The sequence below is a fragment of the Paracholeplasma vituli genome (assembly GCF_025446935.1).
Lineage (GTDB): Bacteria > Bacillota_I > Bacilli_A > Acholeplasmatales > UBA5453 > Paracholeplasma > Paracholeplasma vituli.
The window spans coordinates 1-57671 of the sequence record NZ_JAOEGN010000014.1 but is presented as its reverse complement, the minus strand read 5'-3'; the positions used below and the strand labels follow the sequence as shown (position 1 = coordinate 57671).

Below are 57671 nucleotides of genomic sequence, written 5' to 3'. Positions count from 1 at the left end.
TGTACACATTGTTTTCATCATTTACAAGTGACTGATAGTACACATTGTTTAAGAAATTAAAAAACTCATAGGCATTGTGGTACTTAAATTTATATTCTATAGATTGAAACCACAGTTCAAAAAATTCTGATTGGTATAATCTTATACCGGATGAACCAGGTATATGAACTAAACCAAGGAGGAAGTATCCGAAACTGTTATATCCGAAAAGTCGGAACGTAAATAGGATTAGAAGCTGAACGACTAAATAAACAAATAAAATGAATAAGGCAAGACCACTACTGGTGTTGTCTAAGTACACGGCATAGTAAAAGACGATACCAATAAATATGCTTATGAATAAGGTAAGGTCTATGGTTTCTGCCCAGATAATTCGGCTTTTCTTAGGGTTTAAATATTTTAAATACATAATCTTGTTAAACGTCTTAGTATTATTTTCCATATACACGCTCCAGATCGATGATTTATTATGATTTCATGGTACCATCAAAAATAAAAATATGTAAATGTTTGATTATAACCAACAAAAATATAACAATCGTATGATTATATATACCAAGTAGATTTAAATTACTTTGAAGGGTATACGTATAGTTAGGAAAGACACGATTGTAGTATCGAGTTTTAAATGAAGATTTTGTTTTAGTTTATTGTATTAATTTACATTTTAGTTTGTGTCAAATATCTAAAAAAAGATTCAAAATTATGTTCAACTCATAATATTTCTAAAAACTATGACTATTTATAATAAATATGTGCATTATTTATAAGATTAGCCAATCGTTATGTTATACTAGTTCCAGTGGAGGAATTCTTATGAAGAAAAACAATTTGACAATCGAGACTACTTTAACGGTGACTGCGATTGTCCTCATTTTATTTACACTTATTTTTAAATCCTTATTAAACGAAACCACTCAAATGGTCTTATTTGGATTATCCTTTGTCTTTGGGGGTTTTTATAAAGCCAAAGAAGGCGTGATTAAAACGATTCAGAATAAAGCTTTGAACGTTGAATTCTTGATGATCATCGCAGCATTAGGCGCATTCATCCTCAAAAATTACGCAGAAGGCGCTATTTTAATATTCATTTTCGCACTCTCAGGTCTATTAGAAGACTACGCGACCGCGAAGAGTGAAAAAGCTTTTACAAGTTTATTGAGCTTAGCACCAGAAGAAGCGGTTCTAGATTTTAATGGAACAGAGAAAGTCGTTAAAGTTAGCGAACTCAATATTGGGGATGTGGTCATTATCAAAGTAGGGTCATCCATTCCTGCCGACGGTACGATTGTATTCGGATCGACCGCAATCAACGAATCGATGATTACAGGTGAGTTCGTACCAGTCGATAAAAAAGTTGGAGATTCTGTGTTTTCAGGAACTTTAAATGAATCTGCCTTAATCAAAGTTAAAGTTACGAAAGACATGAAAGATTCGATGGTTCAAAAAATCATTGATTTCGTCGAAACAGCCCATCAAAACAAAACCGAGTCCGAAAGTTTCATCGAACAATTTGAACGTTGGTATGTATATGTTGTCATCGCATTATCGCTTGCAACCATGTTTTTACCACCCGTATTTGGATGGTGGACAAGAGATGAAGCATTTTATCGTGGTATCGTCGTATTGGTTGTCGGGTCTCCATGTGCGTTAGTCGCATCCGTTTCACCAGCCGTATTATCCTCTTTATCGAACGCATCACGTAAAGGGATTCTTATAAAGGGTGGCAAGCACCTTGAAACCTTATCTAAAATTGACGCTGTATTATTAGATAAGACCGGAACCATTACAGAAGGTAAACCTGAAGTTAAAGAAATCTATTGTACAGTCGAAAATCACGCAGAATTATGCAAGGTTATTTATGCGTTAGAAAAACAATCTACCCATCCGCTTGCGAAAGCAGTGGTTACTTACTTAGAAAACACCGATGAAATTCATATTGAATCTAGAGAAACTCCAGGTAAGGGAATTGAAGGTACGTATGAAGGTCACCTTTATCAAGTTGGTCGTTTTGATGTGGTGATTTCAAATGAACTCAAATTAAGGATAGATGAAGCCCACAAGGCAGGTTTTACCACAGTCTGGATTTCAAAAGATGGCAACTTAATTGGCTACATAGCATTAATGGACCAAATTAGACCACGTGTTAAAGAAGCTATTAGTTCACTTAAAGCTTTAAATATCCGTCCAATTTTAATGACTGGGGATAACCGTTATACTGCAGGTTCGATTGCGAAAGAAGCAGGTATTAGCTATGTCTTAAGTGAATTATTACCTGAAGACAAACTTAAACATGTGGAATCTTTGAAAAAATCAGGTAGTACTGTGATGATGGTTGGTGATGGCATCAACGACGCGCCTGCGCTTGCAAGTGCTGATGTTGGAGTCGCGATGGGTTCAGGTACAGATGTTTCTCTAGAAACAGCCGACATTGTCTTCATGAACAATAATATTGAGAATATCGTGAAATCCGTCTATCTAGCTAAAGAAATGAAGAAGATTGCACTCCAAAACATTGTATTCTCGATCACAGTCATTACTTTATTGTTACTATCCAACGTATTAGGTATTGTGTTGTTACCGCTTGGTGTCATATTCCATGAAGGTTCAACCATATTGGTTATTTTAAATAGTTTAAGATTGCTTGTGAAATAGGAGGTTACCATGTTAGAAGTTGGTACGAAAGTTAAAGATTTTAGTCTAAAAGACGCCTTAGGGCATACGCATACCCTATCAAAATATTTAGGAAAAAAAGTGGTCATTTACTTTTATCCAGAAGACGATTCACCGGGGTGCACCACCCAAGCTTGCACATTTAGGGATCTTGAACCAGAACTCAAACAATTAAATGTTGTATTATTAGGGATCAGTCCAGATTCTGTAGAATCACACCAAGCTTTTCAAACGAAATATGGATTACCATTCACTTTATTAAGCGATCCTGACCATGAAGTAGCGACTTATTTTGGGTCCTACGGGACTAAGAATATGTATGGAAAAATGGTAGTTGGAATCATTCGATCCACTTTTATACTGGATGAAAAAGGTGTGATTGAAAAAGTTTTCAAGAGGGCTAGTGCGAAAACCAATGCAGAATCGGTTTTAGCCTATCTAAAGGGCTAGATTAGAATTACTCTAAGATGTAAAAATTTTCACATTATTGGGTTTTATCAGGTTGATTTAACCCAGATAATGCGTTATAATCAATACGCAGGTTATTCTATAAGAATAAGAAATTAGGAGGAAAATAATGGCTGATAATAAGAAAGTTATTAAGTCAATGGATGGCGCGGAAGCCTCTGCTTATGTGGCATACGCGTTAACCGAAGTAGCGGGTATCTATCCAATTACACCATCTACACCAATTGGACAAAACGTCGACTTATGGGCATCTCAAGGTAAAAAGAACATTTTTGGTATGCCAGTTAAAGTCGTTGAAATGCAAAGTGAAGCCGGTGCCGTTGGTACTGTTCACGGATCACTTCAAACCGGTCTATTGACAACCTCGTTCACAGCGTCTCAAGGGTTACTATTAAAGTTACCTAACATGTATAAAATTGCTGGTCAATTATTACCAGGGGTTATCCATGTCGCTGCCAGAGCGATTGCAGCACAAGCATTATCCATTTTCGGTGACCATCAAGACGTGATGGCTGCTAGACAAACAGGTTGGGCTATGTTAGCTTCTAACTCTGTACAAGAAGTTATGGACCTTGGTGGGATTGCACACTTATCCGCAATCAAGGGATCTATACCATTCTTACACTTCTTTGATGGATTTAGAACTTCACATGAAGTCAACACCATCGAAGTATTAGATTATGACGTTCTCGCAAGACTTGTCGATAGAGAAGCCTTAGCGAAATTTAGAGCTGGCGCATTAAACCCAGCACATCCAAAAACACGTGGTACCGCTCAAAATGACGACGTTTATTTCCAAACACGTACATTACAAGCATCCAAATATGCAGCCATTCCTGACATTGTAAATGACTACATGCAAGAAATCTCCAAAGTTACAGGAAGACATTATGCACCATTTAATTACTATGGTGATCCTGAAGCAACCGATGTCATCGTTGCGATGGGTTCTGTCATCGAAACTTCAAAAGAAGCGATTGACTACTTAAGACGTCAAGGTAAAAAAGTCGGTATCGTATCCGTTCACTTATTTAGACCATTCTCAGAAAAATATTTCTTTGATGTAATGCCTAAAACCGTTAAACGTATCGCGGTATTAGATAGAACCATTGAACCAGGTAGCACTGGTGAACCATTATTCTTAGATGTTAAGAATATGTTCTATGGCAGACCGAATCAACCAGTTATCATCGGTGGTATTTATGGATTATCTTCTAAAGATACAACACCTAACATGATCAATGCGGTTTATAAGAATTTAGCTGGCGAACAAAAAGACCACTTCACTGTAGGTATTAACGACGACGTGACCTTCACATCGATTGACATTTCTGAACAAATCGACGTAACCGATAAAGATACACTCGAAATGTTATTCTTCGGATTGGGTTCTGACGGTACCGTTGGGGCATCCAAGAACATCGTTAAGATCATCGGTGATAACACCAAGTTGAACTCTCAAGCGTATGCTGCTTACGACTCCAAAAAAGCTGGTGGCGTTACCCGCATGCACTTACGTTTCAGCCCACATGAAATTCGTTCGACTTACCTCGTTAACAACCCACACTTTGTGTCCTGTTCTGCAGATACTTATCTAGCTAAATACGACATGATCAAAGGGTTACGCCAAGGTGGTAAATTCCTATTAAACACGCAAGTACCTGCTGACCAAATTGAAGCATTCTTACCAAACAAGGTAAAACGCCAATTGGCTCAAAAGGCTGCTAAATTCTTTATCATTAACGCGGTTGACCTAGCTTATGAAATTGGTTTAGGCAGACGTATTAACACCATCATGCAAAGTGCTCAACTTAAATTAGTTGAACAAATCATGCCTTTCGAAACTGCTGAAAAATACATGAAGAAATATGCTGAAAAATCTTACGGACGTAAGGGTGAAGCCATTCTTGAAATGAACTACGCAGCGATCGAAGCGGGTTACAAGCACTTAGTAGAAATTCCAGTTAAACCTGAATGGGCATTCTTAGAAGACGAAAATGTCGAAAAAGACAACCGTCCATCCTTCGTTAAAAATATCGCTGACATCGTCAATGCGATCGAAGGGGATTCCCTTCCAGTATCCGCTTTCCTAGGTTATGAAGATGGTCACATGGACAACGGTGCAGCCGCTTACGAAAAACGTGGTATCGCTAACTACGTTCCAGGTTGGAGAGAAGAAAACTGTATTCAATGTAACCAATGCGTATTCGCATGTCCACACGCCGTCATCCGCGCGTTCTTAGCTACACCAGAAGAAGCAGCCAATGCACCTGAAGGTTCTAAGATGATTCCTGGTAAAGGTAAAGGTCTTGACCAATACAAGTACACCATTCAAGTATCGACATTAGACTGTACTGAATGTGGTGTCTGTGTTCAAGTCTGCCCAGCCCCAGGCAAAGCGTTATTCATGACTCCAATCGGACCTGAATTAGCAGCCGGTTCACAACAAATTGCTGACTACTTCTTCAATGAAGTTACTTATAAGAATATTGGTAACGATAACGTCAAGAACGTTAACTTCAACAAACCATTATTCGAATTCTCTGGCGCATGCGCTGGTTGTGGTGAAACACCTTATATTAAGGCGATTACCCAATTGTTCGGTGAACGCATGATTCTTGCGAACGCGACTGGTTGTACCTCCATTTATGGTGCGTCCTACCCAGCAACCCCATACACCACTTTACCAAACGGTAGAGGACCAGCATGGGCGAACTCCTTATTTGAAGATAACGCTGAATTCGGTTTCGGTATGAGAATCGCTTATGAAACCATGAGAGACCGTATCCAAACCATCATCGTGGATCATTTAAATGAAATGCCTGAAGTCTTAAAAGGCTTAGCTCAAGAATGGTTAGACCACAGAGCTGAAGGCGAATACACTCAAAACCTCGCGCCTAAACTAGAAGCTGAATTAGCGAAAGTAAACGAAGGGTATGCTAAGGAACTCTTAGAACTTAAAGATTACTTCGTACGCGTTAGCCAATGGATCATGGGTGGTGACGGTTGGGCATATGATATCGGTTATGGCGGTATTGACCACGTGATCGCGAACAATGAAGATGTCAACATCCTCGTTCTCGATACCGAAGTTTACTCCAACACCGGTGGACAATCCTCCAAATCTGCACCGTCTGCGTCGATTGCGAAGTTCACTGCATCCGGTAAGAAGACCAAGAAGAAAGACTTAGCAGCCATCGCGATGAGCTATGGACATGTTTACGTCGCACAAATTTCCCACGGGGCTTCACCTGCTCAAGTCATTAAGACCTTGAAAGAAGCAGAATCCTATCCAGGACCATCATTAGTCATCGCTTACTCACCATGTATTGAACATGGTATCAAGGGTGGCTTGACTCAATCTGCAGCACAAGCTAAACTTGCTACAGAATGCGGCTACTGGCCAACATTCAGATATGACCCAAGATTGATAGAACAAGGTAAGAATCCATTCCAAATCGATTCTAAGCCACCAGTCTGGGACAAATACCAAGACTATCTATTGTCTGAAGCACGTTATGCACAATTGTCACAAATTAATCCAGACCACGCAGAAGCGTTACTTGCACAAAACTTAGCAGATGCTAAAGCACGTTGGGCAATGTATCAACGTTACAAAGCAATGGATTACTCCAAACAAGAATAGTTTTTAAAAACGGATGACTAAAACTCATCCGTTTTTTTTTTTTCGCCCTCGTGCGCGTTAGTAATAATAGATAGTTTTAGATGAGGCGAGCAATCTTTAGTTACAATAAAAACAATTGATTTTTACTCTTCAATAAATGGCTTGACATTTTAGTAAAAAGATATACAATAGATTTAATTAACTTCAAATGAAAGAGGTGTAACATGAATCAAAATACAATTATCAAGAAAATGCTGGGGTTGATTTTACTCATCACGGCAACTTTTCTATTTGTGGCTTGTGACAAAAAGCCAGTAGACCCAGATCCAATCGTCCCTGAAAAAGTCTATGTCACGGTGACATTCAATTCAAATGGTGGTGGAACTGTTGACCCACTCACGATTGAAAAGGGACTGAAAGCGACTGCACCTACAGCACCTACTAAGGATGGATTCACGTTTAACTATTGGTATACCACAGACGAAGCTGTTCAATTTGACTTCAATACTGTAATTAATGCGAATGTAACCTTAAACGCGAAATGGACTGAGAATATCGTTGAACTCACCACACTCGAAAAGATTGAAGCTGACTTCTTGCAAGTTGAAGCGAATCTTGTTGCGAGCCGTTATAAACTCAATATTCCGACTAAAGGGCCTGTCCATAACAGTACTGTGCGTTGGTCTATCAGTAATAAATACATTACTTCTAGCGGATTTGTTATTCCTGTATTATCAGATGATACTGTAGATAGTGCAGAGATTGCTGCCAACTTTACTTTAAATGGTGAAACGGTTCGTAAGACCTTTACAGTACCACTATCGAAACCTGGTGAAGTCTTTATTCAAGATTCCCGAGTGGTAGAATTTGAGAACTTAACTACGGAATACAATGTAGCAGATGGCGAACTCGAATTGTTCTTTGAAGAAGACGGTTCAATTCCATATGTATCTGTCATTACGTTCTTAAACCTTTTATCCGGATTTGTTGACCCAGAAGTAGATTTCGAAACTACACTAGGCTCCGATACCGTCGAAATCCGTTATGAATATTACGACGAAGATGAAGATCATACCTATGATTTAAGAAATACGATTGACGCAACCAACAATACGATATCAACCAACGACCCTGGATTTTTCTGGGCGTATATCTATTCTACTGAAACCAATTATGGTAGACACATTACCTATGATAACGACCATCCGGATGCTTCTTACATTGAAGGCTCTGACATTGTTTACGAATTAGGTAAGTATGGCATGGATATTGTGGTTCATGGCGGAGAAATCTTAGTGCCTTATTACATTGTCAACCAATTGTATGCGGGTTCTAGCTATTATAATGTGTATTACAACTCTGATAAACTTTATGGTATTTATTCGTTACCAGATGCAGATACCCCTGAATACGATGCAATCCGTACTTCTAGCAAAAATGGTCAAGCCATTCCTGAAGATTTATTGATGCATACGTTCAACTCATTAGCATTCAATCTAGATTATTTCTATGGTTTAAGAGAAGTCATGGATGTTGAAACTTATTACGATTTATTATTTGCAGAAAGAAGCCGTCTATTAACCACTAGTGCGCTTGGTTTAGATAGCCAAATAGCTTCATTACTACTTAAAAAACTCGATGAACCACATACCAGTTACGGCTACCCAGGTTATTACAATACCAAGAGCTATGAAGGTCCATCAGTCAGCTCATTATCAGATTATGGTACACGTTTCAACGCTTGGTATTATGATGCCTATGTTTATGTCGATGACGCGATTGAAGCGAAGTTCGGTCGTGAAGGTCTAACCAGCAATGCTTGGGCAGCAGGCTCTTTAAACCGTACGCCGTATTGGTTTATTAATGATACTGTCGCTGTATTGATTTTAGATAGTTTCTCCACTTCAGATATTGTTGAAACAGAAACTTTCGATGTCTCTACCTTAAACCGTGCACTCGATTTAGATTTAGAAACAGCAAGCATCCTACCTAGTATTACAGGTGGTAATCGCTACTTTACATTTAAATTAGGAGACAAAGACCAAGCGCATGCTGAATTCATCGTGAAGGGTCTTAATGAATCCTATGTCACAACCTATGAACAAGCCTTAGTAGCTGCTGGTTTTGAAAAAGTAGTACAAACCTCCTCAGACCCAATCAAAGCTGCAGGTTATTTCAAGAAAACCGTATCAGGTGTAGACTACATGGTCCAAATGTCGTTTAGCACTAAATACAACGTCTTCTATTTAGGTATCATCAGTGAAGTTCCAGAAACCTATACCAGTGAATGGCCAATGACATTCAATTTAGTGAGCCGTTTGAAATCAGACTCAGCAGTATACATGGAAATCATGTTAGAAGCACTCACTCTAGAAAAACCAACCGTCACCAATATCGTCTTTGACATATCTTGGAACTCGGGTGGTAACGTTGGAGCATTATACCGTGTTGTAGGGTTTATGACGGATGACGCATTCAAAGTCAGCCGTATCAATGCAGGCTCTGGCTCAAAATCAACTTCATACATTAAGATTGAAGGTTTACCATCATTCGCGCACTTAGAGTGGTCATTATTGATTACACCAAAAACTTTCAGTGCGGGTAACTCGTTAGCAACCATCTTCATGGAAAATGACTTAGGTCCAATCATGGGCATCAAGTCTGGTGGTGGTGCTGCATCCATCACACCAATCTTATTACCAAATGGTACAGCCTTCACCATGAGCAGTAACTCGTTAAATGGTTATCGTACAGGTACAGGCACAGAAGCAGATCCATTTGTATATGTTGACAATGAATTTGGTATTGAACCAGATTATGTCTTAACTTATGCAGAACTCTATAGCAATGAAAAGATCCTCGAGATTTTAGCTAGTTTGAAGTAAAAACCATTTTAGAAAAAAGGGCATTGTAGAGGCGTTTTCTCACAGTGCCCTTCATTTTAAGGGCCATTAATTAGAAATATTACTGTATTTTAAGGAATGTTCAATTGAAAACGATTACAAAGACACACAAAAAAACATAATCAATTGACTTAGCCGTTGTTTTGTAGTAAAATCACAAGCAAACTATTATAAGGAGAGAAAAATAGGATGAAAAAAATTACGACTTTAGTATTACTCGTAGCCTCTTTGATCTTCGTTGCAGCTTGTACTCCGACAAAGTACACCGTAACGTTTGATTCAAATGGTGGTAGCGACGTAGCATCTGTTGTTGTTGAAAAAGGCAAACCAGTTGCTGAACCTTTGGATCCATCCAGAGACCCTGTAGGCGCAGAAGTATACAGTTTCGTTGGTTGGTTTACAGATGAAGCAGCTACTGTTGAATATGACTTCTCAAAACCAGTATCTGGAAACCTAACATTATATGCAGGTTGGTCATTGAACAAAGTTCTTAGATTTAACACTAAGACTTCCGCTTCAATCACTCCAGTTGTACTTGGTGAAGATGGTGGTACTGTTTCAGCAGCCCCAGCAGAACCAACAAGAGATGGTTACGTATTTAAAGGCTGGTTCTACGGCAAAGCTGGTCTAACTTGGTTAGAACCACAAGCAGTAGCATTCCCACTTACATTAACAGCATCTACAACATTGTATGCTTATTGGGAACCAGTAAACTCGAAATTAGTGAATTATTCTGCAGGTGAAACTTATGTTTCTTCTGTTCAAAAATCCACACGTGTTATCTTAAACCCACTTGTGTATGAAAATACATTTGAAGATGGATTAATCGCAAACATGGCAACTTCTATGTATGAAACTGAAGTTGACTGGGATTTAGCAATTGAACAAGGCGTTGCTTCAAAACCTGGCGATTTCTCTAAGATTGTTAATAAAGAATACTCAGTTGAAGCACTTGACTATAAATATATTTTAGTTGGTGCAACTCAATATCCAATCAATAAAGACGGTGACGAATTACTTGATGAAGATGGTAATTACGACCGCGTAGCAGCTACTCAAAACAAGAGTACTGAATGGACCATCAAGATGAGAGACGATATTTTCTTTGAAGATGGTACAAAAGTGAATGCTTACACATTCGAATACACTTTAAAACAATACCTAGATGGTAAACAAAATAACTTCCGTGCGAATACAATGTATAAGACAGCAGCTAACAAGAATGGTTACCCAATCTTAAACGCTAAAGAATACTTTGACGGATTAGTTACATGGGATCAAGTTGGTATTAAAGTAGTTGACGAATATACAGTTAAGTTCATTTCTCCAGAAAGCGATGCAATGACTCAATCACAAGCAGTAGGTTTAGCTAATACATACTTAGTTCACCCAGCTGTTTATGCAGCATCATTAGACGCTAATGGTCAAAACTCAACTTATGGTACTTCAGTACGTCCTTATGTTTCTTATGGACCATACATCATCAAGTCTTGGGATAACGAACAAAGAATCGTTATGAACAAGAACTATAACTACCTCAATAAAGGCACAATTAACTATAAGAGTGTTGTTTATGAAGTTGTTGACAACTACGATCAAACAATGGCATTATTCGCTGAAGGCAAATTGTCTGTTGCAGGATTACTACAAGCTTACTATGCACAATACGCTGAAGCAGAAAACGTATTTAAGAGCTGGAATAACTATCCACAATACATGGTAATCAACACTGCTAAATCCAAAGCACCTACAAATGCTCACGTTCACCCAACCATCATTCACGATGTTAAGTTCCGTCAAGCATTGTTATATGGATTCGACAGAAACTACTATGCAAATAACGTATATGCTCCAAACGTACCTACACTATTACCAATCCCTTCAAACGTTAAAGCGTACATCCAAGACCCACTAACATATAATGAGTCTCCTGCACACTTAGCAGTTCTTGAAGAATTGGGTATTCCAGCAGCAACCAATGGTTACATTCCTGATAGGGCTAAATCACTATTTGATGAAGCGTATGCAGCATGGTTATTAGCTGGTAACTCCGGTCCTGTCACATTGAGATTAATTGGTGCTGAAGATACCGTATCTAAGAGCTTACATGCTTACATCAAAAATAGCTATGAAACATTATTCGAAAAAGACGGCGTTAAACGTGTTATCATTGAAGTCTTTGAATTTAACTCACAAGGTTTATCTCAACAAAGATCACAATGGAACTTTGACCTAAGTTTAGGTTCAGTCGGTTTCGGTGCCGTTTATGGTGCACAATGGCAATATGGTGGTATTGGTCTAATCGGTGCTGCTATTGGTGGTGCAGGATTCGGTCTATCCTTCCCATTTGATGAAACCACATTCGATCCTGCTAAACCAATCGCATCAGCCCCAGGCTCTGGTTGGGCAACATGGTCAGATGAAATCATCGAAGTTGAAATGCAAGCAACTTACGACTATTTAGTTGAATATGGTAGAGAAAACATTATCGCTGATGGACTTGAAGATTACATCTATCTACTTGATAACCTTGAAGAAGAATTAGACGAAGATGGTGTTACAGTAATTAAGCCTGCTGGAGTATTCAAGATGTCTGTATACGATGCAGCTGACTGGGCATTCAACTACAATACACCATGGGACGCAACTGCTGAACAACCATTCGCAGGTGCTAGAGAAGATGTTTGGTCATTCGTAGCTGCTCTAGAAAAAGTATTCTTAACTAAAGCTGTTCCGATGGTTCCTACAACTACTGGTGCAGTAGCTACTATTTACGCATCAAACGTTAAGATCACATGGCCTGAATATTCTAACGCATTCGGTTGGGGAGCTAATAGATATCGCTATCTAACAACTGACCCTGATTTCGCAGCTTAATAATTTAAAGCATAATTAAATCTTACGAAAACAAGCCTGGAAACAAAAAGTTTCAGGCTTGTTGTTTCGTAAATAGAAATGGTTTGAATAACTTACTTTTACATAATAGACCAAGACTTTATTGGTTTTTATGCCAGTATCTAATGATTTTTCATACAGAAATCGATTTACATACGGAGGCATTTGGATAACTATAAATTATTCACAAAAAAGTTAAAATAAAGTTGATTTCCATAGAATTGCTCAAAATTAGAAAGCGTACATTTTATAGGTCATTTGACCTGCAAACGAGAAACGTTTAATACATAAATTAGTTATAAAAAATACTAATCCATTGCAGATTCTATCATTATGTAAAAATAATTTATTTGTCGTTTTCTTGTGTAATTATGATCGTTATTACTGTATAATAGATATAATCCATATTTGTAAAAGACAAATATATATATATGACTTTAAGGAGAACAACATGGCTAAATATTTACTTAAAAGGTTAGGTCTGATGTTGATTACTTTCGTGATCACTGTATTCCTATTCTTCCTATTCATCAAAATTATACCGGATAACCGCGTCCCACCAATCGGACAAGATGATACATATTATCAAGAGTTGGTAAGACGTGAGGGTTGGGATAAACCGATCGTTGTTCAATTTGGATACTGGGTACGAAATATCTTTACTACCGGTTCTTTTGGTTTTTCCAAAGACCATCGTTTAGATGTTGGATATGTCTATTTTAGTAGAATTCCAGCTTCAGTAAGAATCAATATCATCCCATATTTACTTTCTATCCCGATTGCTTTATTACTCGGGGTCATCGCCGGGTTATATAAGAATAAAGCGATTGATACCATCATTTCTGTAGGCATCATCGTATTTATTTCCATACCGTACTTCGTAGTTGCGGTACTAGCCCAATTCATATTCTATTTCGAGTTAGGATGGGCTCCAAACTTCGTCATTGCCACGGCCACGGAATTTGCTGAGCGGGGATTCCTATATGGAATTTCAACTTACATTTTACCCGTGACAGTTTTAACGATTTCTGCTATTCCTTCCTTAGCGAGAAGTGTACGCGCAGAATTAACCGAACAATTGACACAGGATTACATGTTATTGGCTCGTTCAAAAGGATTATCTCGTTTTGAAGCAACCATGAAACATGGTCTTAAAAATGCGATTGCACCATTCTTGCCAGGTATCTTCATCGGTATCGTAGGCGTTATGTCTGGTGGGATCATTACAGAACGTATTTTTAGAGTCACCGGTACTGGGGACCTCTACTTACGTGCATTCAATAACAGAGACTTTGCAATGATTATGATGGTTACAACCTTCGGACAATTCCTCAGTTTATTAACCAGCATTATCAGTGATATTTCATACACACTATTTGATCCAAGAGTTCGTGTGGGAAGTGGGAAGATACAATCATGATGAATATAGATAAATCAAAACTTGTACTCGTACATTCAACCGATCAAATGATTTTTGATCAGCCTTTAAAGACTAAAGAAATCGGATATTACAAAGATTCATGGAACCGTTTTAAAAAGAATCGTGCTTCCTTGTCTGCTTTCATTATTATTATGATTATGCTTTTCTTCGTTGTATTAGGACCATCAATGAAGGTTTATACACTACCTAAAAAGGATCCTAACGAAGCGGCGAGAATTCAATATCTACCTCCACGTATTCCTGGAATCGAAAAACTTGGAATTTTTGATGGTGAACGTACGATCAGCCGTGGTAAGAACTTCTTAGTTGCAATGGCTAAATCTGAATTTGGTAGCGATGTCATTATTTCTGGTATGCCAGACGTTTTATTGGATAATGATCCAAGTAACGATGGCATTTATGCAGATAAAACAGCTTTAGAAGTTACAGTAGACTTTTACAAATATACAAACTTCATTAAATCCTACATGCCTGAGGATTATTTCTCAATTCAAGGTACTGAGGTTCAAAAATTAGCGAAGGTAACAAGAAACTTCACAAAAGCACAATTCGATGATGCTGTTAAGCGTAACGTCATCATTGACTTAGTTGCGATTGAACAATCCACAAACCCAGATACGGGCAATTCAGAAACGACATATATCGTTCGCCTAGACCAATTTAGATATTCATTGAACCAAAACCCAGAAGACACATACTTCTGGTTTGGAACAAATATCCGCGGTGAAGACTTATTTACTAAGATTTGGGAAGGCGCACGTATTTCGTTATCCATGGCTGTTGTGATTCTAGCAATCAATACGACTATAGGTTTATTAATTGGATCTGTTGTAGGCTATTATGGTGGCGTATTGGACTTGTTATTTGACCGTTTGGTTGAAATCATTTCCTCGATACCGTTCTTGTCTGTATTAACTTTATTAACATTACGTTATGGAAATGCGCTTTGGGTTATCGTACTCGCATTTACAGCCACTGGTTGGCTGGGTTCTTACGGTTTAGGACGTATGCAGTTCTATCGTTTCAAGAACCGTGAATATGTCCTTGCAGCTAGAACATTAGGTGCATCGGATGCGAGAATTATGTTCAAACACATTTTCCCTAACACATTAGGATTAATCATTACTGCAGTTGCGTTATCGATTCCATCCTTCGTCTTCTCTGAAGCATCCTTCTCGTTCTTAGGCATCATTAAGTATGCTAATGGTGTAACAAGTGTTGGTATGCTTATCGAAGAAGGCCAAGCAATGATGGGGCAATATCCGCATCTACTTATCTTCCCATCCTTGTATATCGCAACACTGATGATTGCGTTCAACTTATTTGGTAATGGACTAAGAGACGCATTTAATCCTTCACTAAGAGGTGTTGAATAATGGCTGAGAAAATTTTAGAAGTTAAAGATTTAGCAATTTCATTTAAAACCCAATACGGTATCTTAAAAGCGATTCGTGGCGTCTCCTTTGATTTATACAAAGGTGAAACTCTAGCCATCGTTGGTGAATCCGGTTCTGGTAAAAGCGTTACCTCAAGAGCCATCATGGGCTTATTGGCAGGGAACTCCGTCTATGAAGGTGGATCTGTCATGTATGCAGGTAGAGATTTAATTCAAATGCCTGAAGAATTGTTCCACCAAATTCGTGGTAGTAAAATCTCAATGATTTTCCAAGACCCGATGAGTTCATTAAATCCAATTATGCGCGTTGGTGATCAAATCACTGAAGCCCTCATGTTCAAACTTAAAATGCCTAAAGCAATCGCTAAGCGTAAAGCCATTGAACTGATGGAATCTGTTGGGATTACTGAAGCTGAAAAACGTTATTATCAATTCCCATTCCAGTTTTCTGGTGGGATGAGACAACGTATTGTCATCTCCATTGCGTTAGCTAATAACGCTGAAATTTTAATTTGTGATGAACCAACCACAGCACTAGACGTGACCATTCAAGGCCAAATCCTAGATTTAATTAACCAATTGAAAAAAGAACGTAAGCTATCGGTTATCTTCATTACACATGACCTCGGTGTCGTTGCCAATATGGCTGACCGTATCGCGGTTATGTATGCTGGTAAGATTGTTGAAATCGGTAAAGCAGAAGAAGTCTTCTACAACCCACAACACCCATACACATGGGCACTCTTATCCTCCATGCCTAACCTAGCAACATCGAAGAAACTCGATGCGATCCCTGGTACACCACCAAACATGATTTACCCACCAAAAGGCGACGCTTTTGCACCACGTAATAAGTATGCCTTAGAAATCGACTACGAAGAACAACCACCCCTATTTAAAGTATCTGAAACGCACTATGCTGCAACTTGGTTACTACACCCAAATGCACCAAAAGTGACGCCACCAGACGCTGTTATTAGACTTAGAAACAATAGAGGAAGTATAAATAAATGAGTACTAACGAAACTAAAAAAGTTCTTCAAACAGAAGTCGATTATTCAAAAAAAGTGCTTGAGGTTAAAAACCTTAAGAAACATTTCTACATTGGTGCAGGTAAAACCAAAATTACAAACCGTGCCGTCGATGACGTTACATTCGACATATACAAAAGAGAAGTATTTGGTCTAGTTGGTGAATCTGGTTGCGGTAAAACCACAACAGGTAGAACCATCATTAACTTATACAAACCTACTGATGGGGATATTTACCTTAATGGTAGACGCATTGGGGCTGGGATTGCTACCCAAGTATCTAATATTGCAAAGATTAAAAAAGACCTTAAGCAAAACATTTTGAATTTAGATTCAAGAAAACTTGCGATTTCCAATCTCAAGAAAGAATTGAATTCAAAATTAGCCGATATCGCTTATCAAAAACGCATTAAGGCTCGTGATTTAAAGGAACAAGTTGCTGTTGTTAAACAAGATATTGAACACTATCACACTCAAGTATTTAATACAAAAAACGTATACACACTAGATGTAGAGTCCATTAAATACAAATTTACTTTAGATAAAACCGAGTTACTCGATTTGACCATCAACAAATCTCAAAACGAACAAGACAATGAACTAGCTATAGCAAAAACAAAGTTCAATAAGAAACTTGAAGGTCTTAAAGAGTCTGCAGCACTTGATAAAGAAGTCATTCAACAACGTATTGCGGACCTTAAAACTGAGTATGAACACGAAGTTAAAGAAATTCATGCGAAATTCAAAGACTTAATCGTTGCATCTGAAGCAGCAAGAGTTCATAAATCCACTGTGAAACAACTCATTACAGATAAGAAGAACCAAATGAAGAAAGATTTAGCAGCACGTAAAGAACAGTTTGAAAAGGACATGAATGCCATTTCAAAACCAAACTATGAAGCTGTTAAACAAAAGATTTCTGCTTTGAATTTAGCCCATAAAGTAGAAGTAGCTGCATTAAATGAGCAAGCTAAGACTTTAAAAGCACAGTATAAAGAGAAGATCGTAGCTGTACCTAAAGTTGTAGTTAATGAGACTGAAAAAGCACAGATTGCAGAAAAGATTGCGATGCTTAAGCAGACCGCGAAAGCTGAAATCGAAGTTCAAAAAGCTGAAATCGTCAAGATTAAAGAAATCTATAAAGGTAGTGACTCAACAGTCTCAGCCGGCGATATGCAAATGATTTTCCAAGACCCAATTTCTTCGTTAAACCCAAGAATGACCGTTAAAGAAATCATTGGTGAAGGCTTAACCGTTCAAGGCATCAGTAGTAAGGATGAAATTGACAAGAAAGTCAAAGAAGTTCTTAGACTGGTTGGTCTTGCGCCAGAGTATGCAACCCGTTATCCACACGAATTTAGTGGTGGTCAACGTCAAAGAATTGGGATTGCTCGTGCACTGATTATGAATCCAACAATGATTATTGCCGACGAACCGATTTCTGCACTAGACGTATCTATTCGTGCTCAAGTCATTAACTTACTTACACATTTAAAAGAAGAACTTGACTTAACTATTCTATTTATTGCCCATGACTTATCGGTAGTCCGATTCTTCTGTGATCGAATTGCAGTTATGTATGCAGGTAAGATTGTTGAATTGGCATCATCTGAAGATCTCTTCAAGAACCCAATTCACCCTTATACTAAATCGTTGTTATCAGCGATTCCTCAACCAGACCCTGATTATGAAAAAGGTCGTAAGAGAACAAGCTATAACCCAAGACAACACGATTATCGTCACGATAAACCAGCGATGCGTGAAGTCAGCAAAGATCACTTCGTTTATCTAAATCAACAAGAATTTGACGCATTAAAAAAATAATACCGGTATTCATGAAATACGATGGAAAGGAGTTATAAGTATATGAAGAAACAATTAATCTTAGGTCTTTTAGCCCTATTAAGCTTAGTTTTAGTAGGCTGTAGGGATGCAAGAACCTATAACGATAAAGTGAATGTGGTATTCTTTACTTCAAACAGTGACCCTAGTAAAATTGAGTCCTATTTGAATATTGAACCAGGTTCGTTGATTCCAGAACCAGAATATATACCTACCCGTACGGGTTACGATTTCTTAGGTTGGTTTAAAGATATTGCAGCTACTCAACCTTGGAATTTTGACACGGATACGGTTGGTACTGAATCTATCGTGCTTTACGCAGGATGGGGTTCTCTAGTCTATGATATATTCTATGATTGGAATGGAGGCACTATTCCAACCACACCATATCAAGAAACATTTAGAGTTGGACAGTCCTTCGTTTTACCACAACCACGTCGTGTAGGCTATGAATTTAAAGCGTGGTTCTTATACGATGAAAATGAATGGCCAGGATACACACCTGGTATTGGACAAACCTATAAGCCTGGTGATGGTGGTTATTCCACACTCCCAGTCAATGTTGGTGCTGCAGATTTATATCTATATGCACATTGGGATGCAATTAAAGTATCCGTTACATTTAGAGCAAACTACCCAGTAGCTAGCGTAGTATCAAACCCATCAAACCGTACATTTACATACGATTTCAACTTGGTGTATGATGCGAACGTGACGCCAGAAATGACAAATATCAACAAATTACCAGACTTCTCTGCAATTGCAAGTACTCTAGACTATACATTTGTTGGTTGGAACACCAGTGCGGATGGTTCAGGTGTGTGGTATGCCGAAAATACCCCATTCCAAAGAACCATTAGAATTACGCTTTATGCACAATGGCAAGCCAAGTAATGGATAAACCAATTACACTAAAAAAAGCACAGAAAGAGAAAAATACTATTTTAATAGTAATTTCTTTTTCTTTTGCTTTAATCGTAACTGTATTTTCGGTTTTATACTTTGGACATTTAGTCGATGAAGGCATATTACTATCCATTTTATTGGTTACAGCAATTTTGTATTTATTCTTGATTACCTATTTAAAAAGCAAATTCGTAATTGCAATGATGCAGTACGATTACTTGCGTATGGTTCATGATGATTTAGGTTCCATACCTTTAAAACACCCATTATTTACAACTAAGTTTTATAATAATATTGTAGAGACCGGCCACGAACTTGGTGTTGAATACGAGTCATTTAAAGTCTTTTATAAGTTGAATCCCAAACTAGTTGGAATTGGTAAGACGGGAAAAGTTCTAACAATCTTTATTACCAGTGAACTTGAAAACTTTGATTTTTATACAGATCAAGTTTTTGCAGCGATTGAAAAGGTGAATTCTAAAACTAAAGGTCACATATCCAAACAAATCATCGTTCAGTTTAAGCCATACAACGTTTTTGATAGTAATACCAAAGAAGATATGAACCGTATCATAAACCTCAAAAATGGTCAAATGGTTATCGTTCAATTGACAGCTGGTTTTATCCGTGAGGATAACAGTTTATACTATCTTAGACCGGTAAAGCGTTACCCAAATAAATATTATTATTACGCTACCAAACTGATTCATTCTGTAGTCGATGTGAAAGAGTGATTGTATGAAAGACGTTAAAAATAAAAAAATCCTAACAGCTGCTCAACAACTAAAAAAACAAAAACAAAAACGCAACCTAAAAGCTGCGTTAGTCATGACTGTTATTTCAGTGGTACTGGTTGGTTTTGGTTTATTATGGCAGTGGGAACTGAGTTTACGCTCCATTGGAGATGCTTTCTGGCTTGCCTTCGCAATAGAACTCACGATGGCATGGACCATGTTTGTTTACAATGAAAATATTTTATCGCCACTTATTCACGGGACTAGAACATTTTTATCGATGATTGTGGGTAAACGTCCTAAAGAAAGCTATTTCGAGTACACGATGCGCATTAATGATAACCAAATCCCTAAATTCTACTATATTGTTGGATTCCTATCGGCATTAGCCATGTTAATACCCGCATTGATTACATTGTTTATGCAGTTATAAGAGCTGAAAAGCTCTTTTTTATTTGGACTACATAGATATATTAGGAAAGTTCGTTATTTATTGTTCGTTCATCGAATATAGACTCTATAAGTTTTATAAAAATCATGCTAATTGGTTCTATAAACCAGCTTGTATCTACTAATTATATATAATTAAATAATCATATAAAATGTACATTTTATGAGTCATTCATGGTATTATTTAAGTAGGAAAGCAGGACACGATTTATGCCTTATAAAGCCCTTATAACTAGACTCTACTTGAATCCTAATCAACATCAGTTTCCCTTATCCTTAATGCGTGCTTCTAGAAGTTTATACAATCAAGCTCTTTATAATGTTAGACAACATTTCATCAAAACACTAGTATATCTGTCTTATAACGAAAACTATAAGCTACTCAAAGATAGTGAACACACCTAAGCGTACATACTTATTTGGTGTGTAGTCGCTTTAAATAAGACGAGTTCACTCGTTAAGAGGCAATCAAATCATTCCGTAAAGGGTGATTTATTCACCTCTTTTTTCTGTATTGTCTTTAGTTTCCAAATAAGTGTTAAAAATAAAAAATGTTAGTCGGGGAACTAACATTTTCTCGGATATACTGTTTATTCGGATGTTGGATAGTTCAACCTATAACCGGTACCCCATATGGTATCAATGATTGGTTTTGATCGGTCAGATTCAATCTTATTGCGCAAACGAGTAATGTGAATACTAAGAGCATTATCAGTTGCAGACTCATCGTCATCCCAGGCATAATGGATAATTGCATCCTTTTCGACGATATGATTTTTGTTATTGAATAATATACGTAAAATACGAGTCTCAACTGAGGTTAGCTTAATTTGATACTCACCTTTTTTAACGTGGCGGTTGTGCAAATCAATTTCAGTTTCTCCAAATCTGAGTTTGCGAATTAATCGACTAGACTTTTCTAATAGATTGATTGCAGATGAAATACGTGAAGCAATTAATACTTGGTTAAAAGGGAAACGAATAACCGCTTGAACGCCGGCTTTATAATAGGCAATTTCATCGGCCTCCGAAACACTTCCAAAACAATAAATTGGTACAGTTGTAGTTCTAATGATTGGTGACAAGAAGTCAACATTCCATTTAAATGATGGTTTTAATTCATATAGAACAAAATCATAAATCTGATCTGCTGTTTTTTTGTGTTGTGCAGCAGTATAGCGTTTTGAAACAACATCATGGTTTATCTGTTTCAATTCAAAAACAAGATCATCGTATGGCTTGGGACGATCTGAAATCAATAAAATGTTACCCATACACACTCCCTCAAACGTCATGGATTCAACGTATTTATTGCATTCTTTAAAATCTATAGGCTAAATTATATGATTAATATTATTAAGCTCAAATATATTATAGCAAAAAACCGTTTCAAAAACATTTCAAAATACATTATTTTCGGTATGTTTATAACATTATTATAAACGCTTACATTATATAGTGTGGTTATTATGAGATATTTTGAGATTTGCTATAGCAATATATTCTACTTAAAAAGAGCTGTTGTATGTCTTGATTTTAAATAAATTTGGTTATGAACTGACCAAGCAATAGGAAATAATTATTGAATCCATTTTCGTTTCCCAAGTGATGATTTGCCAAGAATCGAGTCAAGAAGAAGGGAAGTGATTATATCGTGTCGTTTTTATTAGGCTACTTGTTCATATTTGAATTTACACATTAGATTTAGGATTTGATTTCCAAAGTGTTCATTTTGTCTTTCTATTTAAATCAATTATGGATGTACTTTTTTCTAAAGATATATGATTTCTCGATTACGGAAACATCCAGTTATACTTTATAGTTATTAACTAAGAATAATCGTATCCCGATTAGATATTTTCGACCTCTATTCTACCTTGGAACGAGATAAATTGTGATGGTCTATAATCTAAAATTATGAATCCATGAGTAATGGCTTATGTAAGCCGTATAATGGTTTAATAAAATATATAATAACAAATATACAACTCTAATACATTATGAATATACATAATATTCAAGCTATAATTGAATACAAAAAAAAACACCAAAGGTGTTGAGTTGGAATTCACCGTTTACAGATGTTTCGTTATTGAGGATGGCAGATCAATAACAAAACATCATGATGCGTGGTGTGACGCTTAGGTATTTTTTGGGAGAAAAAATACGTTAATGGTCAATCACAAGGTCATAAAAAGGACCTATCCGTTCTTGACAATTCAATTATATACAATGAAGACAAATTCAGGTTGTGAAAATGCTTTTATTTTTTCGTGAAAACGATTACCGATTATTTTCACAAAATTTTCCCACAATCTCATTATAAATAATATAATAAATAGTGTGTATCATTAGATATAGTGTTTTAAATACGTTATAATACATGTGTTATAAGGAGGGCATCAAATGTCTACATTAAAAATTAGCAACTTACATGTCTCAATCGAAGACAAGCAAATCCTAAAAGGAGTCAATCTGATAGTTAAAAGCGGTGAAGTTCACGCCATCATGGGTCCTAACGGAACTGGTAAATCCACATTGGCTAGTGCCTTGATGGGTCATCCTAAATATGAAGTTAGTGAAGGTGAAGTATTTTTAGATGATGAAAATCTATTAGAATTAGAAGTCGATGAACGCGCTAGAGCCGGCATGTTCTTAGCTATGCAATATCCAGCTGAAGTTCCAGGCGTTACTAACAGTGACTTCATGCGTTCAGCTATGAAAGCAGTCAATGATGGACAACCTATTCCATTATTTGATTTTATTGGCAAGTATGAAAAAGCCGCTAAAGAATTAAAGATGCGCGAAGACTTACCACACCGTTATTTAAACGAAGGTTTCTCCGGTGGTGAAAAGAAACGTAACGAAATTTTACAACTTAAAATGTTAAAACCTAAGTTCGCAGTCTTAGATGAAATCGACTCCGGTTTAGATATCGACGCATTACGTATCGTCGGTGAAAACGTCAACAGTATGGTCAGCGATCAATTCGGTTGTATCTTAATTACACACTATCAAAGAATTTTAGATCATATCAAACCAACCAATGTTCACATCATGATTGATGGGAAGATTGTATTAAGTGGTGGACAAGAATTAATCGAAAAGATTGATCAAAATGGATACGAATGGGTGAAGGAAGAATTGGGAATTGATTTTGTAGAAACGGATAACGAATAATATGAATCAAATCGTTATTAAAGATCATCAAGTTCAAGGCTCTTTACCAAAAGGCATTCAATTTGATGAACAAGTTTTAACAATTCAAAAAAATCAAACCTTCGAAGAACCCATCAAAATCACACTTAAAGATGACAATAACGAATCCTTAGAAATTGTCGTGGGTGAATCTGCAGAAGTGAAAATCATTTTAGAAATCGCAAGTGCAGATATCAATCCCAATACCTATAATATTAAACTTACAGGCAAACCAAATGCGAAAGTCAATTACCTATTGGTTTGTGACTTAGCCAGCAAGAATGCTAATCTACAACACTATTTCGTAGCAGAAAAAGATACCCAAATGGAACTCATTGGTGGCTTCGTTTCAAATGTCATCAATGCGAAAATGAACGCCCGCTTAGTAGGACAAGGTGCGAATGTTAACTTAAGAGCTGTAGCAATCAGTTCAACTGATAACAATCAAGTCATCGACATTGAAATTGTTCATGCTGCACCGAACTCGACAGGAGCCATGCACAACATCGCGATTGCGAATGCGAATGGCCGTGTTATTCTAAATGGTGTTGAAAAAATTCTAAAGGGTATGAAACAAGCCGATGCGTACCAAAGCTTAAAAGGCATCATTGCTAGCGATACCGCAGTAATCGAAGTAAATCCAATCTTACTCATAGATGAATATGACGTCAAAGCAGGACATGGGGCAACCATCGGTAAGTTGGATGAAAATAGCGTTTACTACTTAATGAGCCGTGGCTTAGAAAGAAAAGATGCTGAACGCTTAATGATCAATGGATTCTTGAATCCGATCATTTCTGAGATATCAGATGAACCACTTAAAGAAAGATTTGTGTCTTTAGTTAACCAAAGACTCTAATCCTATGCTAGATGTTAAAAAAATACGTCAACAATTCCCCATTTATGACTTTAATCCAGACCTCGTCTATTTAGATACTGGAGCTTCTTCATTGAAACCCAAAGTGGTCATCGATGTTGTAGACCATTATTATTCCAAATTGGGTGTCAATGTCCACCGTGGTGTATATGGTTTATCTTATGAAGCAACCGATTTATACGAAGCAGCCAGAACGACTGTTGCGAGATTCCTAAACGCAAAATTTGAAGAAATCGTCTTTACCAGAGGTACAACAGCATCCCTTAATTTAGTCGCTTCGAGTTATCAAAACATACTCCAGGCTGGGGATGAAATCATTACATCTGAATTAGAACACCACTCGTCTGTTTTGCCTTGGTTACAAGTCAGTAAAAAGACTGGGGCGAAATTGGTTTATGTACCTTTAAACGAAGAAGGCCGCATCACTGTTGAAGCCTTCCAATCGGTACTCACAGATCAAACCAAAGTTGTGGCGTTAACGTATGTATCTAATGTTATGGGATACATCACCCCAATTAAAGAAATCATTGACTTAGCTCACCAAAAAGGTGCAGTTGTAGTCGTGGACGCTGCTCAAGCAGCACCCCATATGAAAATAGATGTAACTGCATTGAATGCAGACTTTCTCGCATTCTCTGGACACAAGATTCTAGGTCCAACCGGAATCGGTGTGTTGTATGGTAAGAAACATTTGCTCAATAAAATGGAACCTGTTGAATTTGGTGGAGATATGGTTGACCAAGTTGAGCTCTATGACGCCACTTGGAAAGACGCACCTTACCGATTTGAGGCAGGTACCCCAATTATCAGTGGTGCGATTGGGTTAGGCAAAGCCATTGAATTCATTGAATCGATTGGTTTTGACGATATTCACGCACACGTACATGCGCTACATCAATATACATTAGAGAAGTTAAAAGCGATTCCTGGTATTACCGTTTTTAACCCAACCTCTGAAACAGGCATTATTACATTTAATGTGGATTTTGTACATCCACATGATGCAGCAAGCATCTTTGATCAAAATAAAGTGTGCCTAAGGGCGGGTCACCACTGTGCTCAACTGATCACAAAGTGGTTAAAACAACTCGCAACCCTTCGTGCCACATTCTACATTTATAACGATTATGCAGATGCAGATCGTTTTATTGAAAGCGTAAAAGAAGCTGTAAGGTTCTTCCAAGCTTTTTAAGGAGAAAATACATGAGTTCAAATTTAGAAAATTTATATCGTCAAGTCATTATGGATCACTATAAGAATCCTTATAATAAAGGTTTAGTTCAAGACCCAACCTACTTCACAGTTCATCTTCATAATCCATCGTGTGGGGATGATATGACCGTTCAACTCAAAGAGGAGAATGGAATCATCCAAGATATTAGACATCAAGGCACTGGTTGTAGTATTTGTTGTTCGAGCGCGAGCGTGATGAGCATCACCCTCAAAAATCACACGAAACAAGAAGGGCTAGATACTATCCAAGCTTATTATAAGATGTTAACCAATGAGGCTTACGATCAAAATATTCTAAAAGGTGACGCATTAGCATATCACGGTGTTGCACAGTTTCCAGCTAGAATCAAATGTGCCACACTCGCATGGAAAGCAGCAGAACAAGCGTTGCTTCACAACAAGGAGGAATAATCATGGATGATAATAAGAAGAAAATAGACGCCATTATTGGTGACTATAAGTTCGGTTTCAAAACCGAGAACACTCCGGTCATTAGAACTGAAAAAGGTCTTAGTGAAGCGGTTGTACGCGCCATCAGTGAATATAAAAAAGAACCTGATTGGATGCTCGATTTTAGACTAAAGAGCTATAAAAAATTTCAAGAATTAAAAAATCCAAAATGGGGACCAGACTTATCTGGAATCAATTTTGATGAATTTACATACTTTATCAGAGCTTCTGACAAAGCTGAAAACAACTGGGAAGACGTCCCTTCCGAAATCAAAGATACCTTTGAAAAATTAGGGATTCCAGAGGCAGAAAGAAAATTCTTAGCCGGCGTTTCGACACAATTCGAATCCGAAGTTGTATACCACTCTACCATGGCTGAATTAGAAGCTGAAGGGGTTATTTTCGTCGATACCGATACGGCATTACGTGAACACCCTGGACTGGTTAAAAAATTCTTCGGTACCGTAATTCCTTATAGCGATAACAAATACGCGGCATTAAACAGTGCTGTATGGAGTGGTGGGTCTTTCATTTACGTACCTAAAGGTGTCAAAGTGAAGAAACCACTACAATCCTACTTCCGTATTAACTCTGAACAAATGGGTCAATTTGAACGTACCTTAATCTTAGTCGATGAGGATGCGTCTGTAAACTATGTTGAAGGCTGTACAGCGCCGGTTTATACCAAAGACTCACTTCACGCGGCGATTGTTGAAATCGTCGTTATGAAGGGGGCAACCTGCCGTTATACAACGGTACAAAACTGGGCGAATAATGTCATTAACTTAGTCACTAAACGTGCTTTCGTCTATGAAGATGCACACATGGAATGGATTGATGGTAACATCGGTTCGAACGTTAACATGAAATACCCATCTTGCGTACTATTAGGCGAACGTGCTAAAGGTACGACAATCTCGATTGCATTCGCAGGTAAAGGTCAAAACCAAGATACCGGTGCGAAGATGATTCACGTCGCGCCAAACACCACATCTTCAATCATTTCTAAATCGATTTCAAGAGGTGGCGGTACGGTTAACTATCGTGGTAAAGTTGATTTTGGTAAACGTGCAAAAGGTGCGAAAGCACACGTTGAGTGCGATACCATCATCTTAGATGACTTCTCATTCTCAGATACCATCCCAACCAATATTGTAAGAAACTCAGATGTTTCACTTGAACACGAAGCGACCGTTTCGAAGATTTCTGAAGACCAATTATTCTACTTAATGAGCAGAGGGTTGACTGAAGAAGAAGCGACCGAAATGATCGTCATGGGATTCATTGAACCATTCGCGAAAGAATTACCAATGGAATATGCAGTCGAATTAAACCAATTGATCAAACTAGAGATGGAAGGCTCAATCGGATAATTTCTTTAAAAGGCTCTCAAAATTGAGGGCTTTTTTCTTTTGACAAGGCCAGAGCTATAATAACAGTGTAAGGGGAGGATACTTATGAAGAAAGTCTTACTTAGCTTGTTTATCGTATCCCTATTCAATAAGGTGGTCTTGGCAGAAAACTTATCTTATCCATTTGATTCCATCACCATCGTTGAAGCAAAGAAATTCGACATCTTGATTCCGTCTAACATTCCAGAAGGATCATTACTCTACGGTAAGGTTGATGCTGGAGACACTGTGGCTGTGTCTGTGGCATCCATCCAAATGAAAAAACTCGGTAGTCAAGACTCCATCTTGGATAACATCAGTCAAGCACTCAAAGATATATTTGACTAAAGAAAAAAGCCAATCCGCTCGATTGGCTTTTGTTATTTTAGTAGTGTTTTAATGAATCCTTTTCCATCTTTAGAAAGGATTTCTACAAAGGCTCCACTGATTAGAGTAAACGTTGGTGCGATGTGTCCGAAGTCCGCATCCATAATGATTGGAATATTTAAATCGATCAAGATATCTTTTGTGACATCGTATTGGTTTAAATCAATGATCGGTCCAGTATTTAAATGACGACCGAAGATAATTCCTTTAGTGTGTTTAAACCAGCCTGCATGTTTAAGTTGCCAGAGGGCACGTTTGTAGGCGAATAAATTTAAATCACAGGCCTCGATGAACCATACGATACCCTCATCTTTATAACGCTCAAGAAACTCAGGAACATGTTCAAATGGCGTGCCAAGATGGGCGAGAAACACATCTAAACAACCGCCAATAAAGCGCCCAGATAAGCGAATTTCAGCTTCACCATTCAAGTTTTTCCATACAGTTTTTTCGGTTAAGACATACTTACCTAAAGGATCGATTTGATTCGCGTCTTTCGCTTCATGATAAGCATAACTGGTTTGAGTATCACGTTTACCTGTCATCACTTCAAAGGCTTCCTTTAATGATTCTTCCCATTCGGTCATGCCGAACTCAGTTGCGTGCTGTCCATAGATTGAAGCAGTATCTAATAGTGTATTCATCAGTAAGGTTAAATGCGTATTATCTGAATAGCCCATCACGAATTTTGGTGGGTATTTTTTTAAGTCCTCAAAATCAATATAAGGCAACATATCTAAAAGCCATTCCCCACCACCGACACTCCAAAGGAAGTCGACTTGAGGTTTTTTGTATAAAGACATGAATGCTTGAGCTCTTTCAATAGGGCTAGAACTGGCACCATTAAAGTAACCAAATATCGAGCCTTCCACAAGAATTTGATAACCCATCGCTTTCAGTTTTAGGATAGCATGTTCAAGTCGTGTTTTATAAGGGTCGATATTCGCGCCGAAACTCGGTGCGAATAAACCAATCGTGCCATTCGGCTTTAAGAATTTAGGGTATTTCATAGTATCACCGGATTCATTATATCACAGCATTTTCATCAGCCTTGGAAGTTTTCTTCAGACCAGTGAAATTTTTGGTATAATTGAAGTGGTGATCATTATGTTTAAAGGCTATCTTTTAGTCAGTCCTATCGAAAAATTGAATATCGATGACCTCACAACCATCCAATCGCTTTTTTCGGATATGTTGAATAATCCAAAACAATTTGTTGAGAGTGATAAACTGGTTGTTTTAATCAAAGAACCCAGTGAAATCGGGATTGAAGAACTCATTCACTCCATCAATAACGATTTATACCTAAATCTTTCGTTGTATGAGTCTTCGTTGTTTGAAAATGAAGTAGATTTGAAAACCGACATTCAAAAAAAGATGTTAACACTCAAGTTCGACCGTCCTTACATCAATGATAAAATCTTATTTTATGACCGTATTCTCGGTTCGATTGATGAACAATCAAAACAGCACATTTTAAAACAGTTTTATCATGACGAAGAGTTCCTACACTCGATGAAAGTATTTATTGAAAAGAATCAAAATACCTCAGAAGCAGCCAAAGCCTTATTCTTGCATCGAAATACCTTGATTAACCGATTAGAGAAGTTTAATCGAGTCACGGGTTTCGATTTGAAAAAGTTTGAAGACGCAGCCATTATCTACTTACTAATTAAGGAGAACTGATCATGTATACCCTTCATATCGATTACGACGAATCACACTATAAAGCATTCATAAAATACCATTCTGTAGGCAAACAACGCATTATCGGTTTGATTGGATTTTTCGTCATGTTGTTCGTGCTTTATTGGATGTCAAATAATTGGTTTTCTAACCTCTTTGGTAGTGATTTTTCGCCAATTTGGTTGATGGGATTTGGAGGTTTAGTTTATATTGTTGGCATTATTTGGATGATGAAACGACTTAATCACATCACTTTGATGAATAATCTAAACAACGAAATTAGAGATCTAAAGATTGTGTTTGATGAAGACACCTTCGAGACCAGCGCTTCTTTGAAAGGCAATCCAATTTACCAAAGAATTGATTACGCACTGATCAGGTACATGGTCTTAAAACCAGATTTAATTTTGTTATACACGAATTCGAATCAAGCCATCATCATTCCTAAATCAGCAATCGCTTCAGAAATGGAATCCGAATTGATGGTGTTTTTAAAAGAAAGAATCAACGTACGCGTGTAATGCGAAGTGTGCAACTTGCACATTTCTTTTTTTTTCATACTTTCGTATAATGTAAGCGTTGACAACTATATACTATAAAGGAGTGATTGTATGGCAACCCTAGAATTAAAACACATTGATAAAATTTACCCTAATGGTGTCCAAGCTGTATTCGATTTTAACTTAAGCATCAAAGATAAAGAGTTTATCGTATTCGTTGGACCTTCTGGTTGTGGAAAATCCACAACATTACGTATGATTGCTGGCCTAGAAGAAATTTCTGCTGGTGAATTATACATCGATAACGTCTTAGTGAATGACGTCGCTCCAAAAGATCGTAACATCGCGATGGTATTCCAATCCTACGCCTTATACCCACACATGTCCGTTTATGACAACATGGCATTTGGATTAAAGATTCGTAAAATGCCTAAGAATGAAATTGACACTAAAGTTAAAGAAGCAGCTGCAATCTTAGGTCTATTACCTTACCTAGATCGTAAGCCAAAAGCTTTATCCGGTGGTCAAAGACAACGTGTTGCGTTAGGTAGAGCAATCGTTCGTAACGCTAAAGTATTCTTAATGGACGAACCACTATCCAACTTGGATGCTAAACTACGTGTACAAATGCGTGGTGAATTAATTAAACTTCACAACCGTATTAACACCACTACAATTTATGTAACCCATGACCAAATCGAAGCGATGACTATGGCTAGCCGTATCGTCGTTATGAAAGATGGCTACATTCAACAAGTCGGTGCACCTAAAGAAATTTATGACTTCCCTAGCAACATGTTCGTTGCAGGCTTCATCGGAACACCTCCAATGAACTTCATCGAAGGCGTTGTGAATAACGATGGTTGGTTTGTTGCAGGCGATCACAAACTTGAAGTACCTAAAGGCAAACTTGAAATCATTAAACAAAACCAATTCTTTGGTAAACCAATCGTGTTAGGTATCCGTCCTGAAGATATTCATGATGACAAAGTTGTAATGCAAACATACCCTAACAGCATCCTTAAGATTGAAGTTGACGTTGCTGAATTATTAGGTGCTGAAACCAACATTTACACAAACATCAATGGAAACAACGTGTGTGCAAGCGTCGATGCGAGAGCAGATATCCGTATCGGTGATAAGATGGAATTGGCTTTAGACATGAACAAATGCCATTTCTTCAATCCAGAAACTGAACAACGTTTAGTATTCGACCAAAACAAATAAGAGACCGAGAGGTCTCTTTTCTTTTATCAAAATATGCTCTATATCAAACAGGATTCACAAGGCGCACACCTTGTTTATGAAAACTACACAACCCATACTAATAAGGCTTCAATCTCTATATTAAAACTGCTTTGTCAGTCTGTTTTAGTGACCTATGAAGCACGGATTCTAACCACTAAAAAGCAATTCAAGATTCACACATTAACACCTTTATATATCAATACCAAAATGTTATTAATACCAACGGGTTCACCAAGGTCCTATGAGACCATTTGGATAAATTATCTTTCGATTGTATCTATACAACCTTATGGGAAACATACGGTGGTTTTATTTAATAATCTTACAGAGTTAGAAATCCCAATATCTTATAACCGATTTAAAGAAAAACTAAAATATTGTAAAATAATCTATGATTATATGGAGGATGCTCAAACTCAAATAATCTAGGGTTCTGATAACATTTTCATATGATATTTTCTAGTAAATCGCTATAACTAGTGATATAATATTGACGATTGATTACCATAACATTATTTTACGGAGGATACTATGGGAAAAAAGACGGTTAGAGATATTCAAGTCTCTGGAAAGAAAGTATTAATTCGTGTCGATTTTAACGTGCCAATGCAAGACGGAAAAATCACCGACGAAAATCGTATTGTGGAAGCATTACCTACCATTAAATACGTACTTGAAAAAGGCGGAAGAGCGATTTTATTCTCTCACCTTGGTCGAGTAAAAACTGCAGATGATAAGAAGGATGCTACATTAGCACCAGTTGCTAAGAGATTATCCGAATTATTAGAAAAGCCAGTTCTATTTGTACCTGAAACAAGAGGTGCACAATTAGAAGCTGCAATCAAAGGCTTAAAAGATGGCGAAATCTTAATGTTTGAAAACACACGTTTTGAAGACATTGAAGGCAATAAAGAATCTAAGAACAATCCTGAATTAGGTAAATACTGGGCATCCCTTGGTGACGTTTTCGTCAATGACGCATTCGGTACTGCTCACAGAGCACACGCTTCAAACGCAGGGATCGCTGCAAATATCAAAGAAACCGTAGCCGGCTTCTTACTAGAAAAGGAAATCGAATTTATCGGTGGTGCTGTTTCTAATCCAAAACGTCCTTTTGTCGCTGTATTGGGTGGTGCCAAAGTTTCTGATAAAATTGAAGTCATTTCCAACCTGTTGAAAGTTGCTGACAAAGTCATCATCGGTGGCGGTATGGCTTATACATTCTTGAAAGCTCAAGGCTATGAAGTCGGTACTTCAATTTGCGAATTAGAAAAAGTTGAACTCGCAAAATCCTTATTAGAACAAGCTCAAGGCAAAATTGTCTTACCTGTTGATTTCGCATTCACAGAAAAATTTGAAAATGAACCTGCTAAACATGTAGGTCCAATCACAGATATCAAACCAAACGAAATGTCCTTAGACATTGGACCTAAATCCATCGAATTATTCGCAAATGTCTTATGCACAGCGAAGACTGTTGTATGGAACGGACCAATGGGCGTATTCGAAATGTCCAACTACGCAAAAGGTACCATCGGTGTCTGCGATGCAATCTCTAAATTAAAAGACGCAATTACCATCGTAGGTGGTGGTGACTCTGCAGCTGCAGCCATTCAATTTGGTTACGCTTCAAAGTTCACACACATCTCTACAGGTGGCGGTGCTTCCCTAGAATATCTAGAAGGAAAATTATTACCAGGCGTCGAAATTGTTGCTAACAAGTAAAATGGATATCGGCAGTAAAATTCGAGAATTAAGACTCGAAAATGGTTTGACGCAAGAAGAACTAGCCAATCGACTTGAATTATCCAAGGGATATATATCCCAGCTAGAACACAATTTAGCGTCCCCATCCATGAATACTCTGTTTTCAATATTGGAAGTATTAGGCACGGATATCTCCGATTTCTTTAGCAATCAAACGGAAGAACAAGCTGTCTTTAAAAAAACGGATTTCTTCGAAAAAGAAAATAATGAATTAAAGCATAATGTTAGTTGGATTGTGCCTAATGCGTTAAAATATGAAATGGAGCCAATCCTGATTGAGCTCCTACCGAATGGAAAATCCTTTATGGATGACCCTCATGCAGGGGAAGAATTTGGTTATGTCCTTGAGGGTGAAGTGACTTTGGTGTTGAATAAGAAGAAACACATCGTGAAAACCGGTGAAACATTCTACTATTTAGCCAATAAAGAACACTACCTCATGAATCATACAAATAAAAAAGCGAAAGTACTATGGATTAGTACGCCGCCTATGTTTTAGAAAGGTGAATAAATAATTATGGAAAAAGAAGTCATTGTAAAAAGCACGACTGGATTACATGCAAGTCTTGCAGTGAAAATTGTTCAAGCCGCTTCAAAATATGCTGTGAATATCGAACTACACTATCAAGATAAAGTGGTAGACCTCAAGTCCATCCTAGGATTGATGTCTCTAGCAATTCCGCAAGGTCAAAACGTGCGTATTGTCGCAACCGGCAAAAATGCAGAAGAAGCCATCAACGAAATCGCAGCCATTTTAGTCTAAGGAGATTTTATGAATAAATTACGTAGACCTGTCATTGCAGGTAACTGGAAGATGTACAAGACCAGAGATGAAGCATTACAATTCATCTATGCGGTCAACCAAGAAGTACCAAGCAGAGATTTAGTTGAATCCGTTGTTTGTGCGAACGATGTATTTTTAAGGGATTTAGTGAAAAGACAAGGTGAAAACATCAAGATTGGTGCCCAAAATATGCATTATGCAGAAAATGGTGCCTTCACAGGTGAAACTTCCCCGTTAATGTTGGAAACTACTGGCGTTGAATACGTCATCATTGGACACAGCGAACGTAGAGCGATGTTCAATGAAACCGATGAAACGGTCAATTTAAAAGCGCATGCAGCGATTAAACACGAATTGACTCCAATCATCTGTGTCGGTGAATCCTTAGAAATTAGAGAAGCTGGAACAACTGATCAAGTCGTTAAAAATCAAGTAGTTAAAGCTTACCTAAATATCGATCGTAACCAAGCCTTAAAGACCATCATCGCTTACGAACCAATTTGGGCGATTGGCACAGGCAAAACAGCTACACCAGAACAAGCTGAAGAAACCATCAAGAATATTCGTGGTGTCATGAAAGACCTATATGGCGCTGACATTGCTAACCAAGTTAGAATTCTTTATGGTGGGTCCGTCAACACAAAGAACGTCGACAGTTTACTTGCACAAGAAAACATCGATGGTGCCTTAGTTGGAGGCGCATCCTTAGATGCTGCAAGCTACTTAACATTAGTAAATGCAGCTAAAAAATAACTAAAAACCAAACGCTGAAGTCGATAACGATTTCAGCGTTTTCTTTTTGAATTGATTCTTAACAAAAAGCGCGTATAATAGGTGTGGAAGCCTATGTGCTTGTGTTAAAGAGGGGTTATTGTGAAAGCCATTTTAAAGTATATTTATAAAGATAAAGTGTTCTTTATCGCATTTATTGCAGCACTTATATCAATGCTATTTGTACCAATCAATAAAGGTTATATCGATTATATCAATATTGAAGTGCTTGTTGTTATGTTCTCTTTGATGATTTCTGTCGCAGGTATGACCGATCAAAACTTTTTCTCCATGTTGGCGGTGAAGATGGTTAAGCATTTAAAAGATATGCGCACGATTGCGTATGTCATCGTGATGGCCTCATTTTTTTTGGGAATGCTTGTAACAAATGATGCTGTTCTTTTAACATTAGTACCATTCATGTTATTTGTAATGGGGAAAATTGGGAGAACTAAAGAATCCTTAATCATTGTCATACTCATGACTTTAGCAGCGAACTTGGGATCTGCACTCACTCCAATGGGTGACCCTCAAAATATCTATTTATATACAAACTTTGATCTTCCGTTTTGGGATTTCATAAGAAGTACTTCGATGATCACCATCACAGGGTTTGTGTTATTAAACTTGACCATTATCTTCATTTTTAAACAAGATATTGTCCACCCAATTGTGGAAGAAGTAAAAATAAAGGACTACCGATTGTACATATACTTTTTCACGTTTATACTCGCTTTCTTAACCGTAATCGGTTTCATTGAACCAATCTATACGCTCGTAGTGGTGCTTATTCTAGCACTCATCTTTGGACGTGAAATGTTTAAGAAAGTGGATTATCATTTGTTATTAACCTTCTTCATGTTCTTCATATTTACAGGTAACATAGGACAAATTGAACCTGTTAAACATTTCTTTGAAGACATTCTCAATAACGAACACAGCGTCTTCTTTACAGGCATTCTGACCAGTCAATTTATATCAAACGTACCGGCTGCAGTATTGTTATCTACATTCACACCAAATGAATACTTACTCAACCTTTTACAAGGTGTAAATATCGGTGCGATGGGAACATTAATTGGGTCACTTGCGAGTTTAATCACATTTAAGTTTGTTACACGTTTATACCCTGAACGCTTCAAAGAATACCTCATTAAATACACCATCATTTGTATTATTTACATGGCTGTGATTATTGGTGTAGTCTATATCCTAAAGTAAAATCACCTGAAATAGGGCATTTTTTTCAAATATATATGTCACAATTGAACCATATTTGGTGGATGCGATTCAAGGGTATAATCTTGCATACTCAGCATTTTTGTTTAAAGAAACTTATGCGGATGGTTTACAATATAATCACTTCATCATCGCGGCTAACATGGAAGATCAAATCCGTTTCTATTTAGGCATTCAAAAAGTAAAAATGGCATTATCATTGGACAACGAAATGTATCAATTAGATACCCATCTCTCGAATTATTACTTCAAAAAATTATACAATAAAGTGCAGCCCTTTGATAAGAAAGAGTAAGAAAAAAAGCATCCGTTTTGGATGCTTTTTAGTTCAATTAGCGGTTGTAGAATTCAACGATTAGTTGTTCTTTGATGTCCGGCATAATTTCATTTCTTTCTGGGTATCTTACGAATGTACCTACTAATGTAGCATCATCGAAGGATACGAAGTCTTTGCGTAATACCATCTTTTCAAGCGCAGCAGTGATAACTGCTAAGCCTTTGGATGTTTCACGTAGGGAAACTTTTTGTCCAGGAACTAAACGGTAAGATGGAATATCCACTTTGTTACCGTCAACTAAGAAATGACCGTGGTTAACTAATTGTCTTGCTTGTGCTCTTGAAGCTGCGAAACCTAAACGATACACAACGTTATCTAATCTAGATTCGAGTAGCTTTAAGAAGTTTTCACCGTGAACACCTGCAAGTTTTCTAGATTCAAGGAATGTTTTATGGAATTGCTTTTCAGAAACGCCGTAAGTGAATCTCACTTTTTGCTTTTCTTGAAGTTGTTGACCATATTCGCTGATCTTAGCTCTGCGTTGACCATGTTGGCCAGGTGCGTACGGACGACGTTGTAATTCTTTTCCTGTTTCAGAAATCGAATAGTTTAAACGACGGGAAACTTTCCAAGATGGACCTGTATAACGACTCATTATTTTTACCTCCTTATAGATTTGGTGGTAAAAATGCATTTTCAATGTTAAGGTGATCTTCAAATCGTGTTCGCCTTAAAGCAGAAAGGTTACTAACTACCCCGTTGGGAAGAGATCAAAATCTTAAAATTGTTGTGCCTGCTTTTACCGACAAGTGATATTATATACAATTGTGCTCAATAAGTCAATTATATTTCATATAAATCGATGATGACCATAGCGAGCTTTTCGAAAAAGTCTTGTAGTGGTTGATCAAAGCGATTAAAAAGTGGACTATCGATGTCCATCACCCCGATGGTTTTATCATTCTTAAATAGAGGAATAACCAGTTCAGAGTTTGAGTTTGAGTCACAAGCGATGTGGCCTTCAAATTGGTGAACATCAGGTACATTTAGGATTTCCTTCTTTAAAAGCGATGTACCACAGACGCCTTTACCGACTGCGATTTCAACACAGGCTGGAAGGCCTTGAAATGGTCCTAGGATGAGTTCATTGTTTTCATACAGATAAAACCCTGCCCAGTTTAAATCAGGGATATAAGCCTTAATAAATGCGCTGGCATTTGAAAGCAGCGAGACATTGTTTTTAGTTTCTTGAAGTAGTGCTTTAGCACTTTCTAATAATAGTTCCATAATTAACTCCTTTACATAACATATCCATTATAGCATGTGTTTATGGTAAAATGGTCCTTGGTGATAATATGTCTATGTATGACAAAGTCTTAATCCGCTTTGGGGATTTGATGCTCAAAGGGAAAAACCAAAAAATCTTTAGAGAACGCGCAATCGCGTTATTAAAACAAAATACCAAACACTTAAATGTGAATCTCGAGAAACGTCATGACCGTTTATTCTTGGTCATTAATGATACGAAGTTAGAGGATATCGAACAAGCATTAATGCGCGTTACTGGGATAGGTTCATTCAGCTTTTTCATGAGTTCTCTACCCGGCTACGAGGCTGTCGTTGAGAATGCAATCAAACTGATTCGAGCAGAAGTATTAACGCATAAAAGGTTTAAGATTGAAACCAAACGTGTGGATAAATCATTAAAAGAAACCTCACAAGAAATTACACAAATCCTCTCAAAAAGTATTCTAAAAGAAATCCATGATTTGGTTACAGTCGATGTAAAAAATCCTGAGGTTACCCTGCATGTTGAAATTCATGAAAATGAAGCCCTATTATACTTAGACTCTAAAAAAGGATTGGGTGGATTCCCGGTCGGTGTTGCGGGTAGAGGATTACTCTTGTTATCGGGTGGAATTGACTCACCAGTAGCTGGATTTTTGGCCATGAAACAAGGTGTTGAAGTAGAGGGGATTCACTTTGAATCGACTCCAATGACCTCAATCGAATCGGCTCAAAAAGTCATTGACTTAGCCAAGAAGATGTCTGTTTACGCTTACCGTCAAGAACTTCGAATTCATATGGTCCCTTTCTTTAAACTTCATCAAGAGATCATCGCTCGAATTTCGCCTAGTTATGTGATTACCGTGATGCGAAGAATGTTCTTTAGAGTCGCTGAGAAAGTTGCTCAAAAGAACCATGCTCTCGCGATAATTACAGGAGAGTCTGTGGGTCAAGTAGCTTCACAAACTTTAGATTCCATGCACACCATTGAAGCAGTGACAACCATACCTGTTTTAAGGCCTTTAATTACCTACGATAAGCAAGATATCATTAAGATCTCTAAACAGATTGACACGTATGATATTTCGATTCAACCATTTGAAGATTGTTGTACGATTTATACCCCAACAGGATCTTCAACGAAACCAAACATTAAAAAAGCATTGATCAACGAGAAGTTCATGGTAGATTATGATAAAATAATAGATGAAATCGTCAGTCAAACAAAGACGTTCGTAATTACGCCAGAAACCAACATTCGTTTAGAAGAGTTTGGTTTTACCGTGACCGAAGCCTGGGAGGCTATGCATGATCACATCGAAAGACAATGAGCAAATCAAATTCATTCAAAAACTTCAAACTAAGAAACATCGCGATTTGACACAGTCGTTTATGATTTATGGCGAGCATGTTATTCAAGAAGCGATTAAACAAGGTTTTGAACTCGATATTTATACAACCAATCCAGATCATCCAGGGACTCAAATTACCGAATCGTTAATGAAATTGGTATCTTTAACCGAAACCCCGATGATGGATTTAGCGATTGTTAAGAAAAAAGAAGCCTCACCCTATACTAACCGAATTTTAATGCTAGATGATGTTCAAGACCCAGGCAATTTAGGGACACTGATCCGAAGTGCTGTCGGTTTTGGATTTACAACCATCATTGCTTCAAATAACTCAGCAGATTTCTATAATGATAAAACCATTCGAGCTACTCAAGGCAATCTCTTTTACGCGAATTTGATTCGGACCGATTTAAAATCTGAAATCGAATCCTTGAAGAAAGATGGCTATACTATTTTTGCAACCGCACTTCATCAAAAAGCAATCGACATTAAAAGTATTCAAGTACCAGAAAAAGCTGTTTTAGTACTTGGTAATGAAGGTGCTGGTGTCAGTAAAGAAATACTTGATTTATCCGATTATTGTGTCTTTATTAAAACCAAAGACATTGAATCATTAAATGTTGCGATGGCAGGGTCCATCATCATGTATGAATGGCAGGTGTAATTATGAGTTTAACCGGTTATTTTGATCAACAATTTAAATCCATTGAAGCCCAAATTGATATGGCGAAACAACTCGATATTAAAGGGTTGTCTCTGCGCTATTTCAATGACCAAACCCTTCTAACAGTGGATACCAACCTCGTTAAAGAATTACCAGTTCGATTGAAGAAAGAGAAGATGTCGATTCTTTTAATTGATGCGCTTTATCACTATCCCTTGGTGACCATCAATAAAAACGAACTTTCGACGTTGTTTTCAAATGCAGAAGCATTAGGGACAAAGTATTTGGTGTTAAATCTACCGTCTATGACCTCATTTGATTTACAACACGATGATCTCATCACGCATGTGAAGTCTTTATTAGATGAAACCAAAAAGAAGCATTTCGAACTCGTCTTCAAAGTCAGTCCGGAACACGCTGTTGGTCAAATTGCGTACATTATCAATGAAATCAAAAACATCAAATTTGTATTCGATGCACCACTCATTTATAAACAAGGTGCGAGCGTGACGACAAGCTATCGCATTCTTAAAAATAATATTCAAATTTTATCTATTTATGATGTTGATAAACAACATGAACCTTATTTATTAGGTCTTGGTGCTTCAAGCATCGTCGACATTTTAAAGAAAGCCCATCGTGATAAATATAAAGGGATTTATGTGATGGATAATAACTTGAATACGTATATTGAACATCGTAAAGAAATCTATCAACAAAAGAAGGTCCTTTGGATTTTCTCTAAAAATAAAAAAGAAAGACTTCACTATCAACGAATGGATCAAAAACTCCATATCAAAGATACAGACGAACTTTCGTTGTTCGACATGCACAAAGTCTATCTAGCGGTCATTAAGAAAATTATCGAATAAGCGCTCATTAGAGCGTTTTTTTTGTAAAAAAAATAACGAGATTTTCTCGTTATTCAGCGATTAAGTCTTCTTCAAATTCTTCAAATAAAGGTCTTGCATTTGGAATTTCAACATATAACTTTGAGGTAAACATAATACCATCTAAATGGTCGTATTCATGTTGGAACACTGTGGCTGGATAACCACTTAGTGAACCCCTTTTAAGCTTAAATGAATTGGATTCTACATCGTATACAAAAGCCTCAAACTTGATGCTTAAGTGACGTGGGGTTATTCCCTCAGTCGGACGATCTACAGATAGACAACCTTCTCCACCATTAAGAAACACAATTTCCTCTGATCTTTGGGTAATTTTCGGGTTCACCACAATCATGGAATAGAGTTTACCATCAACATCATGGACATGCATCGCGAACATGCGTTTAGACACATTGATTTGTGGTGCAGCAATCCCAACACCTGGACGTAGTTTGTATTTTTGAGCGAGCTCATCGTCCTGTGAATTGATCACATATTGGAATAATGAGAAAGCGATTTGTTTATCTTCTTCACTGATAGGCATAGCGACTTTATCCGCGACTCTAGTTAAAGTAGGATGGCCTTCACGAATGATATCTTTCATTAAAATCATAATCAAACACCTCGTGTTAATTATAACATATTTACATTTATTCGTGCTTGTTTTGACAAAAAAACCAAAAAAACGTATAGTATTAATGGGTGATGTTATGGACCGTATGGCCATTTTGTTAAAAGCGTATGAAGTTGCTGATGAAATTAAATCGACAGACGCATTTAAGGACTTAGTTTACTATGGGACTTACATGCAAACAGAACTTAAAAAAGAAACAGAAGCCTATGTGAAAGCCATGACTAAGTTTAATGAAGTTCAAAACTTAGGTGGGACCTATCATCCAGATTTTAAACAGACTATTTTAGAATTAGGGGTTGCGAAGAGAGCCCTTTATGAAACGGAAGCTGTAAAAAAATATCTAGCAGCTGAACGTGCAATTCAGGGTATTCTCGATGATTTATCGAGAGACCTCGGACAAATCGTATCATCCCATGTGAAAGTGCCGAATGAAATCGGCTTATTTAAGGAGAAAAGTAGTTGCCATGTTGGTTAATCGGATATCTTATATCGTGTATTTTAAAAACAAAGAAGTGATTAGTAAGATTGAAGCATTGGATGTTAAAGTGTTTTATGTCTCACAAAAGGCCAAATACTGTACCATCTATATGGACAAGAATAAAGAAAAAGAAGTACGCCAAGCTTTAGAAAAAATGAAGGGCGTATCGAAGTATGAACCTTCCTTACTCCAAGCACAAGACGTAAAATTCGAAGTGTAAAGGAAAAATGCTTGACATTACTTTTTTATTCCGTATAATAGTAATGGAAAGATAAAAGGAGTGAAAATAATATGGTAAAAATCAGATTACAACGTTTTGGATCTAATAAGAGCCCATTCTATCGCGTAGTTGCTACTGATGCAACATCACCAAGAGATGGACGTTTCCTAGAAATCATTGGTACATATAACCCAGTTAAGAACCCTGCGATTGTTGACATCGACAAAGAAAAAGCAGCAAAATGGATTAACAACGGGGCTAAACCAACCGAAACCGTTAAGAACTTATTCAAAAAGTATTCCGTTTTAGAAAAATAACATCGAGGGGGATCGAGGAACATGGCAATCAATTATGATGGACTGATTAAAAGTATCGTTACGCCATTGGTGCTTCACCCTGAGGATGTACTTGTTAAAACACTTGCGGATGATGGGAGTGACCTTACAATCCAGGTTCTGGTCAATCAAGAAGACCTCGGCCGTGTCATTGGCAAGGGCGGTAAAATAGCCTCAGCCATTCGTACAATTGTTTATGCTGGTGCTTCTAAAGAAGGCAAGCACGTTAAAATTGACATTGACGCATTCTAAGAAAGAGATCTACTCTCTTTTTTTTGTCTTAAGACATCAAAAAAACACTCGTTGGAGTGTTTTACTTATTTTGATCTGGCTGATATATGGTGTAATGCCCTTTACCTTTGGCTTTTGAGACATACATGGTGCTGTCCCCTAAATTCAAAAGATTATGATACCCTTTGTTTTCATTGGTGATTTGAACAATCCCAATGGATACACTGACACCGATGCTTTCAGCAATCTCGTTTAAATGCTCAATATCGTGAATCAATTGCTTAGCTCGTTCAATGATTTGAGACTCCGTATGGTCGTAACAATATACAAAGAACTCATCTCCACCTAAGCGGTAGTAAAGGACGTTGTATTCCCATTTTCCAATAAAGTAGTTTGCGATATCAATAAGAAATTTATCCCCAGTTTGATGGCCATAACGATCATTAATTAGTTTGAAGTTATCAATATCCAAATACATCACAAAACAGTTCTCTGTTGAGTACAAATGGTCCATGTGCATCTTTAAGGTTTCACGAGTAAAGAGCTTTGTCAGAGGATCTTGATAGGTCTTTTGATAATGGATGATTTCTACTGGGGTATCCTCTTCAACACGAATAACCTCTGCGTATACAAATCGATGACCTTTGACTGTATGTCTTGTAAAACACATATATAACCAAAGTGGTTTATGGTCACGTTTCACTGGGATGTATAAATACAAAAAATCGATGAAACTCTCAAATTTCTTTTTGATGTTATTTAAAAACTGGTATTTACCTTCAACCTCAGCGAGTAGGTTATTTTCATCCACATACTCAATTAGGTCATTTATTAAGAATGTTTTTCAATCGGGTAAGGAAACGTTGCTTAAAGAACCGGTAACCAGTAGGGAGCGATACGGTCTTTCATTCAAGTCGATCACAAAAGAAACTGCATGCTTTGAATTAAACGCAATATCTTCAACGAAATCCACATCAAATTGTTTTTTCAGTAATTGAATGTTATCGTGGTTGATCATGCCATCATACCTCCCACTATTAAACACATAGTATCATAATTTGGATGTGAAATGAATGGCTTAGCGACTATTAACTATATAAAGAGCCTAATAATGAAATTGGAACCGTTTTCATCTTTAGCAGGTCACTCATGAATTAAATATATAATTGAAGGCGATACAAGCTTTTCATAGAATTTGAAGAAGGCTTTTGGTATAATTTAGTGTGGTGATTATATGGCTTATGAAATTGGAAAAATCCTGAATACACATGGTATTAAAGGTGAGGTTAAAGTCAAGACAAACAGTGATTTTGACCGCTTTAAAAAGAATAAAAAAATCTATACTGTGATTAAAGATGAACGTGTTGATCTTAAAATTACAACCGTTAGAGAAGCGAAAGACCATCTCATCATTGGGTTTGATGCGTTTGACAATATCAATCAAGTGCTCCATCTAAAGGGTGCTGTTTTATACACGGATGAAAAACCAAAACTCAAAAAAGATGAGTTTCATTACCAAGACTTAATCGGTAAAAGGGTTATCAATCAGCACGGTGTTGAAGTTGGATACGTCACGGATATCCTTGAAGTGCCTCAAGGCCATTTATTACAAATTGAAAAAGATGAGAAGAAATCGTTGGTTCCGTTTGTTGGTGCCTTCGTTAAAGATATTCTAGAAGATACCATTACGATTGAAGAAATTGAGGGGCTTCTATGAAAATTGACATTGTTACGATTTTTCCTGATATGCTCAAAGCGTGTTTGGATGAGTCGATTATTAGAAGAGCGGTTGGTATCAATCTAGTCGAAATTAATATCGTTGATTTAAGGGATTATAGTGTGCTAAAACACCGTAAAGTCGATGATACACCTTATGGTGGTGGCGCTGGAATGTTGATGCAATTTCCACCATTTTATCACGCAATCAAAGCCTTGAAACAGGAAAATTCAACCGTGATTATCACCAGTCCAAGGGGACAAGTTTTTAATCAAGAAACCGCAGAACGATATGCTAAACTAGACCACTTAATCATTCTAGCTGGACACTACGAAGGTATCGATGAGCGTGTTTATAACTTCATCGATGAAGAAGTCTCGATGGGGGATTTTGTCCTAACGGGTGGTGAATTGCCAGCGATGATGATCACAGACGCTGTTGTTAGACTATTAGACAATGTAATTAAAAAAGAGTCTCATGAAAATGATTCCTTTTCAATGGGATTACTCGAACACCCACACTACACCAAACCAGCAGTCTATGAAGGATTTGAAGTCCCAGAAGTCTTGCGGACCGGAAATCATCAAGAAATTGCGAAATGGCGTCGTTATGAAGCTTTAAAACAAACGTATATGAAGCGTCCTGATTTACTTGAAAAAGCCGAGCTTTCAAAAAGTGATTTAAAGATGATCGAAGAAATCAAGAAAGCTGTCGACGAAAAATAAGATAAATAAACATAAAATGACTTGCACAAAGTCTATATCTATGATATAATTCGAAATGCCGTTAAACCGGTAAAGCACAGTGGTCCGCTAGAGAAACCTTTATGAACACTGGAAGATTAGGAGTGAGTACTATGGCAAGAGCAAAAGGTCAACAATTGATCAAAGAGCTTACGAGCGCATACATGAAGGAAGTTCCAACTTTCTATCCAGGTGATACTGTAAAAGTGTATGTAAAAATTAAAGAAGGTAACCGCGAACGTATCCAATTATTTGAAGGATTGGTCATCAAACGTCAAGGTGGCGGTATCAGTGAAACTTTCACAGTTCGTAAGATTTCCTATGGCGTTGGAGTTGAAAGAACATTCCCAGTGAATGCACCTACAATCGATCGTCTAGAAGTTGCTAGAAGTGGTAAAGTAAGAAGAGCTAAGCTCAATTACATCAGAACATTATCCACTAAAGCTGCACGTATCAAAGAAAAGAGATCTATCTAAGGAATTAAAACCAGTGAATGCTGGTTTTTTTCTTTTTTAGGGCTTTATAAAGCAATATGTAAAATTATGAAAACGAATGAAAGAATTTTCATAAATCTATTGAAAGCCTTTACACGACATGATATAATAACTGTGTTATAAGGAGTTGAAATTATGAGCGTTAAAGTTACAATTTATGAAGTTGCACTCGCCGCAAGAGTCTCATTAGCAACCGTATCTAGAGTTTTAAATAATCCAGAAAAAGTTAAACCAGACACGAGAGAACGCGTCTTAAAAGTCATTAAAGAATTAGGTTATCGTCCTAATGCCATTGCGAGAGGTCTCGCAAGCCGCAAAACCACAACCGTGGGTGTTTTAGTTTCGGATATCACCAGAGCTTCCGTTGCTGAAATGTTAGGTGGTATATCCGATATTGCGATGAAATATAGTTACTCCATCAAATTATTCTCAGCTCATGAAGATGTGAATATTTTAGAACTCATCAACGATATCGTCGCTGAACAAGTCGATGGTGTTTTGATTCTAAACGATGAACTTGATATCAACCGTATGAAGAAGGTTCAAGAATTATTTGATGAAAACGAAATTCCATTCGTTCTTGCAAATGTTGTCTATGAAGACAAATCGGTACCGAGTGTTTCTATCGACTATGAAAAAGCAGGGTATGAAATTACCAAACTTATGTTAGAATCTGGTCGTAAAGACATCTACATGTTATCTACCGTAAGAAAATACTCCGTCAACGATAAGAAAGAATTGGGTTATACCAAAGCGATGCAAGAAGCGAACTTGATGCCACGTATTTTCAGAACATCCGGTACGACTTCCGTAAACCGTCAACATTTTGCGAATTTCTTCGCAGATAAGATCATTGATGGTGCGATTGGTGTACGTGACTCGATTGCAGTATCGTTTATGAATATTGCGAATGAAACAGGACGTAATGTACCTGAAATGGTATCCGTTGCGGGCTTCCAAAATACAAAGTATGCGCTTTTATCTCGTCCAACCTTGACGTCGATTGATATCCCGGTGTATGATATCGGTGCTGTAGCCATGAGATTATTGACTAAACTCATGAATAAAGAACAACTCGATTCACTTCAAGTTGTATTACCTCACTACATCGTGAGAAGAGAATCATTATAATTGAATCGTTGAAGAAAATTTAGTAGGTTTGTCCTTATGAATCTAGAGACTTTGTGTTTGGTGAAAACAAAGCAGAGGTTAAACTGAAGTACACTTTTGGAGATTCAAACAATTTTAAGAGTGCTATGGGCAACCATAGAACTAAGGTGGTACCACGATTTTACAGTCGTCCTTAGATTGATTTTTAAGGACGGCTTTTTATTTTTTATCAAAGGAGAAAACAACAATGACACTATTTGAAGATTTACAATGGCGTGGGTTCGTTAAAGACGTTTCAAACGAAGAAAAAGCCAAAGATTTATTAGACAATCAAAAAACCAAATTTTACTGTGGTTTTGACCCAACTGGTCAAAGTTTAACTGTGGGACACTTAGTCCAAATCGTTAGAATCATGCTGATTGCGAAATATGGACACACACCAGTCGTCCTAATCGGTGGGGCTACCGGTTTAATTGGAGACCCAAGACAAACCAGCGAACGTAAGTTACTCACACTTGAAGAATCCTTACAAAATGCAGAGAAGATTAAAGTTCAACTGTCTCAGTTCCAAAAGGATGCGATTTTTGTCAATAACTACGATTGGATTTCGAAAATTGATATGATTCATTTCCTAAGAGATTATGGTAAGAACTTTAACATCAACTACATGTTATCCAAAGAAACCGTTCAAGCAAGACTGGATACAGGTATCTCATATACTGAATTTTCTTATATGCTCATACAAGCGATTGACTGGTTACACCTCTATCAAACATTGGATTGCAAAATCCAATTTGGCGGGTCTGACCAATGGGGGAATATTACCACTGGTTTAGAACTTATCCGTAAAACGGTAGGTGATCAACACGACGCCGTTGCGATGTCCTCACCGTTATTATTAAAGGCGGATGGTACGAAGTTTGGTAAGAGTGAATCTGGCGCGTTGTGGCTAGATGAATCGTTAACCAGTGCGTATGAACTCTATCAGTATTTCTTAAATACAGCAGACGATGATGTTTTAACGTATTTCAAGATGCTCACTTTATTATCTAAAGAAGAAATCGAAGCGATTGTAGAAGTCTCCAAAGCTGAACCAGAAAAACGTATCGCACAAAAACGCTTAGCAGCTGAAATTGTCGAACTTGTTCATGGTAAAGAAAAACTAGCGAGCGCTCTAAATGTAACAGAATCGTTATTCTCAGGTGAATTCTCTAAGTTATCTTTAAATGAATTAATGATGGCTAAAAAAGGTTTGGATTCCGTTACTGTAGAAGGCGAAATCAACATCTTAGATGCGTTGGTTGAAACCAAACTCGCTTCATCCAAACGTGAAGCCAGAGAATTTGTGAAAAGTGGTGCGGTTTTAGTCAATGAAGCTAAGATTACTGAGTTTGAACACCAAATCCATAAAGCTACTGCTTACTTTGAAAAATATGTTATTATAAAAAGAGGAAAGAAGAAGTTTGCACTTGTTGAACTCTTATAAGGAGGGTCTATGGATATCATTCTTTATAACCCATTGTCACGAAACGGAAAAAGCCATGCGATTGTGAATGACTTAGTCAAAAAACTTGAAGCAGAAGGCCACCAAACGACGGTTCATAGTATTTTAGAAATTCCCACGGTTGCTAATTTCATCCAAGACGTTTCTAAAGAGGACCGCGTCATTGTTTTGGGTGGAGATGGTACTTTACACCACTTGGTTAACTCCATTCGTGGGTATGATATCGAACAGCCAATCTATGTTTTGAAGGCAGGTACAGGTAATGACTTTATTCGCAGTATCCCTTCAAATGAACACCTCATCAAAATCAATGATTATATAAATGACTTACCTAAAGTGACTGTGAATGGTCAAGAGTCCTTATTCTTAAATGGTACCGGTATTGGTATCGATGCCTATGTTTGCCATTTAGTGAATACCTCAACCAAGAAGAAGTCTGCATCAAATTACTTCAAGCACGCTTTAAAAGCCTTTTTAACCTATAAACCAAGTACCGCTGAAATCACCATTGATGGGGTTACCAAGATTTACAAAAAGGTGTGGTTTGTCTTAGCGGCGAACTCGGTGTATATGGGTGGTGGCATGAAGTTCTCACCAAATTCTGTAAGAGGTGATGATCTTCTCGAATTCATGATTATCCACCGTGTACCCAGATTTATTTTATTTTTAATTTTCCCAACGATCTATTTTGGAAAACACGTATGGTTTAAACGCTACGTCAAAATCATCCAAGGTAAAACCATGGATGTCACCTACGGCAAGATGTCTTATCTTCAAAAAGATGGCGAAGCTGTGAGTCCTGTTCAATCCATGCATATCGAACGCTAAGTTAAAAGATTCCCTGAGTGGGATCTTTTTTTGTCATAAAAATGACATATTTTTTTGTTATGATTAGTATACAGTAAATTTTAAAGGAGAACTGAGTGAAGACACTTTCGCATTTACAATTGAGCGTTTATTACGCGAGTATTCAAAATAAAAACTATCCAACTCAAATTGGGTGTGTTTTAGATCTGTCTACAGTTGCCTATGATGAGTTGAAACTGACAAATTATCTCCAAACGATTATAGATTTAAATCAAGGTTTATATGTTGAAAATAATGTTCCCTATTTCAAAATATCCAATCAATCACTAAAAATATCAAAGGTCAGTTATGAAGAGAAAGAGGCATTTCTTGAAACACCCTTTGTTCTAGATGGGGGATTACTTTATAGGGTAGGATATGATAATAGAAACCATAAACTCATTTTTGTATGCCATCACATTTTACTTGATGGTGTATCGATTCAATATCTAATGCGTCAAATCTACCAACTTTTACAAGGTCAAGCTGTAGATTTTTTTAAAACAAAATCAATTGAGAACAGCTACGATGAATCTAATCTAAACTGGTTCATCGAAAGTATAAAAAATAACGAACCTACATTCATCAAACCTTTTCTGCCTAAGGGTGAACTCTATAAAGCTAAACGTATATCTGTCCTGATTCCTTTTAAAACTAAACGACCATTAACCTTATTGATAGAAGCTGCGATTGCGTTATATATCGGATATCTCAATTCAAAAGAAACTGTCCGTTATGGTGTGGTATTCTCACAAAGAACCTCTAGCACAAAGACTGCACTAGGGATGTTCTCACAAGCTTATCCAATACAAATCAATATCACTGGAAATCGCACCATAGAGTCTTTACTAAGTAGTATCGAATCCTCACATCTGTCGGTATTACGAAGACGTTTCATACCATTTGAACCTTTATTAAATGCTTCAAAAAAAGCCCATCATACAACCTCTTTATTCGATGTTACAATTATTAATCAATCATTGAATGTGGATGAAAACACCCCGATAGAACCTCTATTTTACCCAGTTATCGATCAAAGTTTAGTCATCAATATCTCGAATCAAAAAGAACCTATTCTATATATCGATTATGCGGTAAATGCTTATGATGATCATCAGATTGGAAGTTTCATCCATCAATTTATGAAACACATTCAAGCACTTGATGTGGCCGATACCATTGACGATTTGTCTTTGAGTCCAAATAGTCCAAACAAAGAGGATGACAAACCATCCCCTAATCTACTAGATATTTATTATGCGAACCTAGAGCCGCATTTAAATGATATCGCAATCCAAGATCAATTTGCGTATACTTATCAACAACTTGAAAGCGAATCGAATCAGTTGAGTCATTATCTGTATAATGTCGATGTTCCACTCATTATCTTAGAAGGGGATAAATCCTATAACGCCATCTTAGGTATGTTATCCGCGATTAAAGCCTCGAAACCCTTTGTTTTTAGAACCAGTGAAACAGCGATTTATTTAGATGAACCTCTGGATTTAGATACAAAACATTGGATGAATTATCCCACGACTAAACTTGATATAGATGAGAATGAAATCCTAGCTTACTACTTTACTTCAGGGACTACCGAAAGAAAACAAATCGCTTTAAAAAACAGTGGTTTAGCACATCACTTAACCTACGCACCTTACATCCAAACTGCGCATGATTTAAGTGCGATTCCACTGATTTCAAAACTGCATTTTGATATGAGTTTAGAAGAGATATGGGTAGCTTTAAAACACAAACTAAAACTGGTTATTCTTAATGATGAAACATTCATGGACCCTAAACAAAGAAGAAGGGTCCTTGAGAATCATCCGATTGATGGCCTCACTACTACACCTTCGATCCTCAATATTCTTTGTAATCAAAATCAAAACATCTTTGAACGACTCAAATGGGTGGTATCCGGTGGGTCTAGTCTGACTCAAGGTTTGTTAACAAACTTACTGCGTTATCCTAAAATGAAAATCTATAACAGCTATGGACCCACTGAAACCACCATTGCTGTAACTTCTACACAAATTAAGACACCGAATGATATCCCTATTGGCACGCCTCATCCAGGCATTCAAATTAAAATAATGAATACCAAACCCTTGCCCTATGGTGAAATTGGACAAATTTATGTATCTGGAAAAATCCTTAGTCCGTCTGTACCAACCATAGCCATCGATGGGGTTCCTTATTATGAAACAGGTGATTATGGCTATCAAAGAGAAGACCAAATGGTTTACTATGTTGGTCGAAAAGACCGTCAAATCAAGCGGAATGACCATCGAATTGATTTGAATTATATTGATACAATCCTCCGAAATCACACATCGATATTAGGTGCTCATTCTGAATCTAAAGAGAATCAAATCGTAACGACTTATCAAACAATAAATACGATTGAAAAAGATGAGCTTTGGGCATATATCTATAAACATTTACCTAAGAGTCATTATCCTAATCAACTCATTTATACCAATTTAATGACACCAGAAGGTAAAATCCAAAAGGCATTTGTGTCAACAAGAACCATTTTCAAACCTAAGAAAACCATTGAAAAACTGTTTGATCAAATGCTTCGTCAATTGCTTAATATAGATAAAATTTACCTTGATAACACCTGGATGGATTTAGGCGGGGATTCCTTACTAGCTGTCCAAACATTAGCCATCTTAGACCAATATCAAATCTATATAGATGTCGATACATTATTAAATGGGACAGTCGAAGCGATGATTCAGACTTTAAAGAAAGCCACCACTGATTACAGTATAGTGAGACTATTAAGTGAGGTTGAACCCATTCGTAATCCTAAACGCGTTTGTTTGTATGGCGGAAATGGGTTCTTAGGGATTCACCTACTAGAAACCCTACTCAATGAGCCTCAAATCGAGATTATTTGTCCTTTAAGAGTATCACTTGCAACATTGAAAGAAGACTATTTCTATTATACTGAAACGATGCTTGATGAATCCCATGTGAAGGTTATTCCATTTGAAACGTCGATTGAAGAAGAACCCATCGACCTAATCCTTAACGCTGCTGGTAATACACTTTATAACAGTTCTAATACCGATTATGAATCCATCAATATTGAGTTTGTCAGGCAGTTATCGAAATTTTCTATAGTAAATAGGGTTCCACTGATTCACATATCTACAACCGGTATTGGGCTATATGATTTTACGTTTAAAGAAACCACACGTAAGCTAAGACATCGCTTTTTAAATCCATATTTAGAAAGTAAAGTTAAAGCGGAAGCAGAGTTGTTAAGTGAATCAAGCTCTTGGATTCGAATCGTTCGTGTTGGTAATTTAACCCCTTCTTTAAAACGATTTAAACAAGAACTTCGTAAAAAGAATGCTTTCATTCATTCGTTAGGTAAGATTGAACCAGACTTTTCACTCTCGATGGGTTTTGATATCACACCGGTTGATGTCGCATCTAAGGCGATTTGGACCAGTTTGAAATTTAACGCACAAATTGTCCATATTTTTAATCCACAGGTTTATGCAATCAAAAAGGGTTCTTTGATTGAAGTTAGGACTGCCTATCCAATAAAATGTAAACAGACACAGGGCTTGCTAAACGCTAAAGGGTTTACTTATCCGATTCTATCACATACGTATTTATCTAAATTAATTGAATTAGCAAAAAAAAATAGGGGTGCCTAAGGGCTCCCCTAATTGATTATTTAACGCGTCCTAAACCGATACGTTTGTAAACCTTTTGAATTTTCTTATAGGCGACTGCGCGCGCTGCGTCTCTACCTTGATCTAAGATATCATCGAGTTCTTTAGATGCGAGTAAAGCTTGATAGCGTTCTTGAATCGGTTTTAGGAATCCTGCTAAGGCTTCGGCTAAATCCGATTTAAAGGTCGCGTAGTTAGAGTCTTTATAGTGCGCTTCAAGTTCAGGAATGGTTTTATCCGAAATTAAAGAGTAGATGGTGAGTAAATTTGAAATCCCGGGCTTATGTTTAAGATCGTACTTGATTGCAGTATCCGAATCAGTGACTGCGGATTTGATTTTATTCTTAATCGCGTTGATGTCATCCAAAATGTAGATGATAGATTTTGGATTTTCATCGGATTTACTCATCTTCTTGGTTGGTTCTTGTAAGCTCATGATCTTACCGCCCACTTTTGGTGTAAATGGTTTTGGAACAATAAACGTTTCACCATGTTGTGAATTAAAGCGTTCTGCGAGGTTACGCGTGAGTTCAAGGTGTTGTTTTTGGTCTTCCCCAACCGGTACGATATCTGCGTCGTAAAGAAGAATGTCCGCTGCCATCAAAGCAGGGTAGGTAAGCAAGTTCGAACGAATTCCTTCAGCTTGTTTTAATTTCTTATCCTTATACTGAGTCATACGTTCAAGTTCAGGCACATAAACGGTTGATTCCATGATGTAACCTAACATCGAGTGTTCAACCACTTCTGATTGAACGAACAGATGAACTCGGTTTGGATCTAGACCACACGCTAAATAGAGCGCAGCTAAACTACGAATGTTCTTTCTTAGTTGGGTTTTGTCTTGTGGAACAGTAATCGCGTGTAAATCAGCGATAAAAATGAAGAATTCGGTGTCCTTTAATTCTTCTTGTAGCGCGATAAATTGTTTAATCGCACCTAAATAATTGCCTAATGTGATCAACCCAGATGGTTGAATGCCTGATACTAATCTCATATGAAACCTCCTATATTAAATAAAAAAACGTCCTTAGAAATCACTCTAAGGACGACAATGTCGCGGTACCACCTTAGTTCTATGGAAACCCATAGCTCTCAAATGTCTTTATAGCAGACCTGCTCATACTCAGTAGGCCCATTCATTTATATATCCTTTGAAGGCTCACACCATTCCTTCTCGCTTTTAAAGGCATCTATAAATTACTATTCTACGTCTTCGTATATGCATATTTTATGACAAAAAGGGTAAATTGTCAAAATATATTCAACTATTGTAGAAACGATTTACGGATGATACCGCTTTAATCATTTTTATGAGTTGACATTCATTGTAATGATAGTATAATCAAATTGTTGATATCTCCGAATCAATTGAGTGGGGGAACCGAGTTTTAGGGGTGAATGGTTTTATTAATAAACCTAAGGATACTTAATGTCCTGAATCCGTCAGCTAACCTCATAGGAGTCATTAGGCGTATAAACCACTATGCGTTTTTTTTGTTTTAGAAGGAGGAAAAACTATGGATATTTACGGTTTAATCTTTAAGATTTCCATCGTATTATTGGTGGGATTCATTGGCGCAATAATTGCGCGCAAATTCAAAATGCCAAACGTATCGGGTTACTTGGTACTTGGGCTATTACTCGGGCCTACGATGGGTCTAATCTTTAAAGGGTACCCAGGTTTCATCACGATGGAAGAAAACAACAGTATGGAATTCATCGGTGAAATCGCACTCGCGTTTATCGCATTCTCAATTGGGAGTGAATTCGCGATCAAAGCGATTAAAAAGATGGGTAAATCTGTAATCATATTAACGACTACTGAAGTAATTGGAGCGGTTCTCATTGTGTTTATTGCAATGCTATTAGTACCAAAACCTGTAGATATCGTATCGAGTTACTTACCTTTTGCAAATAGAAATATTGCTTTCGCTTTAATTCTTGCCTCGATGTCTGCCGCAACCGCGCCAGCAGCCACACTCATGGTCATTCGTCAATACCGTGCTTACGGTCCGGTCACTAAAGCCATCTTACCAATTACTGCATTGGATGATATATACGGGATTGTTGTATTCGGATTCTTCATTTCCATTGCACAAATCTTAGTCCCACAAGGCGTGGTTCAACCCGCTTGGTTGATGTTCTCAAAACCATTTATTGAAGTATTTGGGTCCGTTTTATATGGATTATTAGTGGGGACAATCATATCTAAAGCAGCGAACAAGTTCGATAAGAACCGTGACGATATGCAAGTCATCGCGTTGATTGCAGTTTTATTCACGATTGGATCAATCTCCTTACTGAACCACGAATTACACCAATATGGTATTGGATTCTCACAATTACTGGCTAACATCATGGTCGGTTCAACAATTGCAAACCTCGCGAAACAACCATCAAGAAGTTTCACAGCCATCAACGATTTCGCTACCCCATTCTATGTCATGTTCTTCACCCTCGCTGGGGCAAGTCTTGATTTAGCCGTACTAAAACAAGATTCTCTCATCATCTGGGTGAGCTTAGTCTATATTTTTGCTCGCGGTGGTGGTAAAATATTGGGTATACTGGTCGGTGCGTATATGGTCGATTCTCCAAAGACCGTCAAGAAGTACTTGGGGATTGCGTTATTACCACAAGGTGGCGTCTCGCTTGGCTTACTCGTCATCGTTCAAGCTCAGATGAAGCCTCTTTATCCAACCATCTCAACCATTATCATGTTATCGATTTTAGTCTATGAAACCTTTGGTCCAGTATTCGCCAAATATTCGATTACAAAAGCTGGCGAAGTCAATGGATTGGATCGCTTGGATGAACTATCCAGCGTTGAAGGTTTAGAAGTCGCAGGAGGACACTAATATGCAAGCTTTATTCATCGTATTAAATGATTTATCCTATCTAGATCAAATCTTATCCAAATTCTTAGAACTTAAGGTTCGTGGTGCAACCATCATCGATTCACAAGGGATGGCTTCAGCAATCATGAACAACGAAGGTCTCAGTATGTTAATGTCTGGTCCATTCCAACGCAGTTTAGATACGGAACAAAAAGGTTCGAAGACCATTTTCACCGTCATTCCAGAAGTTGAAAAAGTCGAAGAAGTCGTCAATGAAGTCAGAAAGATTGTTGAAAAATCTAAAAAGCAAGTTATCGGATTTATGTTTACAGTCCCTGTATCAGGCATTTATCCAATGAAACCTAAATTCATTCAAAAATAATAAAGAAAGTCCGTCATAAAAGGCGGATTTTTTTTTAGTATTCATATAAAAAACAGCGAGTTTAGATCGCTGTTTTTCGTGGTTAGCTCTTTAATACATCCTCTAATTGGTCAATCAATTCATTGAAACGGTTGATTACAGCTAAGAAGGTTTGTTTATCGGTTAAGTCTGCACCAGCAATCTTAGCGATATCGACTGGATAAGCTGAACCACCCGCTTTTAACATCTGGATGTAGTTAGACATCGCGTTTGGTAAGCCCTTCTTGACATTTTCATAAATCTTCAAGGAAGCACTGTAAGAAGTTGCGTATTGATACACATAGAACGGTGTATGGAATAGGTGTGGGATATACGCCCAAACATATTGTTTACCATTTTCTTCAGTGATGTCGATATCATAATAGTGCTTGTATAAATCGATCATGATTTTTGACAAAGTCGCTTCGGTAATTGGAATACCTTGTTCGACTAGCTTATTTGCTTCGTATTCATAGGTAGCGAATAAGGTTTGACGGAAGAAGGTTGCCATAATACCATCGATTTCATTTTCGAGTAAGACGATTTTTTCTTCCTTGGTAGTCGCTTTAGATAGTAGATAATCACCTAGTAAATGTTCGTTAAAGGTAGATGCGATTTCAGCGACGAAAATGACATAGTCCGCAATCGCCATTGGTTGAGCTTCGTTGGAGAAAATGGTGTGTGCACTGTGACCGGCTTCATGCGCGAGCGTGAAGACAGAGTCTAGTGTTTCATCGTGGTTTAATAAGATGAATGGGTGCCAGCCATAGAAACCGCTCGAGTAAGCGCCTGTACGTTTGCCATCTTTTGGAGATACGTCAACATAACCGTCTTCTAAAGCTCTACGTTCATTTTTAACGAACTCAGGGTCTAAACCTTCTAATGCCTCAAAGAACATTTGACGGGCTTGTTCATAAGGGTATTTGATATTACTTTCAGCAAGCTTTAAGAAACGGTCGTAAGTTCTATACTTATCTAAACCTAGGTATTTTTGTCTAAGTTTAATATAACGCTTGATTGGACCCACGTTTTCATAAGCTACATCCTTTAAATTCATAAATACAGATACAGGAATGTTATTTCCAAATAGTCTACCTTCAAGTGCAGATTTGTAACCTCTTGATTTGTAAGAAGCTGCCATATTTTGAAGGACTAAGTTATAAAGGTTTGCGAAGGCATTCTTATTGTCTTTATAGCGTTTGAATGCAGCTTCAAAGACCAATTGACGGTCTGCTGGATTTTTTAATGTTGGTAAAATCGCACGGTAGTTCGATTGGGTAATCTTCATCTTTTCGCCCGTCGATAATTGGACTTCTTCATCGGTACGGTCACCAACTGCTAAAGCGTTATACATCGAAGTTGGCACGCTGAAGATTGGGGAGTGGAACGCTAGGATGCGTTCGTTGTCGTCGGATAGAACGTGTTCTTGTTGATGGAACAACTTTTCAATTACGAAACGGTACGGCTTTAAGCGTTCGTCTTTTTCAACAAAGCTTAAAATCAAATCTTTTCCTGCCGCAATCACTTCTGGTGAGAAGAATGAGGTGACTTGGGTCATGCGTGATAATTTTAGTAACACGCTTTGGTACTTAGACCCTAATACGTTGTCTCTTAAGTTCAAATCCGCTGCTAAGTGAGCATAAGGATAAACCTTATACAACAAATGGCTGATTTCTTCTTCTAAAAGAATGTAATCTCTAAATCCTTCAAATGTATTCAATTTACCTTTGAAAGCACTAAATTCATCTATTCTAGATTCGAATAAATCGACATCTTTTTGCCACGCATCGAAGTCTGGATAGAATACGGATAAATCCCATTGACTCATAATATCAATTCCTTTCAATATTAGTATCTATTATAAACCATATAAGCAACATTTTACACATCGATTACATCGAGACAACTAAAAACCAGACATATTTATATGAAATTGTGGGATAAACCCATTGAAATCGTTTTCGAATATTGCTAATTAGAAATATTTCGTATATAATGAATGAGCAATCAAATAAACAGAAAGTGCTATAGGATAATACCTATACCCAGGAAGGGGAAGACT

55 protein-coding genes, 1 riboswitch and 2 other annotated features (1 of these 58 running past the window's edge) are annotated in these 57671 nt (G+C 37.3%); of the genes, 45 read left to right on the top strand and 10 right to left on the bottom strand.

All coding sequences use genetic code 11. From position 1 onward, the window contains the following. Positions 1 to 442, bottom strand: the 5' portion of a protein-coding gene (locus N7603_RS07430; protein WP_262096794.1) for a hypothetical protein. It extends 62 nt beyond the left edge of the window; only the first 442 of its 504 coding nucleotides appear in the window; its start codon is at positions 440 to 442; the stop codon falls past the left edge of the window. Between the two features lie 374 nt (positions 443 to 816). Between N7603_RS07430 and N7603_RS07425 the strand changes: the two genes are divergently transcribed. The 13 genes from N7603_RS07425 to N7603_RS07365 all read left to right on the top strand — a co-directional run bounded on the left by N7603_RS07425 (position 817) and on the right by N7603_RS07365 (position 20769). Further along, positions 817 to 2655: a heavy metal translocating P-type ATPase gene (locus N7603_RS07425; RefSeq protein WP_262096793.1), complete on the top strand. Its 1839-nt coding sequence runs from the start codon at positions 817 to 819 to the stop codon at positions 2653 to 2655. 9 nt (positions 2656 to 2664) lie between these two features. Then, positions 2665 to 3123 (top strand): thioredoxin-dependent thiol peroxidase, encoded by a 459-nt coding sequence (gene bcp, locus N7603_RS07420; RefSeq protein ID WP_262096792.1) that lies wholly within the window; start codon positions 2665 to 2667, stop codon positions 3121 to 3123. Between the two features lie 127 nt (positions 3124 to 3250). Beyond that, the gene (gene nifJ / locus N7603_RS07415; RefSeq protein ID WP_262096791.1) at positions 3251 to 6787 is read left to right on the top strand and encodes a pyruvate:ferredoxin (flavodoxin) oxidoreductase; all 3537 of its coding nucleotides are present in this window, start codon (positions 3251 to 3253) and stop codon (positions 6785 to 6787) included. Between the two features lie 203 nt (positions 6788 to 6990). Further along, the gene (locus N7603_RS07410) at positions 6991 to 9651 is read left to right on the top strand and encodes an InlB B-repeat-containing protein (protein WP_262096790.1); all 2661 of its coding nucleotides are present in this window, start codon (positions 6991 to 6993) and stop codon (positions 9649 to 9651) included. Positions 9652 to 9858: 207 nt separating this feature from the next. Further along, complete coding sequence (locus tag N7603_RS07405) at positions 9859 to 12546, top strand: ABC transporter substrate-binding protein (protein WP_262096788.1); 2688 nt, start codon at positions 9859 to 9861, stop codon at positions 12544 to 12546. Positions 12547 to 13015: 469 nt separating this feature from the next. Next, positions 13016 to 13984: an ABC transporter permease gene (locus tag N7603_RS07400; protein WP_262096787.1), complete on the top strand. Its 969-nt coding sequence runs from the start codon at positions 13016 to 13018 to the stop codon at positions 13982 to 13984. Further along, positions 13981 to 15381, top strand: coding sequence for an ABC transporter permease (locus N7603_RS07395; protein ID WP_262096786.1), 1401 nt, complete (start codon positions 13981 to 13983; stop codon positions 15379 to 15381). The genes N7603_RS07400 and N7603_RS07395 overlap by 4 nt, the downstream gene beginning before the upstream one ends. After that, the gene (locus tag N7603_RS07390; RefSeq protein ID WP_262096785.1) at positions 15381 to 16415 is read left to right on the top strand and encodes an ABC transporter ATP-binding protein; all 1035 of its coding nucleotides are present in this window, start codon (positions 15381 to 15383) and stop codon (positions 16413 to 16415) included. The genes N7603_RS07395 and N7603_RS07390 overlap by 1 nt, the downstream gene beginning before the upstream one ends. Beyond that, positions 16412 to 18256 carry an ATP-binding cassette domain-containing protein gene (locus N7603_RS07385; protein ID WP_262096784.1) on the top strand — a complete coding sequence of 615 codons (1845 nt, stop codon included), beginning with the start codon at positions 16412 to 16414 and terminating at the stop codon, positions 18254 to 18256. Before N7603_RS07390 ends, N7603_RS07385 begins: the two co-directional genes overlap by 4 nt. A 42-nt stretch (positions 18257 to 18298) precedes the next feature. Continuing rightward, on the top strand, positions 18299 to 19168 hold the full coding sequence (locus N7603_RS07380) for an InlB B-repeat-containing protein (protein ID WP_262096783.1): 870 nt from the start codon (positions 18299 to 18301) through the stop codon (positions 19166 to 19168). After that, positions 19168 to 19914, top strand: a complete 747-nt coding sequence (locus tag N7603_RS07375) for a hypothetical protein (RefSeq protein WP_262096782.1) — start codon at positions 19168 to 19170, stop codon at positions 19912 to 19914. Before N7603_RS07380 ends, N7603_RS07375 begins: the two co-directional genes overlap by 1 nt. Before the next feature lie 4 nt (positions 19915 to 19918). Then, positions 19919 to 20347 (top strand): hypothetical protein, encoded by a 429-nt coding sequence (locus N7603_RS07370; protein WP_262096781.1) that lies wholly within the window; start codon positions 19919 to 19921, stop codon positions 20345 to 20347. A gap of 227 nt (positions 20348 to 20574) precedes the next feature. After that, positions 20575 to 20769 carry a hypothetical protein gene (locus N7603_RS07365; protein WP_262096780.1) on the top strand — a complete coding sequence of 65 codons (195 nt, stop codon included), beginning with the start codon at positions 20575 to 20577 and terminating at the stop codon, positions 20767 to 20769. A gap of 185 nt (positions 20770 to 20954) precedes the next feature. On the opposite strand, the gene N7603_RS07360 is transcribed toward N7603_RS07365, so the two are convergent. Next, positions 20955 to 21638, bottom strand: coding sequence for a response regulator transcription factor (locus N7603_RS07360; RefSeq protein WP_262096779.1), 684 nt, complete (start codon positions 21636 to 21638; stop codon positions 20955 to 20957). 1132 nt (positions 21639 to 22770) lie between these two features. Between N7603_RS07360 and sufC the strand changes: the two genes are divergently transcribed. The 6 genes from sufC to N7603_RS07330 all read left to right on the top strand — a co-directional run bounded on the left by sufC (position 22771) and on the right by N7603_RS07330 (position 27861). Beyond that, positions 22771 to 23544 (top strand): Fe-S cluster assembly ATPase SufC, encoded by a 774-nt coding sequence (sufC, locus tag N7603_RS07355; RefSeq protein ID WP_262096778.1) that lies wholly within the window; start codon positions 22771 to 22773, stop codon positions 23542 to 23544. A 1-nt stretch (position 23545) separates the two neighbouring features. After that, a complete protein-coding gene (locus tag N7603_RS07350) occupies positions 23546 to 24421 on the top strand; it encodes a SufD family Fe-S cluster assembly protein (RefSeq protein ID WP_262096777.1) in 876 nt (291 codons plus the stop codon). A gap of 4 nt (positions 24422 to 24425) precedes the next feature. Further along, on the top strand, positions 24426 to 25631 hold the full coding sequence (locus tag N7603_RS07345) for an aminotransferase class V-fold PLP-dependent enzyme (protein ID WP_262096776.1): 1206 nt from the start codon (positions 24426 to 24428) through the stop codon (positions 25629 to 25631). A gap of 11 nt (positions 25632 to 25642) precedes the next feature. After that, positions 25643 to 26083, top strand: coding sequence for a Fe-S cluster assembly sulfur transfer protein SufU (sufU, locus tag N7603_RS07340; protein WP_262096775.1), 441 nt, complete (start codon positions 25643 to 25645; stop codon positions 26081 to 26083). 2 nt (positions 26084 to 26085) lie between these two features. Further along, complete coding sequence (gene sufB, locus N7603_RS07335) at positions 26086 to 27495, top strand: Fe-S cluster assembly protein SufB (protein ID WP_262096774.1); 1410 nt, start codon at positions 26086 to 26088, stop codon at positions 27493 to 27495. 84 nt (positions 27496 to 27579) lie between these two features. After that, the gene (locus tag N7603_RS07330; RefSeq protein WP_262096773.1) at positions 27580 to 27861 is read left to right on the top strand and encodes a hypothetical protein; all 282 of its coding nucleotides are present in this window, start codon (positions 27580 to 27582) and stop codon (positions 27859 to 27861) included. A 32-nt stretch (positions 27862 to 27893) separates the two neighbouring features. Here N7603_RS07330 and N7603_RS07325 read toward each other — a convergent pair whose 3' ends face one another. Further along, positions 27894 to 28910: a S66 family peptidase gene (locus tag N7603_RS07325; RefSeq protein WP_262096772.1), complete on the bottom strand. Its 1017-nt coding sequence runs from the start codon at positions 28908 to 28910 to the stop codon at positions 27894 to 27896. 97 nt (positions 28911 to 29007) lie between these two features. On the opposite strand from N7603_RS07325, the gene N7603_RS07320 reads away from it, so the two are divergent. The 10 genes from N7603_RS07320 to N7603_RS07275 all read left to right on the top strand — a co-directional run bounded on the left by N7603_RS07320 (position 29008) and on the right by N7603_RS07275 (position 36190). Beyond that, entirely contained in the window at positions 29008 to 29586 is a 579-nt protein-coding gene (locus N7603_RS07320; protein ID WP_262096771.1) for a PucR family transcriptional regulator, read from the top strand. Between the two features lie 2 nt (positions 29587 to 29588). Continuing rightward, positions 29589 to 30107 carry a YcxB family protein gene (locus N7603_RS07315; protein ID WP_262096770.1) on the top strand — a complete coding sequence of 173 codons (519 nt, stop codon included), beginning with the start codon at positions 29589 to 29591 and terminating at the stop codon, positions 30105 to 30107. Positions 30108 to 30197: 90 nt separating this feature from the next. Beyond that, on the top strand, positions 30198 to 31313 hold the full coding sequence (locus N7603_RS07310; RefSeq protein ID WP_262096769.1) for an ABC transporter ATP-binding protein: 1116 nt from the start codon (positions 30198 to 30200) through the stop codon (positions 31311 to 31313). Positions 31314 to 31346: 33 nt separating this feature from the next. Further along, the gene (locus N7603_RS07305; RefSeq protein ID WP_262096768.1) at positions 31347 to 31763 is read left to right on the top strand and encodes a competence protein ComK; all 417 of its coding nucleotides are present in this window, start codon (positions 31347 to 31349) and stop codon (positions 31761 to 31763) included. 102 nt (positions 31764 to 31865) lie between these two features. Next, positions 31866 to 33059 carry a phosphoglycerate kinase gene (locus N7603_RS07300; RefSeq protein ID WP_262096767.1) on the top strand — a complete coding sequence of 398 codons (1194 nt, stop codon included), beginning with the start codon at positions 31866 to 31868 and terminating at the stop codon, positions 33057 to 33059. Position 33060: 1 nt separating this feature from the next. Further along, positions 33061 to 33600 (top strand): helix-turn-helix domain-containing protein, encoded by a 540-nt coding sequence (locus N7603_RS07295; RefSeq protein ID WP_262096766.1) that lies wholly within the window; start codon positions 33061 to 33063, stop codon positions 33598 to 33600. Positions 33601 to 33618: 18 nt separating this feature from the next. After that, positions 33619 to 33864, top strand: coding sequence for an HPr family phosphocarrier protein (locus tag N7603_RS07290; RefSeq protein ID WP_262096765.1), 246 nt, complete (start codon positions 33619 to 33621; stop codon positions 33862 to 33864). A 9-nt stretch (positions 33865 to 33873) separates the two neighbouring features. Next, positions 33874 to 34638: a triose-phosphate isomerase gene (gene tpiA, locus N7603_RS07285; RefSeq protein ID WP_262096764.1), complete on the top strand. Its 765-nt coding sequence runs from the start codon at positions 33874 to 33876 to the stop codon at positions 34636 to 34638. Between the two features lie 120 nt (positions 34639 to 34758). Further along, a complete protein-coding gene (locus N7603_RS07280; protein ID WP_262096763.1) occupies positions 34759 to 35877 on the top strand; it encodes an SLC13 family permease in 1119 nt (372 codons plus the stop codon). A gap of 100 nt (positions 35878 to 35977) precedes the next feature. Beyond that, positions 35978 to 36190 (top strand): hypothetical protein, encoded by a 213-nt coding sequence (locus tag N7603_RS07275; RefSeq protein ID WP_262096762.1) that lies wholly within the window; start codon positions 35978 to 35980, stop codon positions 36188 to 36190. 37 nt (positions 36191 to 36227) lie between these two features. Here N7603_RS07275 and rpsD read toward each other — a convergent pair whose 3' ends face one another. Beyond that, entirely contained in the window at positions 36228 to 36827 is a 600-nt protein-coding gene (gene rpsD / locus N7603_RS07270; protein WP_262096761.1) for a 30S ribosomal protein S4, read from the bottom strand. A gap of 188 nt (positions 36828 to 37015) precedes the next feature. Then, complete coding sequence (gene msrC / locus N7603_RS07265) at positions 37016 to 37459, bottom strand: free L-methionine (R)-S-oxide reductase MsrC (RefSeq protein WP_262096760.1); 444 nt, start codon at positions 37457 to 37459, stop codon at positions 37016 to 37018. 68 nt (positions 37460 to 37527) lie between these two features. Here msrC and thiI point away from each other — a divergent pair, with 68 nt between their 5' ends. From thiI to N7603_RS07250, 3 genes are read left to right on the top strand one after another with little or no spacing between them, the layout of a single operon-like run. Then, positions 37528 to 38790 (top strand): tRNA uracil 4-sulfurtransferase ThiI, encoded by a 1263-nt coding sequence (thiI, locus tag N7603_RS07260; protein ID WP_262096759.1) that lies wholly within the window; start codon positions 37528 to 37530, stop codon positions 38788 to 38790. Next, complete coding sequence (locus N7603_RS07255; protein WP_262096758.1) at positions 38768 to 39475, top strand: TrmH family RNA methyltransferase; 708 nt, start codon at positions 38768 to 38770, stop codon at positions 39473 to 39475. Before thiI ends, N7603_RS07255 begins: the two co-directional genes overlap by 23 nt. Positions 39476 to 39477: 2 nt before the next feature. Beyond that, positions 39478 to 40347: a hypothetical protein gene (locus tag N7603_RS07250; protein WP_262096757.1), complete on the top strand. Its 870-nt coding sequence runs from the start codon at positions 39478 to 39480 to the stop codon at positions 40345 to 40347. A gap of 49 nt (positions 40348 to 40396) precedes the next feature. Here N7603_RS07250 and def read toward each other — a convergent pair whose 3' ends face one another. Next, positions 40397 to 40978, bottom strand: a complete 582-nt coding sequence (def, locus tag N7603_RS07245; protein ID WP_262096756.1) for a peptide deformylase — start codon at positions 40976 to 40978, stop codon at positions 40397 to 40399. Between the two features lie 97 nt (positions 40979 to 41075). Between def and N7603_RS07240 the strand changes: the two genes are divergently transcribed. From N7603_RS07240 to N7603_RS07225, 4 genes are all read left to right on the top strand, one after another. Further along, entirely contained in the window at positions 41076 to 41474 is a 399-nt protein-coding gene (locus N7603_RS07240; protein ID WP_262096755.1) for a YlbF family regulator, read from the top strand. Then, on the top strand, positions 41464 to 41697 hold the full coding sequence (locus N7603_RS07235; RefSeq protein WP_262096754.1) for a DUF2129 domain-containing protein: 234 nt from the start codon (positions 41464 to 41466) through the stop codon (positions 41695 to 41697). Before N7603_RS07240 ends, N7603_RS07235 begins: the two co-directional genes overlap by 11 nt. 71 nt (positions 41698 to 41768) lie before the next feature. Beyond that, positions 41769 to 42014, top strand: a complete 246-nt coding sequence (gene rpsP, locus N7603_RS07230) for a 30S ribosomal protein S16 (protein ID WP_262096753.1) — start codon at positions 41769 to 41771, stop codon at positions 42012 to 42014. Positions 42015 to 42035: 21 nt separating this feature from the next. Continuing rightward, entirely contained in the window at positions 42036 to 42284 is a 249-nt protein-coding gene (locus N7603_RS07225; protein ID WP_262096752.1) for a KH domain-containing protein, read from the top strand. Positions 42285 to 42345: 61 nt separating this feature from the next. Here N7603_RS07225 and N7603_RS07220 read toward each other — a convergent pair whose 3' ends face one another. Both N7603_RS07220 and N7603_RS07215 read right to left on the bottom strand, forming a co-directional pair. Then, positions 42346 to 43074: a GGDEF domain-containing protein gene (locus N7603_RS07220; protein WP_262096751.1), complete on the bottom strand. Its 729-nt coding sequence runs from the start codon at positions 43072 to 43074 to the stop codon at positions 42346 to 42348. A gap of 33 nt (positions 43075 to 43107) precedes the next feature. After that, on the bottom strand, positions 43108 to 43281 hold the full coding sequence (locus tag N7603_RS07215; protein ID WP_262096750.1) for a hypothetical protein: 174 nt from the start codon (positions 43279 to 43281) through the stop codon (positions 43108 to 43110). Positions 43282 to 43497: 216 nt separating this feature from the next. Between N7603_RS07215 and rimM the strand changes: the two genes are divergently transcribed. From rimM to N7603_RS07180, 7 genes are all read left to right on the top strand, one after another. After that, positions 43498 to 43980, top strand: coding sequence for a ribosome maturation factor RimM (gene rimM / locus N7603_RS07210; protein ID WP_262096749.1), 483 nt, complete (start codon positions 43498 to 43500; stop codon positions 43978 to 43980). Then, positions 43977 to 44705, top strand: a complete 729-nt coding sequence (gene trmD / locus N7603_RS07205) for a tRNA (guanosine(37)-N1)-methyltransferase TrmD (RefSeq protein ID WP_262096748.1) — start codon at positions 43977 to 43979, stop codon at positions 44703 to 44705. Before rimM ends, trmD begins: the two co-directional genes overlap by 4 nt. A 131-nt stretch (positions 44706 to 44836) precedes the next feature. Then, on the top strand, positions 44837 to 45199 hold the full coding sequence (gene rplS / locus N7603_RS07200) for a 50S ribosomal protein L19 (protein WP_262096747.1): 363 nt from the start codon (positions 44837 to 44839) through the stop codon (positions 45197 to 45199). Positions 45200 to 45352: 153 nt separating this feature from the next. Further along, a complete protein-coding gene (locus N7603_RS07195) occupies positions 45353 to 46348 on the top strand; it encodes a LacI family DNA-binding transcriptional regulator (protein WP_262096746.1) in 996 nt (331 codons plus the stop codon). Further along, positions 46348 to 46525, top strand: a binding site (T-box leader). It overlaps the preceding gene by 1 nt. A 49-nt stretch (positions 46526 to 46574) precedes the next feature. Next, positions 46575 to 47813, top strand: a complete 1239-nt coding sequence (gene tyrS, locus N7603_RS07190; protein ID WP_262096745.1) for a tyrosine--tRNA ligase — start codon at positions 46575 to 46577, stop codon at positions 47811 to 47813. Between the two features lie 9 nt (positions 47814 to 47822). Then, positions 47823 to 48659 carry a diacylglycerol/lipid kinase family protein gene (locus N7603_RS07185; protein ID WP_262096744.1) on the top strand — a complete coding sequence of 279 codons (837 nt, stop codon included), beginning with the start codon at positions 47823 to 47825 and terminating at the stop codon, positions 48657 to 48659. Positions 48660 to 48754: 95 nt separating this feature from the next. After that, positions 48755 to 52357 carry an AMP-binding protein gene (locus tag N7603_RS07180; protein ID WP_262096743.1) on the top strand — a complete coding sequence of 1201 codons (3603 nt, stop codon included), beginning with the start codon at positions 48755 to 48757 and terminating at the stop codon, positions 52355 to 52357. A 16-nt stretch (positions 52358 to 52373) separates the two neighbouring features. Here N7603_RS07180 and trpS read toward each other — a convergent pair whose 3' ends face one another. Beyond that, positions 52374 to 53369, bottom strand: a complete 996-nt coding sequence (gene trpS, locus N7603_RS07175; protein ID WP_262096742.1) for a tryptophan--tRNA ligase — start codon at positions 53367 to 53369, stop codon at positions 52374 to 52376. Between the two features lie 44 nt (positions 53370 to 53413). Continuing rightward, positions 53414 to 53598: a binding site (T-box leader), on the bottom strand. Positions 53599 to 53722: 124 nt separating this feature from the next. Beyond that, a riboswitch (cyclic di-AMP (ydaO/yuaA leader) is annotated at positions 53723 to 53852 on the top strand. A 40-nt stretch (positions 53853 to 53892) separates the two neighbouring features. On the opposite strand from trpS, the gene N7603_RS07170 reads away from it, so the two are divergent. Together N7603_RS07170 and N7603_RS07165 are read left to right on the top strand one after the other, a co-directional pair. Continuing rightward, positions 53893 to 55230, top strand: coding sequence for a cation:proton antiporter (locus N7603_RS07170; protein WP_262096741.1), 1338 nt, complete (start codon positions 53893 to 53895; stop codon positions 55228 to 55230). A gap of 1 nt (position 55231) precedes the next feature. Next, on the top strand, positions 55232 to 55591 hold the full coding sequence (locus tag N7603_RS07165; RefSeq protein ID WP_262096740.1) for a hypothetical protein: 360 nt from the start codon (positions 55232 to 55234) through the stop codon (positions 55589 to 55591). Between the two features lie 82 nt (positions 55592 to 55673). On the opposite strand, the gene pepF is transcribed toward N7603_RS07165, so the two are convergent. Beyond that, entirely contained in the window at positions 55674 to 57437 is a 1764-nt protein-coding gene (gene pepF, locus N7603_RS07160) for an oligoendopeptidase F (protein WP_262096739.1), read from the bottom strand. Positions 57438 to 57671 lie beyond the last annotated feature (234 nt).

Bases quoted from the DNA above. Each gene is read 5' to 3' on its own strand.
- N7603_RS07410 (WP_262096790.1), top strand. From the start codon at position 6,991: ATGAATCAAAATACAATTATCAAGAAAATGCTGGGGTTGATTTTACTC.
- N7603_RS07405 (WP_262096788.1), top strand. From the start codon at position 9,859: ATGAAAAAAATTACGACTTTAGTATTACTCGTAGCCTCTTTGATCTTC.
- N7603_RS07370 (WP_262096781.1), top strand. From the start codon at position 19,919: ATGAAAGACGTTAAAAATAAAAAAATCCTAACAGCTGCTCAACAACTA.
- nifJ (WP_262096791.1), top strand. From the start codon at position 3,251: ATGGCTGATAATAAGAAAGTTATTAAGTCAATGGATGGCGCGGAAGCC.
- N7603_RS07215 (WP_262096750.1), bottom strand. From the start codon at position 43,281: ATGATCAACCACGATAACATTCAATTACTGAAAAAACAATTTGATGTG.
- N7603_RS07240 (WP_262096755.1), top strand. From the start codon at position 41,076: ATGGACCGTATGGCCATTTTGTTAAAAGCGTATGAAGTTGCTGATGAA.
- N7603_RS07330 (WP_262096773.1), top strand. From the start codon at position 27,580: ATGAAGAAAGTCTTACTTAGCTTGTTTATCGTATCCCTATTCAATAAG.
- N7603_RS07345 (WP_262096776.1), top strand. From the start codon at position 24,426: ATGCTAGATGTTAAAAAAATACGTCAACAATTCCCCATTTATGACTTT.
- N7603_RS07350 (WP_262096777.1), top strand. From the start codon at position 23,546: ATGAATCAAATCGTTATTAAAGATCATCAAGTTCAAGGCTCTTTACCA.
- N7603_RS07380 (WP_262096783.1), top strand. From the start codon at position 18,299: ATGAAGAAACAATTAATCTTAGGTCTTTTAGCCCTATTAAGCTTAGTT.
- trmD (WP_262096748.1), top strand. From the start codon at position 43,977: ATGAAAATTGACATTGTTACGATTTTTCCTGATATGCTCAAAGCGTGT.
- N7603_RS07170 (WP_262096741.1), top strand. From the start codon at position 53,893: ATGGATATTTACGGTTTAATCTTTAAGATTTCCATCGTATTATTGGTG.
- N7603_RS07165 (WP_262096740.1), top strand. From the start codon at position 55,232: ATGCAAGCTTTATTCATCGTATTAAATGATTTATCCTATCTAGATCAA.
- rpsD (WP_262096761.1), bottom strand. From the start codon at position 36,827: ATGAGTCGTTATACAGGTCCATCTTGGAAAGTTTCCCGTCGTTTAAAC.
- N7603_RS07185 (WP_262096744.1), top strand. From the start codon at position 47,823: ATGGATATCATTCTTTATAACCCATTGTCACGAAACGGAAAAAGCCAT.
- def (WP_262096756.1), bottom strand. From the start codon at position 40,978: ATGATTTTAATGAAAGATATCATTCGTGAAGGCCATCCTACTTTAACT.
- tpiA (WP_262096764.1), top strand. From the start codon at position 33,874: ATGAATAAATTACGTAGACCTGTCATTGCAGGTAACTGGAAGATGTAC.
- sufB (WP_262096774.1), top strand. From the start codon at position 26,086: ATGGATGATAATAAGAAGAAAATAGACGCCATTATTGGTGACTATAAG.
- sufU (WP_262096775.1), top strand. From the start codon at position 25,643: ATGAGTTCAAATTTAGAAAATTTATATCGTCAAGTCATTATGGATCAC.
- N7603_RS07225 (WP_262096752.1), top strand. From the start codon at position 42,036: ATGGCAATCAATTATGATGGACTGATTAAAAGTATCGTTACGCCATTG.
- N7603_RS07320 (WP_262096771.1), top strand. From the start codon at position 29,008: ATGTTTAAAGGCTATCTTTTAGTCAGTCCTATCGAAAAATTGAATATC.
- N7603_RS07305 (WP_262096768.1), top strand. From the start codon at position 31,347: ATGCTCTATATCAAACAGGATTCACAAGGCGCACACCTTGTTTATGAA.
- N7603_RS07360 (WP_262096779.1), bottom strand. From the start codon at position 21,638: ATGGGTAACATTTTATTGATTTCAGATCGTCCCAAGCCATACGATGAT.
- rplS (WP_262096747.1), top strand. From the start codon at position 44,837: ATGGCAAGAGCAAAAGGTCAACAATTGATCAAAGAGCTTACGAGCGCA.
- N7603_RS07300 (WP_262096767.1), top strand. From the start codon at position 31,866: ATGGGAAAAAAGACGGTTAGAGATATTCAAGTCTCTGGAAAGAAAGTA.
- rpsP (WP_262096753.1), top strand. From the start codon at position 41,769: ATGGTAAAAATCAGATTACAACGTTTTGGATCTAATAAGAGCCCATTC.
- N7603_RS07195 (WP_262096746.1), top strand. From the start codon at position 45,353: ATGAGCGTTAAAGTTACAATTTATGAAGTTGCACTCGCCGCAAGAGTC.
- N7603_RS07385 (WP_262096784.1), top strand. From the start codon at position 16,412: ATGAGTACTAACGAAACTAAAAAAGTTCTTCAAACAGAAGTCGATTAT.
- msrC (WP_262096760.1), bottom strand. From the start codon at position 37,459: ATGGAACTATTATTAGAAAGTGCTAAAGCACTACTTCAAGAAACTAAA.
- N7603_RS07365 (WP_262096780.1), top strand. From the start codon at position 20,575: ATGCCTTATAAAGCCCTTATAACTAGACTCTACTTGAATCCTAATCAA.
- N7603_RS07290 (WP_262096765.1), top strand. From the start codon at position 33,619: ATGGAAAAAGAAGTCATTGTAAAAAGCACGACTGGATTACATGCAAGT.
- bcp (WP_262096792.1), top strand. From the start codon at position 2,665: ATGTTAGAAGTTGGTACGAAAGTTAAAGATTTTAGTCTAAAAGACGCC.
- trpS (WP_262096742.1), bottom strand. From the start codon at position 53,369: ATGAGATTAGTATCAGGCATTCAACCATCTGGGTTGATCACATTAGGC.
- N7603_RS07255 (WP_262096758.1), top strand. From the start codon at position 38,768: ATGATCACATCGAAAGACAATGAGCAAATCAAATTCATTCAAAAACTT.
- pepF (WP_262096739.1), bottom strand. From the start codon at position 57,437: ATGAGTCAATGGGATTTATCCGTATTCTATCCAGACTTCGATGCGTGG.
- N7603_RS07425 (WP_262096793.1), top strand. From the start codon at position 817: ATGAAGAAAAACAATTTGACAATCGAGACTACTTTAACGGTGACTGCG.
- N7603_RS07235 (WP_262096754.1), top strand. From the start codon at position 41,464: ATGTTGGTTAATCGGATATCTTATATCGTGTATTTTAAAAACAAAGAA.
- N7603_RS07325 (WP_262096772.1), bottom strand. From the start codon at position 28,910: ATGAAATACCCTAAATTCTTAAAGCCGAATGGCACGATTGGTTTATTC.
- N7603_RS07390 (WP_262096785.1), top strand. From the start codon at position 15,381: ATGGCTGAGAAAATTTTAGAAGTTAAAGATTTAGCAATTTCATTTAAA.
- N7603_RS07295 (WP_262096766.1), top strand. From the start codon at position 33,061: ATGGATATCGGCAGTAAAATTCGAGAATTAAGACTCGAAAATGGTTTG.
- sufC (WP_262096778.1), top strand. From the start codon at position 22,771: ATGTCTACATTAAAAATTAGCAACTTACATGTCTCAATCGAAGACAAG.
- N7603_RS07250 (WP_262096757.1), top strand. From the start codon at position 39,478: ATGAGTTTAACCGGTTATTTTGATCAACAATTTAAATCCATTGAAGCC.
- N7603_RS07400 (WP_262096787.1), top strand. From the start codon at position 13,016: ATGGCTAAATATTTACTTAAAAGGTTAGGTCTGATGTTGATTACTTTC.
- N7603_RS07375 (WP_262096782.1), top strand. From the start codon at position 19,168: ATGGATAAACCAATTACACTAAAAAAAGCACAGAAAGAGAAAAATACT.
- thiI (WP_262096759.1), top strand. From the start codon at position 37,528: ATGTCTATGTATGACAAAGTCTTAATCCGCTTTGGGGATTTGATGCTC.
- rimM (WP_262096749.1), top strand. From the start codon at position 43,498: ATGGCTTATGAAATTGGAAAAATCCTGAATACACATGGTATTAAAGGT.
- N7603_RS07310 (WP_262096769.1), top strand. From the start codon at position 30,198: ATGGCAACCCTAGAATTAAAACACATTGATAAAATTTACCCTAATGGT.
- N7603_RS07315 (WP_262096770.1), top strand. From the start codon at position 29,589: ATGTATACCCTTCATATCGATTACGACGAATCACACTATAAAGCATTC.
- N7603_RS07395 (WP_262096786.1), top strand. From the start codon at position 13,981: ATGATGAATATAGATAAATCAAAACTTGTACTCGTACATTCAACCGAT.
- tyrS (WP_262096745.1), top strand. From the start codon at position 46,575: ATGACACTATTTGAAGATTTACAATGGCGTGGGTTCGTTAAAGACGTT.